The organism is Veillonellaceae bacterium, assembly GCA_012523975.1.
Classification (GTDB): Bacteria; Bacillota; Negativicutes; order JAAYSF01; family JAAYSF01; genus JAAYSF01.
The window spans coordinates 1-57,671 of record JAAYSF010000005.1 but is presented as its reverse complement, the minus strand read 5'-3'; the positions used below and the strand labels follow the sequence as shown (position 1 = coordinate 57,671).

The 57,671-nt window shown below is 41.8% G+C and carries 58 protein-coding genes, 1 pseudogene and 1 other annotated feature (1 of these 60 running past the window's edge); of the genes and pseudogenes, 17 read left to right on the top strand and 42 right to left on the bottom strand.

Annotation, left to right across the window (positions count from 1 at the left end; all coding sequences use genetic code 11):
• The 6 genes from GX348_00980 to GX348_00955 all read right to left on the bottom strand — a co-directional run.
• Positions 1-68: the 5' portion of a hypothetical protein gene (locus GX348_00980; GenBank protein NLP40771.1), read on the bottom strand. Its footprint begins 1,303 nt before the window's first position; 68 of the gene's 1,371 nt are visible here — the first part of the coding sequence; it begins with the start codon at positions 66-68; the stop codon falls past the left edge of the window.
• A gap of 27 nt (positions 69-95) precedes the next feature.
• Positions 96-1,850 (bottom strand): pyruvate kinase, encoded by a 1,755-nt coding sequence (gene pyk, locus GX348_00975; GenBank protein ID NLP40770.1) that lies wholly within the window; start codon positions 1,848-1,850, stop codon positions 96-98.
• Between the two features lie 29 nt (positions 1,851-1,879).
• Positions 1,880-2,080 (bottom strand): DUF2007 domain-containing protein, encoded by a 201-nt coding sequence (locus GX348_00970; protein ID NLP40769.1) that lies wholly within the window; start codon positions 2,078-2,080, stop codon positions 1,880-1,882.
• 158 nt (positions 2,081-2,238) lie between these two features.
• Positions 2,239-3,435 carry an electron transfer flavoprotein subunit alpha gene (locus tag GX348_00965; protein ID NLP40768.1) on the bottom strand — a complete coding sequence of 399 codons (1,197 nt, stop codon included), beginning with the start codon at positions 3,433-3,435 and terminating at the stop codon, positions 2,239-2,241.
• Positions 3,436-3,451: 16 nt separating this feature from the next.
• Positions 3,452-4,237 carry an electron transfer flavoprotein subunit beta/FixA family protein gene (locus tag GX348_00960; protein ID NLP40767.1) on the bottom strand — a complete coding sequence of 262 codons (786 nt, stop codon included), beginning with the start codon at positions 4,235-4,237 and terminating at the stop codon, positions 3,452-3,454.
• Positions 4,238-4,395: 158 nt separating this feature from the next.
• Positions 4,396-7,818, bottom strand: a complete 3,423-nt coding sequence (locus GX348_00955; GenBank protein NLP40766.1) for a DNA polymerase III subunit alpha — start codon at positions 7,816-7,818, stop codon at positions 4,396-4,398.
• A gap of 172 nt (positions 7,819-7,990) precedes the next feature.
• On the opposite strand from GX348_00955, the gene GX348_00950 reads away from it, so the two are divergent.
• Genes GX348_00950 through GX348_00940 form a run of 3 tightly spaced genes read left to right on the top strand, consistent with a single transcriptional unit; the run spans position 7,991 to position 12,147 of the window.
• Positions 7,991-8,860: an ABC transporter substrate-binding protein gene (locus tag GX348_00950; protein ID NLP40765.1), complete on the top strand. Its 870-nt coding sequence runs from the start codon at positions 7,991-7,993 to the stop codon at positions 8,858-8,860.
• 20 nt (positions 8,861-8,880) lie between these two features.
• Complete coding sequence (locus tag GX348_00945) at positions 8,881-10,827, top strand: U32 family peptidase (GenBank protein ID NLP40764.1); 1,947 nt, start codon at positions 8,881-8,883, stop codon at positions 10,825-10,827.
• A 33-nt stretch (positions 10,828-10,860) separates the two neighbouring features.
• On the top strand, positions 10,861-12,147 hold the full coding sequence (locus GX348_00940; protein NLP40763.1) for an aspartate aminotransferase family protein: 1,287 nt from the start codon (positions 10,861-10,863) through the stop codon (positions 12,145-12,147).
• 5 nt (positions 12,148-12,152) lie between these two features.
• Here GX348_00940 and GX348_00935 read toward each other — a convergent pair whose 3' ends face one another.
• Positions 12,153-12,446, bottom strand: a complete 294-nt coding sequence (locus tag GX348_00935; protein NLP40762.1) for a hypothetical protein — start codon at positions 12,444-12,446, stop codon at positions 12,153-12,155.
• A 363-nt stretch (positions 12,447-12,809) separates the two neighbouring features.
• Between GX348_00935 and GX348_00930 the strand changes: the two genes are divergently transcribed.
• From GX348_00930 to hybB, 3 genes are read left to right on the top strand one after another with little or no spacing between them, the layout of a single operon-like run.
• Complete coding sequence (locus GX348_00930; GenBank protein NLP40761.1) at positions 12,810-14,366, top strand: twin-arginine translocation signal domain-containing protein; 1,557 nt, start codon at positions 12,810-12,812, stop codon at positions 14,364-14,366.
• Positions 14,359-15,168, top strand: coding sequence for a 4Fe-4S dicluster domain-containing protein (locus GX348_00925; protein ID NLP40760.1), 810 nt, complete (start codon positions 14,359-14,361; stop codon positions 15,166-15,168). Before GX348_00930 ends, GX348_00925 begins: the two co-directional genes overlap by 8 nt.
• Before the next feature lie 19 nt (positions 15,169-15,187).
• Positions 15,188-16,351 carry a Ni/Fe-hydrogenase cytochrome b subunit gene (gene hybB / locus GX348_00920; GenBank protein ID NLP40759.1) on the top strand — a complete coding sequence of 388 codons (1,164 nt, stop codon included), beginning with the start codon at positions 15,188-15,190 and terminating at the stop codon, positions 16,349-16,351.
• A gap of 57 nt (positions 16,352-16,408) precedes the next feature.
• Here the strand turns inward: hybB and GX348_00915 are convergent, their stop codons facing one another.
• From GX348_00915 to GX348_00865, 11 genes are all read right to left on the bottom strand, one after another.
• Positions 16,409-16,828 (bottom strand): cell division protein SepF, encoded by a 420-nt coding sequence (locus GX348_00915; protein NLP40758.1) that lies wholly within the window; start codon positions 16,826-16,828, stop codon positions 16,409-16,411.
• 225 nt (positions 16,829-17,053) lie between these two features.
• On the bottom strand, positions 17,054-18,754 hold the full coding sequence (locus GX348_00910; GenBank protein NLP40757.1) for an adenosylcobalamin-dependent ribonucleoside-diphosphate reductase: 1,701 nt from the start codon (positions 18,752-18,754) through the stop codon (positions 17,054-17,056).
• An 18-nt stretch (positions 18,755-18,772) separates the two neighbouring features.
• Positions 18,773-20,584, bottom strand: a complete 1,812-nt coding sequence (gene typA / locus GX348_00905) for a translational GTPase TypA (GenBank protein ID NLP40756.1) — start codon at positions 20,582-20,584, stop codon at positions 18,773-18,775.
• A 104-nt stretch (positions 20,585-20,688) separates the two neighbouring features.
• On the bottom strand, positions 20,689-22,293 hold the full coding sequence (locus GX348_00900) for an MBL fold metallo-hydrolase (GenBank protein ID NLP40755.1): 1,605 nt from the start codon (positions 22,291-22,293) through the stop codon (positions 20,689-20,691).
• Positions 22,294-22,441: 148 nt separating this feature from the next.
• Positions 22,442-23,368 carry a UDP-N-acetylmuramate dehydrogenase gene (gene murB, locus GX348_00895; GenBank protein NLP40754.1) on the bottom strand — a complete coding sequence of 309 codons (927 nt, stop codon included), beginning with the start codon at positions 23,366-23,368 and terminating at the stop codon, positions 22,442-22,444.
• Positions 23,355-23,705 (bottom strand): YlbF family regulator, encoded by a 351-nt coding sequence (locus GX348_00890; protein NLP40753.1) that lies wholly within the window; start codon positions 23,703-23,705, stop codon positions 23,355-23,357. Before GX348_00890 ends, murB begins: the two co-directional genes overlap by 14 nt.
• A 107-nt stretch (positions 23,706-23,812) precedes the next feature.
• Positions 23,813-24,664, bottom strand: a complete 852-nt coding sequence (locus GX348_00885; GenBank protein NLP40752.1) for a TIM barrel protein — start codon at positions 24,662-24,664, stop codon at positions 23,813-23,815.
• A gap of 9 nt (positions 24,665-24,673) precedes the next feature.
• On the bottom strand, positions 24,674-25,144 hold the full coding sequence (gene trmL / locus GX348_00880; protein ID NLP40751.1) for a tRNA (uridine(34)/cytosine(34)/5-carboxymethylaminomethyluridine(34)-2'-O)-methyltransferase TrmL: 471 nt from the start codon (positions 25,142-25,144) through the stop codon (positions 24,674-24,676).
• A 23-nt stretch (positions 25,145-25,167) separates the two neighbouring features.
• Positions 25,168-26,586 (bottom strand): sodium:solute symporter family protein, encoded by a 1,419-nt coding sequence (locus GX348_00875; protein NLP40750.1) that lies wholly within the window; start codon positions 26,584-26,586, stop codon positions 25,168-25,170.
• Between the two features lie 173 nt (positions 26,587-26,759).
• A complete protein-coding gene (locus GX348_00870) occupies positions 26,760-27,929 on the bottom strand; it encodes an amidohydrolase (protein ID NLP40749.1) in 1,170 nt (389 codons plus the stop codon).
• A 132-nt stretch (positions 27,930-28,061) separates the two neighbouring features.
• Positions 28,062-28,490 (bottom strand): hypothetical protein, encoded by a 429-nt coding sequence (locus GX348_00865; GenBank protein NLP40748.1) that lies wholly within the window; start codon positions 28,488-28,490, stop codon positions 28,062-28,064.
• 226 nt (positions 28,491-28,716) lie between these two features.
• On the opposite strand from GX348_00865, the gene GX348_00860 reads away from it, so the two are divergent.
• Positions 28,717-30,333, top strand: a complete 1,617-nt coding sequence (locus tag GX348_00860; GenBank protein ID NLP40747.1) for a GDSL family lipase — start codon at positions 28,717-28,719, stop codon at positions 30,331-30,333.
• Here the strand turns inward: GX348_00860 and GX348_00855 are convergent.
• The 4 genes from GX348_00855 to GX348_00840 all read right to left on the bottom strand — a co-directional run bounded on the left by GX348_00855 (position 30,308) and on the right by GX348_00840 (position 33,172).
• Complete coding sequence (locus GX348_00855) at positions 30,308-31,183, bottom strand: prephenate dehydrogenase/arogenate dehydrogenase family protein (GenBank protein NLP40746.1); 876 nt, start codon at positions 31,181-31,183, stop codon at positions 30,308-30,310. The two genes, GX348_00860 and GX348_00855, sit on opposite strands and share 26 nt — an antisense overlap.
• Entirely contained in the window at positions 31,180-31,995 is an 816-nt protein-coding gene (aroF, locus tag GX348_00850; protein NLP40745.1) for a 3-deoxy-7-phosphoheptulonate synthase, read from the bottom strand. Before aroF ends, GX348_00855 begins: the two co-directional genes overlap by 4 nt.
• 49 nt (positions 31,996-32,044) lie before the next feature.
• Positions 32,045-32,292, bottom strand: a binding site (T-box leader).
• Between the two features lie 99 nt (positions 32,293-32,391).
• Positions 32,392-32,619 (bottom strand): MoaD/ThiS family protein, encoded by a 228-nt coding sequence (locus GX348_00845; GenBank protein NLP40744.1) that lies wholly within the window; start codon positions 32,617-32,619, stop codon positions 32,392-32,394.
• 163 nt (positions 32,620-32,782) lie between these two features.
• The gene (locus tag GX348_00840; GenBank protein ID NLP40743.1) at positions 32,783-33,172 is read right to left on the bottom strand and encodes a hypothetical protein; all 390 of its coding nucleotides are present in this window, start codon (positions 33,170-33,172) and stop codon (positions 32,783-32,785) included.
• A 169-nt stretch (positions 33,173-33,341) separates the two neighbouring features.
• Between GX348_00840 and GX348_00835 the strand changes: the two genes are divergently transcribed.
• Positions 33,342-34,010, top strand: coding sequence for a metal-dependent hydrolase (locus GX348_00835; protein ID NLP40742.1), 669 nt, complete (start codon positions 33,342-33,344; stop codon positions 34,008-34,010).
• A gap of 68 nt (positions 34,011-34,078) precedes the next feature.
• Here the strand turns inward: GX348_00835 and GX348_00830 are convergent, their stop codons facing one another.
• The 5 genes from GX348_00830 to GX348_00810 form a co-directional block, all read right to left on the bottom strand.
• Positions 34,079-34,531 (bottom strand): N-acetyltransferase, encoded by a 453-nt coding sequence (locus tag GX348_00830; GenBank protein ID NLP40741.1) that lies wholly within the window; start codon positions 34,529-34,531, stop codon positions 34,079-34,081.
• A gap of 43 nt (positions 34,532-34,574) precedes the next feature.
• Positions 34,575-35,234: an endonuclease III gene (gene nth, locus GX348_00825; GenBank protein ID NLP40740.1), complete on the bottom strand. Its 660-nt coding sequence runs from the start codon at positions 35,232-35,234 to the stop codon at positions 34,575-34,577.
• Positions 35,235-35,262: 28 nt separating this feature from the next.
• Positions 35,263-36,621, bottom strand: coding sequence for a PFL family protein (locus GX348_00820; protein NLP40739.1), 1,359 nt, complete (start codon positions 36,619-36,621; stop codon positions 35,263-35,265).
• Positions 36,622-36,647: 26 nt separating this feature from the next.
• Positions 36,648-36,917 (bottom strand): ACT domain-containing protein, encoded by a 270-nt coding sequence (locus tag GX348_00815; GenBank protein ID NLP40738.1) that lies wholly within the window; start codon positions 36,915-36,917, stop codon positions 36,648-36,650.
• 146 nt (positions 36,918-37,063) lie between these two features.
• Complete coding sequence (locus tag GX348_00810) at positions 37,064-37,972, bottom strand: FAD-dependent oxidoreductase (protein NLP40737.1); 909 nt, start codon at positions 37,970-37,972, stop codon at positions 37,064-37,066.
• A gap of 152 nt (positions 37,973-38,124) precedes the next feature.
• On the opposite strand from GX348_00810, the gene GX348_00805 reads away from it, so the two are divergent.
• Together GX348_00805 and GX348_00800 are read left to right on the top strand one after the other, a co-directional pair.
• Positions 38,125-38,334 (top strand): DUF896 domain-containing protein, encoded by a 210-nt coding sequence (locus tag GX348_00805; protein NLP40736.1) that lies wholly within the window; start codon positions 38,125-38,127, stop codon positions 38,332-38,334.
• On the top strand, positions 38,321-39,526 hold the full coding sequence (locus GX348_00800) for an MFS transporter (protein NLP40735.1): 1,206 nt from the start codon (positions 38,321-38,323) through the stop codon (positions 39,524-39,526). Before GX348_00805 ends, GX348_00800 begins: the two co-directional genes overlap by 14 nt.
• Before the next feature lie 36 nt (positions 39,527-39,562).
• On the opposite strand, the gene GX348_00795 is transcribed toward GX348_00800, so the two are convergent.
• Together GX348_00795 and GX348_00790 are read right to left on the bottom strand one after the other, a co-directional pair.
• The gene (locus GX348_00795; GenBank protein NLP40734.1) at positions 39,563-39,952 is read right to left on the bottom strand and encodes a DUF1540 domain-containing protein; all 390 of its coding nucleotides are present in this window, start codon (positions 39,950-39,952) and stop codon (positions 39,563-39,565) included.
• 78 nt (positions 39,953-40,030) lie between these two features.
• The gene (locus GX348_00790; GenBank protein NLP40733.1) at positions 40,031-40,267 is read right to left on the bottom strand and encodes a hypothetical protein; all 237 of its coding nucleotides are present in this window, start codon (positions 40,265-40,267) and stop codon (positions 40,031-40,033) included.
• 245 nt (positions 40,268-40,512) lie between these two features.
• Here GX348_00790 and GX348_00785 point away from each other — a divergent pair.
• Both GX348_00785 and GX348_00780 read left to right on the top strand, forming a co-directional pair.
• A pseudogene (locus tag GX348_00785) lies at positions 40,513-41,896 on the top strand (iron hydrogenase).
• Positions 41,897-42,208: 312 nt separating this feature from the next.
• Positions 42,209-43,564 (top strand): pyruvate carboxylase subunit B, encoded by a 1,356-nt coding sequence (locus tag GX348_00780; protein NLP40732.1) that lies wholly within the window; start codon positions 42,209-42,211, stop codon positions 43,562-43,564.
• Between the two features lie 69 nt (positions 43,565-43,633).
• Here the strand turns inward: GX348_00780 and GX348_00775 are convergent, their stop codons facing one another.
• The 9 genes from GX348_00775 to GX348_00735 all read right to left on the bottom strand — a co-directional run bounded on the left by GX348_00775 (position 43,634) and on the right by GX348_00735 (position 51,365).
• Positions 43,634-45,283 (bottom strand): nucleoside kinase, encoded by a 1,650-nt coding sequence (locus tag GX348_00775; protein NLP40731.1) that lies wholly within the window; start codon positions 45,281-45,283, stop codon positions 43,634-43,636.
• Positions 45,284-45,425: 142 nt separating this feature from the next.
• Complete coding sequence (locus tag GX348_00770; protein NLP40730.1) at positions 45,426-46,418, bottom strand: inorganic phosphate transporter; 993 nt, start codon at positions 46,416-46,418, stop codon at positions 45,426-45,428.
• Positions 46,411-47,037, bottom strand: coding sequence for a DUF47 family protein (locus tag GX348_00765; GenBank protein ID NLP40729.1), 627 nt, complete (start codon positions 47,035-47,037; stop codon positions 46,411-46,413). Before GX348_00765 ends, GX348_00770 begins: the two co-directional genes overlap by 8 nt.
• A gap of 146 nt (positions 47,038-47,183) precedes the next feature.
• On the bottom strand, positions 47,184-47,366 hold the full coding sequence (locus GX348_00760) for a hypothetical protein (GenBank protein NLP40728.1): 183 nt from the start codon (positions 47,364-47,366) through the stop codon (positions 47,184-47,186).
• A gap of 111 nt (positions 47,367-47,477) precedes the next feature.
• Positions 47,478-48,719 (bottom strand): aminotransferase class I/II-fold pyridoxal phosphate-dependent enzyme, encoded by a 1,242-nt coding sequence (locus tag GX348_00755; protein ID NLP40727.1) that lies wholly within the window; start codon positions 48,717-48,719, stop codon positions 47,478-47,480.
• 192 nt (positions 48,720-48,911) lie between these two features.
• Positions 48,912-49,109: an alpha/beta-type small acid-soluble spore protein gene (locus GX348_00750; GenBank protein NLP40726.1), complete on the bottom strand. Its 198-nt coding sequence runs from the start codon at positions 49,107-49,109 to the stop codon at positions 48,912-48,914.
• Between the two features lie 94 nt (positions 49,110-49,203).
• Positions 49,204-49,629 carry an ACT domain-containing protein gene (locus GX348_00745; GenBank protein NLP40725.1) on the bottom strand — a complete coding sequence of 142 codons (426 nt, stop codon included), beginning with the start codon at positions 49,627-49,629 and terminating at the stop codon, positions 49,204-49,206.
• 160 nt (positions 49,630-49,789) lie between these two features.
• Complete coding sequence (locus tag GX348_00740) at positions 49,790-50,182, bottom strand: Neelaredoxin (protein ID NLP40724.1); 393 nt, start codon at positions 50,180-50,182, stop codon at positions 49,790-49,792.
• A gap of 91 nt (positions 50,183-50,273) precedes the next feature.
• Positions 50,274-51,365 (bottom strand): hypothetical protein, encoded by a 1,092-nt coding sequence (locus GX348_00735; protein ID NLP40723.1) that lies wholly within the window; start codon positions 51,363-51,365, stop codon positions 50,274-50,276.
• Positions 51,366-51,619: 254 nt separating this feature from the next.
• On the opposite strand from GX348_00735, the gene uraA reads away from it, so the two are divergent.
• Complete coding sequence (gene uraA / locus GX348_00730) at positions 51,620-52,876, top strand: uracil permease (GenBank protein NLP40722.1); 1,257 nt, start codon at positions 51,620-51,622, stop codon at positions 52,874-52,876.
• A gap of 49 nt (positions 52,877-52,925) precedes the next feature.
• Here uraA and GX348_00725 read toward each other — a convergent pair whose 3' ends face one another.
• Positions 52,926-53,420 carry a YajQ family cyclic di-GMP-binding protein gene (locus GX348_00725; protein NLP40721.1) on the bottom strand — a complete coding sequence of 165 codons (495 nt, stop codon included), beginning with the start codon at positions 53,418-53,420 and terminating at the stop codon, positions 52,926-52,928.
• A gap of 18 nt (positions 53,421-53,438) precedes the next feature.
• Positions 53,439-53,690 carry a hypothetical protein gene (locus GX348_00720; GenBank protein ID NLP40720.1) on the bottom strand — a complete coding sequence of 84 codons (252 nt, stop codon included), beginning with the start codon at positions 53,688-53,690 and terminating at the stop codon, positions 53,439-53,441.
• A 243-nt stretch (positions 53,691-53,933) separates the two neighbouring features.
• Between GX348_00720 and GX348_00715 the strand changes: the two genes are divergently transcribed.
• The 4 genes from GX348_00715 to fba all read left to right on the top strand — a co-directional run bounded on the left by GX348_00715 (position 53,934) and on the right by fba (position 56,817).
• Positions 53,934-54,281 (top strand): hypothetical protein, encoded by a 348-nt coding sequence (locus GX348_00715; GenBank protein ID NLP40719.1) that lies wholly within the window; start codon positions 53,934-53,936, stop codon positions 54,279-54,281.
• 62 nt (positions 54,282-54,343) lie between these two features.
• On the top strand, positions 54,344-54,814 hold the full coding sequence (locus GX348_00710; GenBank protein ID NLP40718.1) for a hypothetical protein: 471 nt from the start codon (positions 54,344-54,346) through the stop codon (positions 54,812-54,814).
• A 116-nt stretch (positions 54,815-54,930) separates the two neighbouring features.
• Positions 54,931-55,806, top strand: a complete 876-nt coding sequence (locus GX348_00705) for an RluA family pseudouridine synthase (GenBank protein ID NLP40717.1) — start codon at positions 54,931-54,933, stop codon at positions 55,804-55,806.
• A gap of 81 nt (positions 55,807-55,887) precedes the next feature.
• Positions 55,888-56,817 carry a class II fructose-1,6-bisphosphate aldolase gene (fba, locus tag GX348_00700; protein NLP40716.1) on the top strand — a complete coding sequence of 310 codons (930 nt, stop codon included), beginning with the start codon at positions 55,888-55,890 and terminating at the stop codon, positions 56,815-56,817.
• Between the two features lie 427 nt (positions 56,818-57,244).
• Here fba and GX348_00695 read toward each other — a convergent pair whose 3' ends face one another.
• Together GX348_00695 and GX348_00690 are read right to left on the bottom strand one after the other, a co-directional pair.
• Positions 57,245-57,439 carry a hypothetical protein gene (locus GX348_00695; GenBank protein NLP40715.1) on the bottom strand — a complete coding sequence of 65 codons (195 nt, stop codon included), beginning with the start codon at positions 57,437-57,439 and terminating at the stop codon, positions 57,245-57,247.
• A 124-nt stretch (positions 57,440-57,563) separates the two neighbouring features.
• Positions 57,564-57,671 (bottom strand): IS3 family transposase (locus tag GX348_00690; GenBank protein NLP40714.1); only part of this gene is annotated, 108 nt, incomplete at its 5' end.

Here is a 57,671-nt window from a genome sequence, read left to right as displayed (position 1 = left end):
GCATAAAACCAGACCGCCGCAACACAGATTATTAAGATAGTCACTATTGACGCTACCCAAATTAGCATAAGACCCTCCGCACCTAATCCAGAAATTTATCGAGCGTTTATTTCGCCTTGATAAACAAGGCCATTCTCCAAATCTACCGTAACTATCATATCGTCGGCCAATTTTTCAGTAGCCCCATCTACTCCTACAATAACAGGTATACCGTAGCTTATACCGACAATTGCCGCATGGGATGTCATGCCACCAGCCTCTGCTACAATAGCTGTTGCCTTAACAGCATACTTTGCATTTTCTTCATCCAAGCTAGATACTACCAGAATATCGCCAGGAGCAAACTTTTGAGTAAAATCATTTAACGTGCGTGCCACACATACTTTACCTGTTACTACTTTGCGACCAATGCCCGTACCTCTAAGTAAAATATTACCCACAACATGAACCCGTATCATATTAGTTGTGCCAGACTGCCCCGCAGGAACACCAGCGGTAATTACTACTAAGTCACCATCCTTAACAACGCCTTCTTTTAATGCACTGCCAACCGCATTTGTTACCATATCATCTGTATTTTTGAATCTGGCGCCAAGAATTGGGTGTACTCCCCAAAGCATCAGCATACTCCGGAAGGTCTTATCATTTGGAGTTACTGCAATAATTCTGGCCTTTGGACGATATCTTGATAGCATTCGCGGCGTATAACCACTTTCTGTAGCGGTAATGACAGCCGCAGCGCCGAGTTCATGAGTGATTTGCACCGTAGCATGACTAATTGCATCGGTTGTTGTACGCTGCAAGACAATTCCATTGGTAAGCAAAATAGTTTCATAGTTTAAAGCCTCTTCGGTTCGCACAGCTATCTTCGCCATAACCTTTACAGCTTCTACCGGATAATTTCCGGAAGCGGTTTCACCGCTAAGCATTATTACATCGGTTCCATCCATTATAGCATTAGCAATATCACTAGCTTCAGCGCGCGTTGGCCGCGGATTTGCAACCATAGATTCAAGCATTTGAGTTGCCGTAATAACCGGTTTTGCAGCTTTATTACACTTTTCAATCAACATTTTTTGAACAACTGGCACTTCTTCGGTTGGAATTTCAACGCCCAAGTCACCTCTTGCTACCATGATTCCATCGACAACTTTTAAAATCTCATCAATATTTTTAACACCTTCGGCATTTTCAATTTTAGCGATGATGTCCATCGAAGCGCCCGCGTCTTCAAGAACGCGGCGAATGGATAATACGTCTGCGGCTCGCTGGACAAAAGATGCGGCAATAAAGTCCATATTTTGTTCAATGCCGAACAAAATATCACTTATGTCCTGATGTGAAAGGAACGGCAGGTTTACGGCAACTCCAGGAACTGCAACACGTTTTAAGTCGCTCATTGCGCCTGAATTTAAAACAGTAGTTATGATATCTTGACCATTGATATCTTCAACCCGCAAGCTTACTAAGCCGTCTGATAACAATATGATATCCCCAGGCGTAACTTCGCTTGGCAAAGACTTATGATTTACGGATATAATTTCATTAGTACCTAATATATCTCTTACTGTCAAAATAAATTTTTGTCCCTCTTGTAATAGGACCTTTCCGTCTGCAAATTTTCCTATCCTCATCTCTGGGCCTTTAGTATCCAGCAAAAGCGCTACCGGTTTGTTGACACGTTGTGCTGCGGCGCGCACCATAGCAATTCTTTTCGCATGGTCCGCGTGATTACCATGCGAAAAGTTAAATCGCGCAACGTTCATCCCGGCGTTTAGCATTTCTTCTAAAATACCTGGCTTGTCTGTACCAGGACCAACTGTACAAATAATTTTCGTCTTCTTAAACATTCGAACACGCTCCTCTGAGATTACTCGTTCTATTTGGCAGCGTTTTGGCACAAAATTGCGTGAGCCTCGTCTGCCTCTGATTCGAGCACTAGTATTTCGAACATACCGTCTCCGAGCATTGAAACAACGCCTGCAGGTCTGATATTAGCCAATATACCTTCGCTGTCAAGCATGTTCTTAAGCATCTCCGCATGCGAACGGTTAGATGCGATATATATTACTGTCCACATTATGTTGCCTCCTGTAGCACATTGTTACTCATATATATAACACCTTGGTTTTCTCCAATATTAGACAGTATTCCTGCTAATAGCCAAGCATTATTTACAAAACTTAACTATAGAAAAAGATATGCTCCGCAACTCAAAATTGCTACGGAGCATATCAGCTAATCTTGTTTTAGTTCTTTGAATTCGGCAATAAGCTCAGGCAACACTTCCATGACATCGCCAACTATGCCATAGTCTGCCATCTTAAATATCGGGGCATCTTTATCTTTATTAATTGCAATTATAATATCGGACGAAGATATACCTGCAACATGTTGAATAGCTCCAGAAATGCCGCATGCAAAATAAATTTTCGGGCCAACCGTCTTTCCTGTCTGACCAATCTGATGAAGAGCCGGTTTCCAACCTGCGTCAACTACCGCGCGCGAAGCACCGACAGCCCCGCCGAGAACATTTGCTAGTTCTTCAATTAAGGTAAAATTCTCAGGCTTACCCATCCCCCGTCCGCCAGAGACGATAACCTCGGCCTCCTCTAAATTGCAGGACACCGTGCCTACCTTAATTATTTCGATTAGTTTCGTACGAATCTCAGCTGCCTGAACTCGGGTCTCAACCTTGACTATTTCTCCGTTTCGCGAATTGTCCATTAGGGGGCGCTTAAATACTTTCGGCCTTACTGTCCCCATTTGCGGACGATGGTCAGGGCACAAGATAGTTGCCATTATGTTGCCGCCGAAAGCAGGGCGGGTCCATGCTACTAACCCTGTAGCCTCATCAATGCTAAGATCAGTACAGTCGGCAGTTAGGCCGGTACCCACACGACACGCAACCCTAGGCGCCAAGTCACGCCCGTCATGAGTAGCCCCCATAAGAACTACAGAAGGTTTATAAGTATTTATCATGTCAGCTACAACATGTGTATAAGCATCTGTATTGTAATGACTAAATTCTTCTTGATCAGCAAGGTACACTTTATCGGCACCGCTTGCAATAGCCTGTTGCGCCAAAGGCTTAATGCCGTAGCCGACAATTACAGCGGCGAGTTCTTGACCTAAAGCATCCGCGAGTTTTCGGCCTTGACCCAGTAATTCATAGCCTACACTTTTGGCTAAACCGCCAGTTTGTTCGATATAAACCCAAACCCCTTTATAGCTATCCTTATCAATTGTACCGAGTTTTTCCTGCTCCTCACGAATAATTGCAGCAACTGGACAAGCTTCAGTGCAGGCACCGCACTGCGTACAGCCATCAGTTATTACTGCCTTATTAGTTTCCATAGCAATAGCGCCAAAAGGGCAGGCGTTAACGCACGTGCCGCAACCTATGCACGTTTCTTTTAAAATATTTACAGCCATCTATACCTTCCCCCTGCTATATAATTTTCGCTTCGCTAAGTTTTTGTATTAATAGATGAGCAGCCTCTTTAGCACTACTACTTTCAATTATCTCACCTTGAACACGATGGCTGGGCGCAAATATGCGGCGAACTTGTGTAGGTGAGCCTTTCAGTCCGATACGTTCACCATCGATTTCTAGGTCTTGCTGAGATAATACAGGGATATTTTTGCGATTTGCCTTCATAACCCCTTTAACACTGGCATGACGCGGCTCATTAATTGATTTAACTACAGTTATTAGAACCGGAAATTTAGCTTCTATCACTTCATAGCAATCTTCTTGCTCTCTTTTTACCACTACAGCATTGCCATTAACTTCAATATCAGCAGCGTATGTTATTGGAACAACTCCAAGATGCTCCGCTAATTCAGGGCCAACTTGAGCGGTGTCCCCGTCAATTGATTGTTTGCCGCAAAGGATTACATCGAAACTACCAAGTTTTCTTATCGCTGCAGCCAGAGTATAACTGGTAGCTAAGGTATCTGCCCCACCGAAAGCTCTGTCACTTATTAATACCGCTTCATCGGCTCCTAGGGCTATACACTCCTTCAGAACATCTTTAGCCTGCGAAGGTCCCATCGATATTACGGTTACTTTGCCCCCGTTTTTTTCCTTTAAACGTAAAGCGGCTTCAACTGCATGCTTGTCGAAAGGATTTAGAATACTAGGTACCCCTTGGCGAATTATACTATTCGTCGCAGGATCAATTTTTACTTCTGCGGTGTCAGGCACTTGCTTGACACAAACGATAATATCCATGCAAAATCCCCCTATGCACATTCAATCTAAAAGAAATCATATTGCCAAAAAGTTCTATACTTCTACACCAAGAATAATAACATATTCAATGGAAGCCTGTCATGATTTTTGATAGGAACTGAAAAATTATGTACTCGGAAATATTATTGGTAAATCCTTTAAACAATTTGTACGGTGCCTTTACCGAGCAGCGTTTCAATTGCAAGGATAGCTTCAGGTGAAGGATCTATCCAATACTTTTGCTCAGTCTTTATAACCCGCCGTTTAGCAACTAAGTGGAGGAATGTTACTGCTGAGCCGCTATGTTTTGCAAATATCTCTTTCAAATCGTTAAAAACACTATCATTCTCCTGCTGCTCACCAATTTTTATGCGAACTTCACTAGGTGCATTAAGCAGCTTTATTGTGTCGGCGACTATATTAGCCCGATCTTCATTAATATTTAAGCGTCCAGACACAGCTATCGGCATATCCGGCAGTAAAATTCCATTAATTTTTTCAAAAAGCCGTGGAAAGATAACAACTTCAATATTGTTTGTAAAATCCTCAAGAGCTGCAAAGCACATCATATCGCCACGTTTGGTCGTAATTCGTTTAGAACTGGTTATTAGACCGGCAGCCCGTACCGGTTTGCCGTCAGCATGACCATTTGATAACAGTTCATTTATACTGGGATAGCCTTTAAGTTTTTCTCGAAATTGATTGAGCGGATGACCTGTCACGTAAAAGCCTGTCATCTCTTTTTCCATCGCTAACCGTTGATCCTCGGGTATTTCAGCAATATCCGGTAAAACAATATCTTCAGCAATGTTTATCGCTTCTTCAGTAAATAAACCAATTTGCCCGCTGGCTTTTTCCTTTTGACGCAGCTGAGCAGTGTCGACAGCTTGATCCAATACAGCCAGCAGTTGGGATCTTCTTACATTGAGTGAGTCAAAGGAGCCACATTTTATCAGGCTTTCAATTACTCTTTTGTTAACCACCCGCATATCAACTTTTATACAAAAATCAATAAGCGAGTTAAATCGGCCTTCCCGCTGCCTTGCCGAGATTAGTGCTTCAATAGCATTCTCACCGACATTTTTTACACCAGCCAGACCAAACCGAATTGCGTTGCCATCAACACTAAAATTTGCCTGACTGGAATTAATATCTGGCGGCAATACTGCTATACCCATGCGACGGCATTCCTCAATGTAATACCCAACTTTGTCATTAGTACCCATAACACTTGTTAGCAGTGCCGCCATGAATTCCTGTGGATAATGAGCCTTAAGGTAGGCAGTTTGGTAAGCAACCAATGCATATGCCGCGCTATGCGATTTATTAAAGCCGTAGTCAGCGAAGTGTTCCATAAGGTCAAAAATCTCAGCAGCGGTATTAGGATCGATACCATTCTTAGCGGCCCCACGCAAAAAACTTTCACGCTGCGCGGCTAGAACATCATGTTTTTTCTTACCCATTGCCCGCCGAAGCAAATCGGCTTGTCCAAGTGAAAAGCCGGCTAATAACGAGGCAATTTGCATAACTTGTTCCTGATATAAGATTACACCAAAAGTATCTTTAAGTACCGGTTCCAATACAGGATGAATATAACTTACTTGTTTTTTTCCGTGCCGGCCGTTAATAAAATCTGCTACCATTCCACTTCCTAAAGGGCCTGGACGATATAGTGCAACTAGCGGTATAAGGTCAGTGAAGCTTTCAGGCTTTAGGTCTTTGACTAAGTTAGTCATACCACTAGATTCCATCTGAAAAACGCCGGCAGTTTCGCCGTTAGTAAGCATAGCACATGTTTGAGAATCATCTAAGGGAATTCTGTCAATATCAATATCTATACCCCGGTTCTGCTTAATCATTGTAATTGAATCGCCTATTACAGTCAGCGTTCTGAGTCCTAATAAGTCCATTTTTAGCAGCCCAATTTCTTCAACCCGATCCTTATCATATTGAGTTGTTAAAAAACCTTCTGAAGAGTTTTGCAGCGGCACATAATAAGTTAGTGGTTCTTTTGCAATAACCAACCCAGCAGCATGAGTTGACGCATGACGCGGCAAACCTTCAACCGCTATCGCTAAATCAACCATTTTTTTGACCGCCGGCTCAGAATTATATGCGTTTTTGAGCTCAGTGTTAAGCTCAAGAGCTCGTTTTAGGGTCATTCCGAGTTCTCCAGGCACCATTTTAGCAATCCGGTCAACTTCGCTATAACTCATATTTAATGCGCGTCCGACATCGCGTATTGCGGCCTTAGCAGCCATAGTACCAAATGTTATTATTTGAGCTACACGGTCAGCTCCATAACGCTGTGCCACATAGTTGATAACTTTTTCCCTATTTACATAGCAAAAATCAATATCTATATCAGGCATGGTGACACGTTCCGGGTTTAGGAAGCGTTCAAATAGCAAACCATATTTTAGCGGATCAATGTTAGTTATCCTAAGTAGATAGGCTACAATGCTGCCAGCCGCCGAACCCCGCCCCGGTCCAACGGGAACTCCGTTCTGGCGCGCATAATTTATAAAATCCCAAACAATTAAAAAGTAACTGGAGAATCCCATTTTTTCAATTATTGAAAGCTCATAATTGAGGCGATCTAATATTTCTTCGGTTATCTCACTATAGCGCTCCGCCAACTTGTCCTGACATAATTTCCGCAGAAACTGTTCCGCTGATAAACCGTCAGGCACAGGAAACTCTGGCAGAAGGTGGTGGCCAAACGTGAAATCAACATTACAACGCTCGGCAATTAACAAGGTATTTGTCAGCGCCCCGGGAAACTCTTGAAATAATACCGCCATCTCTTGCGGTGATTTTAAATAAAATTCGCTGTTGGGAAACTTCATTCGCCCCGGATCATCAACAGTTTTACCCATCTGAATGCATAGCAGAACATCATGGCATTCACTGTCAGTTCGTTCAATGTAGTGAAGGTCGTTAGTAGCTACTAATCCAATGCCAGTCTTTCGTGACATTTCTATAAGCGCAGCATTTACTTGCTTTTGCTCCGGCAACTTATGATCCTGAATTTCGAGGAAAAAGTTATTTGGCCCAAAAATTTTGCTGTATTCCAGCGCTAATTGTTCAGCCCCATCATAATTTCCTTTTAATATAAGCGCGGGGATTTCGCCGGCTATACAGGCACTTAAACAAATTATTCCTTGACTGTAACGAGCAAGTATTTCTCTGTCTACCCGCGGTTTATAATAAAAACCCTCGCTATGCCCTCTCGATACAAGTTCAATAAGATTGCGATAACCTATTTCATTTTCGGCTAATAGGACTAAATGATAGTATGACTCTCCCTCAACGGCACTCTTTTCCAGCCTTGACCGGGGGGCAACATATACTTCGCAGCCTATAATCGGCTTAATCCCTTGCTTTTTAGCCTCCTTGTAAAAATCAATAACACCATACATAGTGCCATGGTCAGTTATTGCTATTGCTGACATTCCCAATTCTTTAGTTCGACGGACAAGGTCTCTTATCCGGCTTGCTCCATCAAGCAAACTATATTCAGTATGTACATGCAAATGGACAAAATCTGTATCAGAAATGCTATTTATCTTACTTATCATTATTACATCCCTCTACCCCATAAAATCATATATGATTTCGACACTATTCTTCATTATTTCCTTTAAATCTTCGTAAAAAGTTTTGTTTGTGGCAAATTTAACTAACTTGGCAGGTATTATGAGCTAAACGTGGAAATTATATTGGTTATAATACAAAAAGAGGTGTGTTTAATTGTATCATGTTGGTATCTTGCAATTAACGCAAAACCTTGATGACGCCGTCCAAGGTTTTAAGCAAGGTCTAAATGACCAAGGTATAGCAGCTGAATTTCATTATATGAATGCCGATGGCAACCTCAACGAATTGCCTAAATTAGCTGCTAAACTGAAATCGCTTGATGTTGAGCTTATTTTTGCATGTTCTACTCCTGCAGCTCAAGCAGCGTTTGATTTACCAGGAGATATTCCCGTCGTTTTCACCCCGGTTTTTGATCCTGTAGGTGTTAAACTAGTAGAAAGCATGGACAAACCTGGCTCAAAGGCAACTGGTGTTTCCGGAATGGTAAAAGCAGCAGAAAAAACGGCTTTTATAAAGCGTATTTTGCCTAACGTAAAAAAGTTAGGCGTTTTATACCACACAGAGGATATGAATGCATTATTGGAACTTGCTAACTTCAGGCGTGCAGCACAAAACATTTTTACCTTAGTCGAACTACCTGTAAAAACAGCTGAGGATCTGTCAAACATAGATAGAATGCTTACTCCTGATATGGATGCTCTGTTTATCCCTATCGGGCGGATTATCGAGGAGAATTTCGCTACGGTGGTATACTATACTGATGGTGCCAACATGCCTGTAATTGCCTCCCACGCGCCTAATGTTCCAGGCGGAGCACTTGCTGCACTTGTATCGAATCATCATAAGTTAGGTGAAGCTTGTGCCGCTAAAGCAGCGCAAATATTAAACGGAACCTCACCTTCTGTTATTCCGGTAGGCATTGTCGAGCAGCCCGAAATACTCCTAAACGCTTTTGTTGCTGAGAACCTTGGAATTGAATTTTCCCCTGAATTGCTAGCTGAAGCAAAAGAAATATATGAATAATGAATTTGGAGATGAACAATATGTTGTTAAGACCTGATTCAGTGGAACTTCTTGCGCCCGTAGGCACGTGGGAAGTCCTTGAAACAGCCATTTCGGCTGGAGCCGATGCTGTATATCTTGGCGGAAAACGCTTTAATATGCGTATGCACCGCACCGATGTTAACTTTGACGATATAATGCTGGAAAGGGCTATAAAATACGCCCATAAAAATAAGGTCAAACTGTATGTAACTGTAAATAACTTGGTCAGTGATCGTGAAATTGACAAGATGCGTGATTATCTGAAACTTCTTGATAAAATTGGGCCGGATTCACTCATCGTTCAAGACTTGGCAATACTAGAACTGGCTCGGGAACTAGATTTGTCAGTGCCACTGCACGCCTCGGTTATGATGAACACCCACAATGAATACTCTGTAAGAACCCTTCAGGAATATGGAATAACACGAGTTGTTACAAGCCGGGAAATGAGCCTTACCCAACTAAGAATGCTGAGAGAAAAAACCGGTATAGAAATTGAGTATTTTATCCACGGCGATATGTGTGTTGCTCAGAGTGGTCAATGTCTGCACTCTGGCATCTTATTCGGACAAAGTTCTAACCGCGGTCGCTGTCTGAAACCGTGCCGCTGGCCTTATGAGCTAATTGATGCTAAAACCGGCGCCGCAGTAACCGACAACGATCCCGGTCCTTATAAACTGGCTCTCAAAGATATGTGCCTATATCGCAATCTGCCTGAACTAATTCAAGCCGGTGTCTGCTCATTTAAAATTGAAGGCCGGATGCGTACTGCAGACTTTGTTGAAAAAATTGTCAGCGTTTATCGGCGTGCCATTGATCGCTATATTGCCGATCCCACCGGTTATGCTACCAATGATAGCGACTGGCAGGAGATGTATGAAAGCCGAGCTCGTGATTTTACAACCTGCTACGCTTTGGGAAATCCGGGCGCAAGTGGTATCGGTTATACTGGTGAACGAGAGCCGCGCTTTTTTAGTCAGGCCGTTCAAGAAGCCGGCATGAATTCCGCAATTACGCTTCCCACAACCAGTGAAAACAAAGAATACAAAGTTTCCCCAGTACTAGCTGTGCGGGTAGCTGACTTAAACGGTCTTAATGCTGCTTGTAAAAACGGAGCGAATATAGTTTACGTTGGCGGTGAATCATTTAAGCCCCACAAACCCTGGACAATGAGAGATATCGCTACTGGCATATCCACAGCAAAAAAATATGACACCCAAGTTGTTATAACAACACCGAGAATCACAATGGAGCGGGAAATTGGGGAATATGAACAGTTTTTTGCTAATGTAGATAACCTTAACCCAAGCGGTGTAATGGTAAGCAATTCAGGAATGCTACGTTTAGCACGCCATACTTGTTCCCAACCTATACAAGCTGATTTTTCCTTAAATGTATTCAACCACTTGACCACAAAATGGCTTGCGGCTAATGGCGCCGTAAAAGCAACCATTTCTCCGGAAGCTACATATAGTCAAATTACTGAGTTAATACCTAAAAGCGCGCTGCCGCTTGAAATGATTATCCATGGTCCTATCGAAGCTATGGTTTCTGACCATTGTGTGCCCTCTGCTGTTTTAGGTACTGATCCGTTTAGCTGCGGCAATAATTGCTCTGATAAACGCTACGCTCTTCTGGATACTGCCGGTCAACAGCACCCTATCATGATTGACCAGTATTGCCGCAGTCATATCCTGTTTGCTAAGGATTTATGCCTACTTCCCTATCTAGGCGCACTTGCCGGTATCGCTCAATTCCGAATTGAAGGTCAGCATTATACCCCAGAGCAACTTGGTATAATTATAAAAACTTATAGGGAAGAACTTGATAAATTAGCGGCACAACAAGACAAATATGAGTTCGACCAAAAGCAACTTGAAAGAATCACTGCCATAAGCCCGCGCGAACTCGGCATAGGCGTATTCCGTTACCGCATCTCTAGATAACCTTTAAAATAATTAGTGGGAAAGGTGGTTACCATGAAGACTTATATTGGACCCGACGAGGTCTTACGCAAAAAACGCGAGTATCTGATACCCTGTGTATATCACTTCTATCGCCAGCCAATGCAGCTAGTCAAAGGCGAAATGCAATATTTATATGACCACACCGGAAAGCGTTATCTCGATTGCTTTGCAGGGGTGTCAGTTGTTAATTGCGGTCACTGCAATCCGCAGATAACAAAAGCTATCTGCGACCAGGTAAATACCCTCCAGCATACTACAACTATATACTTGACCCAAAACATTGTTGATTTAGCCGAGCGAGTGGCTGAAGTTACGCCTGGCAATCTAAAAAAGTCCTTTTTCTGTTCAAGCGGTACAGAAGCAAATGAGGGCGCTGCTCTGTTAGCCTCAATTTATACCGGTCGACATGAATTCATTAGCCTTCGACAATCACTCCATGGCCGTACCAAGCTGACCATGAGTCTAACGGGCCTTAGTTTATGGCGAACAGACACGACACCCGTGGGCGGTATAAGTTTCGCACCAAATGCTTATTGCTACCGCTGCCCCCTCAACAAACGTTATCCAGAGTGCGATCTTGCTTGTGCAAATGAGGTAGAAACGGTTATTAAGACATCGACTTCCGGACAGGTTGCTGCTATGTTTGCCGAAACAATACAAGGTAATGGCGGTATGATTACACCACCTCCTGGATATTTCAAACGCATAAAAGAGATACTTGATTCCTACGGCATTCTCTTAGTAATCGACGAGGTTCAGACAGGGTTCGGTCGTACTGGCAAAATGTTCGCGATTGAAAATTATAATGTTGTACCAGATATAATGACTGTAGCCAAAGCCCTTGGTAATGGCACTCCTGTTGGTGCATTTATTACCCGCGCCGAAATTGCTGATAAATATACCCGCCCCGGTGCATCAACGTTAGGAGGCAATCCAGTAACAGCAGCGGCGGCTTTAGCAACTTTAGACGTAATAACTACGAATGACTTGCCTGCAAGAGCAGCTGAGCTAGGTGAATACCTAAAAACAGGCCTAACTAGATTGCAGGAGAAGCATAATATTATCGGCGATATTCGCGGCCTTGGCTTGATGTTAGGAGCCGAACTTATCAACGCTGATAAGTCTCCAGCTATCGACCAGACTGATATTATCCTGGAAAAAATGAAAGACCGGGGCTTTTTGATCGGGAAAAATGGTCCCAACCGAAATGTCCTGGCCTTCCAACCGCCTCTTATAGTTACAAAAAATGATCTTGATGATCTATTAAATAACCTGGATGATGTAATAAACGAGTTATAGTCTGACTATCCTCTCATTAAACGGTTTGCATTGCGTACACTCTTTTGTGTACGCATATCTTTTTTTACAGAAACTAAACGCGGAATTGTGTACTTTTTCCTCTCGATGGTCATTCTTTTTGCATGAGCAATAAATACCACTATCGCAACTACCGCCCATACTACTGCAAAAATTCTACCTACTGAAGATGTAATAAACTCCGGGATGGCTAGCCAGAATACCACGAACATCGCCGTCATTGCCGTAAGGCTCAGCAGCGATCCAAACTTGCTGGTTTTTTCCTTAAATAATCGACTCATCGCTCTTTTCCCCACTTTCATAATGCCATTTATAGTTTAACTATCGCGTAAATTCGACGAACTACCTTACGTTATATATATTAACCCGCAGCATTAACTATTACCACAATTAGCCAGGACTATACATTTTGAAACTTTTGCCTAAAAATACAATATACACATAATTTTAGGTAAAATTCGACAGGATTTTTTGTTTTTTTATCGAATAGAACAAAAATAGCTCAGCCAAATGGATATCATCAATGATAGATACCATAAAAACATAGAGCAAGCTATATGGGTACCGTATGCCGTCCATACGGTATTGTTATATCTTCTCTGTGTTTTTTTATTATATAAATAAAGCAATCTAGGAGGACAGCTTTGAACAGTCGAAACCGAAAGACATCTTCACTATCCAGACGCAGTTTTTTAAAACTTCTGGGAGGAGTTGGGGCAGCTGGAGTCGCTTCAACGACGGCTGGTTGCAGCAATGTCCCCGTTGGCGGGACAGGCTGGTTGCCTCAGCAATATCACACAGCAAGCAACTGGCCAGTACAAGTTAAAGGCCGCATACCTATCGACTTTAACAATCCCTCAATTGTTCGTGATGACCGCAAGTGCATTTTGTGTGGTCAATGCATCGAAGTATGTAAAAACATTCAAACAGTATATGGTTATTACGAATTACCTCTAAAAAGTGATATCATCTGCATCGACTGCGGTCAGTGCACTATGTGGTGCCCCACCGCTGCTATAACTGAACGTGATGACGTCAGTAAAGTGCTAAAGGCGCTTGACGATAAAGACAGCTTTGTCTTCATCCAAACAGCTCCTGCAACAAGGGTTGCCCTTGGTGAAGAGTTTGGCCTGCAGCCTGGGGCTAATGTCGAAGGCCGACAAGTTACAGCATTGAGAAAGCTTGGTTTTGACGCAGTATTCGACACTGGCTTTACCGCTGATCTTACAATTTTAGAGGAAGCTAGCGAACTGGTTAAGCGCTTATCAGAAAAAACTTCTACTTTACCACAATTCACCTCGTGCTGCCCTGGCTGGGTAAAGTTTTGTGAATACTTTTATCCTGAATATATCCCAAACCTCTCTACTGCTAAATCTCCCCAGCAGATGCTAGGGGCACTCAGCAAAACTTATTACGCTAACATAAAGAGTATCAACCCTAGAAAAATTGTTTCGGTTGCGGTTATGCCATGCACAGCTAAGAAATTTGAGTGCCAACGGCCCGAAATGAGATCCGACAGTCACCTGCGAGATGTAGACATCGTTTTAACTACACGGGAGCTCGCCCGGTTAATTAAAATGAAGGGGATTAATTTAAATTCCTTAGAAGATGGTTCCTATGACAGTATATTAGGGGAAAGCACCGGAGCGGGCATGATATTTGCAGCAACCGGCGGTGTTATGGAGGCAGCTGTACGTACCGCTTATTATTTAGCAACCAACGAACCTCCGCCTGAGGAATTCTTAACCTTCAGAGCTGTTCGCGGATTGCAGGGTGTCAAAGAATCATCAGTAGACATTCCTGGGTTTGGAATATTAAGAGTGGCAGTGTGCAATGGATCTAAGAACGCCCGAGTTCTTCTTGATAAAATTCGTACCGGTGAATCAGCTTGGGACTTTATTGAAGTGATGGCTTGTCCAGGTGGCTGTATAGGCGGAGGCGGTCAGCCACGCACATCATTGCCCCCTTCAGACGAAGTGAGAGCAGCTCGCATTTCCAGTATTTATCGTTTAGACAGCAAGTCGCGTAAAAAAAGACTTAGCTTTGAAAACAACGACGTTAAGCAAGTTTATAAAAACTTTCTCATTCATCCCCTGAGCGAGATGTCCGAGCGTTTACTTCACACTCACTATAAAGACCGCAGCAGCCAGTTAATAGCAAAAAAGAAATATAGCTTGGATGAGGGTGAATCTAATGGCTAAAGCCGTTTTGGTTGATATAACTAAATGCATTGGTTGTGGAAGCTGTACAGTAGCCTGTAAGCTTTGGAATAACTTGGATTTTGATGAAAAACATCCGGCAACTGGATTAAAAGCCGAACTTAATGATAATAACTGGACAACAATTGCGCTTAAAGAAGTTGATCATAAAAATAGTAAAGTATGGCGCTTTGTTAAGCATCAGTGCATGCATTGCCTCGAACCAGCCTGCGCATCTGCTTGTTTTTCAAAAGCATTACAAAAAAACAATGATGGAGCTGTTGTGTATTACCCCGATTTATGCGTAGGCTGCCGTTACTGCATGATAGCTTGTCCATTCAATATTCCTAAATTTGAATGGAAAAAAACTTTTCCGCTCGTCACCAAGTGCCAAATGTGTTCTACAAAAATAGCCCAAGGCGAGTCACCAGCTTGCGTATCGGTTTGTCCTACTATGGCGCTTAAATATGGCGAGCGCTCAGAACTTCTTAAAGAAGCAAAAGCTCTTATTAATAACAACAAAATATATGTTAAAGAAATCTACGGCGAAACAGAAGTTGGCGGCACAGCCTGGCTGTATATATCAGATATTCCTTTTGCGAAGCTAGGTTTTAATACAGAATTAGGGAAAACCGCACTGCCAACCTATACACATAATTTTCTTAAATATACCCCTTTTCTTGCCATCGGTTGGGGAATGCTTTTGACAGGCTTATCTTTCTATACTAAGCGTCGCAATGAAATTGCTTCAAAAAAAGACAATGAAGATCAAAAGCAGCAAGAGACCACTAACCCGAAACCTTAAGTGACTAAGGAGAGTAACGATGACAACTTTTGAAGTGCTAGGCTGGAAATTTAAAATTACACCTACTCGGATCTGTTTAATGACAATCACAGCAATAAGTGTTGCGGTCATGATAGTTCGTATGATTACAGGATTGGGTATGTTAACCAATCTTAATGATGATTGGCCATGGGGTTTGTGGATAGCCTTTGATGTCTTCACGGGAGTAGCGTTAGCCGGCGGAGGCTACTCGACGGCCCTGATTGTTCATATCCTGCATCGAGACAAGTATCATCCTATTGCGAGAGCAGCACTTGTCACTTCGCTGCTTGGCTATCTTTTAGTAATGATCGGTCTATTTTTAGATATTGGTCAATGGTTTAATTTTTGGCGACCTTTTGTTTCTTGGGGATATTCATCAGTATTATTTGAGGTGTTTTGGTGTATATCAATTTATACTACAATCCAAGTATTAGAGTTCGGAGAAATAGTCACGGAAAAGATTGGACGTAGATTTCATGCACTTATTAAGAAACTATTACCTTTACTATTAATTCTTGGCGTAATTTTCCCAACCCTGCATCAGTCATCATTAGGGGGATTGTTTTTAATTGCTGTGCACAAGCTGCATCCCCTCTGGTGGTCGCCTCTGCTCCCCGTCTTTTTTCTAATGTCCTCATTTTTCGTAGGAGCGGCTATGGTATGTGTTGAATCTACTTTAGCGGGTAGAGCCTTCAATCATAAAGTTCCTGTTAATGTTCTTAGCGGCTTGGCTAAAATAAGCGGATATATGATGATCTGTTATTTAGCGCTGAAAACTTACGATCTCATTTCACGCGATGCCTTCTCACTGGTTTTCACCTACAGCTTGGAATCAACCTTCTTTGCTGCGGAAATTGTCTTAGGAATTGTGATCCCAATTCTTATCGTATTTAGTAAAGCTGGTAAGACTCGAACCGGATTGTTTATCTATGGGATTTTAGCTAGTATCGGCGTAGTATTAAGCCGGTTTAACGTTGTTTTTACCGGTATGGCTCAAAATAATGGCGGCTATTACTTGCCGTCAATTTGGGAATTCACTGTTAGTCTTGGCTTAATTTCTGCAGGCTGCCTTGCATATTGTTTCATAGTTGAAAACTTTAATATTCTTGGCCATCAAGATAAGCACCAATCAGAAAAACAATCTTATAGAGTATCCGCCTAAACAAAAAGACTTGGCATCGCCAAGTCTTTTTCAAATTTAAATATAGTATTATTTTATTTATTTCACTTCAAATTTACCTTTTACATATGTCGGTATAGAGTAAGCGTATAACTCTTTACTTATCGAAGCATTCGCTGGTACATATACTAAAACCTTTGATGATACCCTCTCACTGGAACCGCCGATTGTATAACATACACCACTTAAAAAATCTGTCATGCATTGCTGATTATAGTCATCTACCTGAGAAAAGTTTACTACAATTGAAATACCTGCTTTAAGATAATCAGCATAGTCTTTGACGTCCTCATACTTTAGCGGTGATAAGACAGCCATTTTCATATCAGGCCGATTATTACTATGTACACGCAGACGCGAGGGTTTATTGCGACCAGAACTTTGTTTTTCCTCAGTATCAGTAAAATCATCTGCTGGCATTATAAAATTAGTAAGCTTGTCGATTAAACTGACCGCCATGGTACTCCCCTCCAATAATTCCAGTTATTATACCATTTTTTAGTAGTGTTCGACATTCTTGTAGCTTTTCCTGCTATACGTAAATTATTTCTGATTTTTAGCAATGCCCTGAACTATAGACAACCCGGCTTGCGCCGAGCTTTAGTGAAAACACAAGCCGCTAGTCGCACTTATGTCACTAGAATTGATAATTGCAAATTCTGGTAGACAAAAAATGTCCGTATGCTATAAGCTGCATGCCGGACACGCTATTCCATGACTCAAAACCTGATATTGCCGGCTCATATGCCGATACACCGTGACACCTTTACACCTTTTACGATAGGCCTGCCAAAACACATGGGCCACGTCAGACCTTGTAGCCGACTGCGGCAAGTTAACTGTTTTTGATACTCCATTGTCTATATTCCGTTGCGCTGCAGCTAGTTGGGCTACATGTCCTTCCGGAGGTATCTCATGGGCAGTTGCCAGGACTCTTTTAACATGTTGCGATAAGTTCGAGCTTTGAATGCTGCCCTCGTTAAGTATCATGGTTTCAATGGACGGTGTTAACAGCTTGTGTTCGTTAAGGTAAGCTAAAACTGATTGGTTTATACTCGATAACAAGCTACCGTCTAGAACTCGTCTTGTAATTGCTAATCCAAATAAGGGCTCTATTCCACTAGAGCAGTTTGCAATAATGCTTATGCTGCCGGTCGGAGCCAAAGTTGTTACAGTCGCATTGCGCATATAACGGGACTTACCGTTAAATATGCTTTGATCAAAGGCCAGAAAATTCCCTCGCTTACTGGCAAGTATAGCTGATTCCTGCCTAGCAGTAGCTGTTATAAAATTCATTAACTTAGCCGTTGTTCGGACCGCTTGTTGACTAGCATATGCCATATCCTGCATTATGAAAACATCTGCCAACCCCATAATTCCCAAACCAATTTTTCTGGTCTGCAGGGATTTTTGCTTAATCTCATCGAGCGGATAATGGTTGACATCAATTACATTATCTAAAAAGCGTACTGCCGTTCGAACAGTCTCAGCTAACTTTATGAAATCTATTTCCCATTTCCCACCGCCTCTTTTTAACATTCTCGTCAAATTAATTGAGCCTAATGTACACGACTCATAAGGTAAAAGCGGCTGCTCAGAGCATGGGTTTGGCGACTCAAAATCACCCAACTCCGGAGTTGGGTTTGCTCGATTTACAGTATCCAAGAAAAAGAGACCGGGTTCACCATTTTGCCAAGCCATATCAACAATTAAGTCAAATATTGACCTAGCTCTTACTCTAACTGTAGGATGGCCGGTTCGTGGGTTAACCAAGGCAAAATCTGTATCTTTTTCGACAGCAGTCATAAAGCTATCAGTGACTCCAACTGATAGATTAAAATTATTAAGCTCGGTATTGTTATGCTTTGCTATAATAAACTCTTTTATATCGGGATGATCAACTCTTAATACCGCCATATTAGCGCCGCTGCGGACAGCGCCCTGCTTTACAGTTTGAGCAACCGCATCAAAAATCGAAATAAAGGCAAGCGGACCGCTCGCCTTACCAGCTCTTTCTCTCACAACATCTCCTTGGGGACGCAGGCGTGAAAATGAAAAACCCGTACCACCTCCACTGTGATGAACAAGAACAGCATTCTTAAGTGTTTCAAAAATATCAGACAATGAGTCTCGTATTGGAAGGACAAAACAAGCAGCCAACTGCGCGTTAGCCTTGCCCGAATTCATTAATGTTGGGGAATTAGGCAAAAAGGCAAGATTGGACATTAATTTATAATACTCTTCTGCAGCCTGGTTCTTATCGGCCTGATACAACTCCTCCCCCTGAGCAACATGCTCTGCTACTCGCCAAAACATCTGGTCCGGCGTTTCATCCTCCAATAAATAGCGGTTTTTAAGCAGAGTCATAGCTTCGGGTGAAATCATTAGCCTACCTCCTTAAAACTAGGCGCCAACCTTACGATCACGTCCACGAACATGACGATCCAGAATCATTTTTCGTAAACGAATATTTTTAGGGGTAACCTCAACCAATTCGTCCTTATTAATCCATTCCAGGGCCTGTTCTAAACTAAATATACGCGGCGGAGTCAGGCGAATTGCCTCATCGGACGAGCTTGAACGCATATTGGTAACATGTTTTTTCTTACAAGGGTTGATATCCATATCGCTTTCTCTAGCATTCTCACCAACAATAAGGCCCTGATATACCGCTTGACCAGGCGACACAAACATAACCCCGCGATCTTGGACACTATAAATGCCATAACCTGTTGTCTCACCGTCTTCAAAGGCCACAAGCGCACCGCGAGTCCGTCCAGGGATATCACCTTTATAAGGAGCGTAACCATGAAAAACATGATGCATTATGCCATTACCTTTAGTGCTTGTTAAGAACTCAGATCTAAAACCAATCAAGCCTCTGGCCGGGATAATAAACTCCATCCTTAGGTAGCCAGCCAGTTCAGTCATGTTGATAAGATCCGCTTTTCTTGTTCCTAACCCTTCCATAACTGCCCCCATAAATTCTTGAGGTACATCAATAGTCAAAAGCTCCATTGGTTCGCACTTCTGGTTATTAATCATTTTATAAATTACTTCCGGTTTTCCGACTTGAAGCTCGTAGCCCTCACGCCGCATTGTTTCGATCAGGATTGATAAATGCAGTTCACCACGACCAGATACCTCGAATGAATCCGGGCTATCCGTTTCAACCACTCGTAAACTTACATTTGTTTCTACTTCTTTAAAGAGTCGTTCGCGCAAATGCCTTGATGTGACAAATTGACCTTCACGGCCTGCAAACGGGCTGTTATTAACGCTGAATACCATAGACAAGGTCGGTTCGTCAATTTTAATTCCGGGCAAAGCTTCCGGATTCTCAGTATCGGCAATTGTATCGCCGATGTTTACATCTTCAAGCCCCATAATTGCAACTATATCGCCTAATCCAGCATCACTTACCTCGACGCGCTTTAACCCTTGGTATGCGTATAATTTACCAATTTTGGCTTTCCTCTGGCTTTCACCGTTAAGGATTGTTACCTGTTGTCCATTTAAAATCCGCCCCCGTACAATTCTGCCGATAGCGATTTTACCAACATATTCGTCATAATCCAGAGTAGTAACCATCATTTGCAGCGGACCGTCAATATCGCCATGAGGAGCAGGGATTTGCTTAATTAACAGGTCAAACAGCGGATGTAGATTGTCGTTTTCATCATCCATACTTAACTTAGCGATGCCATCGCGGGCAGCACAGTAAACTACCGGGAAGTCGAGTTGTTCATCATTTGCATCAAGCTCAATAAATAGTTCGAGAACCTCATCAAGTACGTCCTCGACCCGCTGATCTGGGCGGTCAATTTTATTGATGACAACAATAGGTTTTAAATTCTGCTCTAATGCCTTTCTCAAAACATATTTAGTTTGAGGCATCGGTCCTTCAAATGAGTCAACCAGTAAAAGTACGCCGTCGACCATAGTTAGAACACGCTCAACCTCGCCGCCGAAATCGGCATGTCCAGGAGTATCAACAATATTTATCTTAACATCACCGTACATAACGGCAGTATTTTTTGATAAAATGGTGATTCCGCGTTCTCTTTCAATGTCGTTGGAGTCCATAACACGCTCAGCCACTTGCTCGTTAGCGCGAAATATTCCACTTTGTCTTAACATAGCGTCAACTAGTGTTGTTTTGCCATGATCAACATGCGCGATAATGGCAATGTTCCGTAAATCATTGCGTTCCATTATAACCCTCCCAAAATAAGAAAAAAGGATGCCGCATGCACCCTTTAGTGTCACTATATTTCAATATATTATACTGACAGCCAACTGTCAATGATTTCCCGTTATTATAAGTCATTTAATGTCTTTTTAATATAAGAATAGACTTTGCCCAGTCGGTTAAGAACTTCCGGTATTCTGCCGGCATCGGTAACAGCGATATGTTCCAAACGTTTCCGATAAGCGCGGTAATCAGTTTCAAGCTGCTGTAAGTATTCATAAAGTTCTTTTACGGCAGGCTCAATAGTTGCAATATCCGACTCAACAATTGACCACTCACGGCCATTAATTTCAGCAGCGTCGCCATAACGCGGGATATATGTCGAATATCCCAAATTGCTTTCAATCATGCGGGCAAAAGGCTCTGACATATCATATTCGCCGTGAACAATGAAGATATTTGATGGTGTTTTCTTGAAATGGCCCAGCCAGTTTAGCAGTTGGTCCTGGTCTGCATGAGCCGAAAACCCGTCTATATTATGAATTTGAGCTTTTACGCTAATTTCCTCACCAATAATCTTAACTCGTCTGGCTCCCTCAATCAACCTCCGGCCCAAGCTGCCTTGCGCTTGATAACCTACAAATAAAACGCTTGATTCCGGTCGCCATAAATTATGCTTTAAATGATGTAGTATTCGTCCTGCATCGGCCATACCGCTGGCCGAAATGATAACTGCGGGTTCATCAAGACTGTTGAGAGCCTTAGACTCCTCCGCCGTTTTAGTAAAGATAAGATTTGGCATATCGAGCGGCCCCGCCTGATTGCGCAGCATTTCCAGGACCTCGCTGTCGAAATCTTGTGTGTTGTGCATAAAGATATCAGTAGCAGATATTGCTAGCGGGCTGTCGATTACGACTTTAATGTCAGGAATGATTCCCGCCTTTTGCAGTTTACTAATATAATATAGCACCGCCTGGGTTCGGCCTACCGCAAAGGAAGGAATAATTATATTGCCCCCCCGTGCAATTGTGTCATTGATAATCTCAGCAAACTTTTCCTCTTTATCATAATGCTCATGTTTTCTGTCACCATATGTGGATTCAGTAATAATATAGTCAGCCTCATCGACATAAGTTGGATCTTTAATGATTGGCTGGTCCGGCTGGCCAAGATCCCCCGAAAATAATAGTTTTGTTGTCTTGCCTTGTTCTGTTACCCATATCTCAATTACAGACGATCCTAGTATATGACCAGCATCCTGGAACCGTACAGTTATGCTAGGAGAAAGAACCAATTCAGTATTGTAGGCAACAGGCTTAAATTGTGTCAAACATGAGTAAGCATCATCAAGAGTATAGATAGGTTCGAGTGGGATTTTGCCAGCCCGTTGACCTTTACGATTGGCTAATTGAGCATCATATTCTTGAATATGCGCGCTATCCGCGAGCATTATACGGCAAAGTTCCGTAGTTACTTTTGTTGCATAAATTGGACCTTTAAAGCCTTCTTTACAAAGTTTTGGTAACAGCCCACTATGGTCAATATGAGCATGACTTAACAAAACTCCGGTAACTGATGTCGGATCATATAAAAACGGTCGGCGATTAAGCGCGCTGATTGCCTTTGATCCCTGAAACATCCCACAATCTATTAATATCTTATCCTCTCCTACCTCTAGTAAAAAGGACGAGCCAGTTACCATTCTGGCGGCTCCTAAAAAAGTTAAACGCATAATATACCCTCCCTGTGAACTATAACTAATCCTTAAGATGTCTATAGTCTTAAATTACCATTCGACAGAAAATTCCAAATACCTCCCCGGTCCATTAACACTTACAAAAGAAAACAGTACGGGCTTTGCCCCGTACTGCTTTATCATCTTATCCCTCGCCCAAAATCCGTACTTCGGGCTGCAGATCTATCCCATAAATATCGTGTACCCTACTTTGAACCTCTTTGATAAGAGTCAAAACATCATTTGCCGTTGCTCCGCCGGTATTTACAATAAAACCGGCATGTTTAGTTGAAACTTGCGCCCCACCTACAGTTAAACCTTTTAGTCCCGCCTGATCTATAAGTGTACCGGCATAGTACCCTGGCGGACGTTTGAATGTACTGCCAGCGCTTGGTAACTCGACCGGCTGTTTTGTCTGACGCCTGTTGATATACTCGGTCATTTTACTGCGAATTATATCAGGTTCGCCTTCTTCCAAAGTCAATTCCACTTCACAAATTGTACAGCCGTTATCTTGAAACACACTATGACGATAAGAAAATTTACTATCTTCGTTGCTGAACCTGCGGATCTTGCCATTTTCACATACACAAGCGACAGCTGATACTACACAGCTCATCTCACCCTCATACGCTCCGGCATTCATAAATACCGCCCCGCCGACACTGCCCGGAATACCGACAGCAAACTCCATTCCAGTCAGTTTATTGTCCGCAGCATATCTTGATACACTGGCAAGCATTGCGCCGGCGCCGGCAATAATAGTTGAATCCTTATGCCTTATATAGCCCATGTCTCTGCCGAACTTCAGCACAATACCTCGAATCCCTTTGTCAAGTACAAGTACATTCGAACCATTACCAAAAGTAACCACTGGTACTTTATATTCTTTAGCAATGTCAAGGATAGCAGCTACCTCAGCAATTGTGGCAGGCATAGCAAGGAAGTCAGCCGGTCCGCCAATTTTAAAGGTTGTATGCCGCGACATTGGCTCATTAATAAGCAGCCTATGTTCTGGAATTATAAGTCCTAATTTTGTTATAAAATCATTAGACCAATCATTCTTTAGCAAATAAATCCAGTCCTTCGGCGACAGATTCGCCAATTATTTTATACACATCGGCCATAATTCGCTGAAAGCGCATGTGGGCTTGTAAAAAATCACGTGCTTTAGCGTTATAAGCAATTAAATCGTACATTTGTTGAATTTGTTCACTTTTCGCTTTATCTTCAGGCTTTCCGGACATTATTTCATATTCTATTTCCATTTGTTTTAGTATAAAGTCTTTTACCATTTTTTTGGCTTGTTCATCATTGTCTATAGCTTGTTTAGCTACTAAGAAAGATCGGTATTCGTCTGAACTTTTTAAGGCCTTTGCAAGCTCATGCGCTTTGTCATATATATTCACAAAAATCCCCCATTCCACACCACATATATTATGCGAGATACTTTAATTAAATTCATTTTTCGGCTTCAAACAGGACTAAATAATCATATTTTGAAAACCTACGACGCTTATTTATTCAATAATGCTAAATACAAGTCCTGCATTTTTTTTGCATCGACGGCTTGGGTTCCGGCAGATTCGCAGATAATACGTGGCGTAAAACCACGATTAACACATACTTCTATTAAAGGTTCATGAGGCGGGCCAAAAGGATCGTCGAACGTCCAATGTCGTTTCTCGCCAGCTTTTGTGTACTCAATTCGGCTAAAATGAATATGTAGATTTTTGGCTGTATCAGTCCCCAACTGCTCTCCAACCTTATCAAATACAAACTCAAATTCTTGGCTTGTGGTATACATCCCTCCGGTTACTGAATGGAGATGACCAAAATCTACAGTCGGTATAACCCAAGGAGACATTTTACAAAATTCCAAAACTTCTTCCAAGGAGCCTAACTGATTTTGCTTACCCATTGTTTCCGGAGCCAAAAATATCCCAGTTAAGCCTGCCTTTTCTATTTCATTCAATATCGCAGCAAATAGCCGCTTAGCTCTTAACATAGCGGCATTACGTTCTTGTTTTCCTCCGCCGATATGAAAGACAACCCGGTCAGCTCCCATCCATTTAGCAGCCTGCAAGGATTTTAAGAAATGCCGTTTAGTATTACTTGCGATTGTCTCATCTTCGGTTGCCAAACTTATATAGTACGGCGCATGGATGCTGAGCTTTACCCCAAATTGAGCAGCTTTAGCACCAATTTTTCGGGCTGTTTCTTCACGGATGTTTACACCACGGCTGCACTGATATTCATAAGCATTTAGACCTAATCCTGCCAGCCATTCCGGCATTTCAGCTGATGCCTTCTTTCCCGATTCATAAAAAGCATCTGGATTGCCGGCAGGCCCAAAATTAGCAATCATTCAATCACCCTATCCTCGCGCTATTTTTAAACCAGGAAACCCTACTTGACGTAATGCTTCATAAGCGACCACAGCTGCAGCATTAGATAAATTAAGCGATCGGGCTTCGGAAAACATTGGAATGCGGATACATCTTTCTTTATTAGCCTCCAACAAAGTTTGCGGTAAACCCGCTGTCTCTTTGCCAAATACTAATAGATCGCTGCTAGTATATTGAACATCAGTATAAAGCTTGCTGGCTTTCGTAGTATTGTAATAAAAATTATGACCCTGGTATAATTGTAGCACTTCATCGAAACAATCGTAGCAGTGTACCTTTACTAAGTGCCAATAATCTAAGCCTGCTCGTTTTAGATACTTATCTTCAATTGAAAATCCCAGCGGGCGTACTAGATGCAACTGTATATTCGTCGCCGCGCATAATCTGGCGATATTACCGGTATTACCTGGAATCTCAGGCTCGACAAGCACAATATGCAATATTAACACCTCGTTCCGTTATCTCATTTAACTTTTGCGGGAAAAACATACATCATAAAAGTCATAATAACTAACGTAACAATAACGCCAGTCGATTGGGCGTTGAGAATCCACAATCCTTTTCCGGCATTGCCGAATTGCAATAGAATTGTTACAGCAATTCCGGAAATTGCGCAAATAAAGGCAGCCGCAGTTGACGGCCGGCGTGAAAATAGCCCAAATAGCAAGGGTGCAGTTAGTGAAACTGACATCAGCGAGTAAAAAATAGATAAGGCCGTTATAATATTAGGCAGTATCAGGGCAATCACTACACCTGCCGCTCCGGCTACAAACGTCACCACTCTGCTGATCTTCAATAATGACTTATCGGAAATATTAGGATTTACAAAGGTTTTATACAAGTCCTTAGTAAATGAAGTAGTAACCATATATAATATAGCATCAGCAGCGCTTACTTCAGCTGAAAAAATTGCGGCCAAGGCTAGTGCTGATACCCAAAATGGCAATATCTCTTTTAACACCGTCGGTAAAGCTAATTCCCGGTCCGTCAAATCTGGAAAAATGGCAAAAGCACACATCCCCAAAACAACGGGAACCATAGCAAAAAGCAACTGTACAAAAGCGTTTAGTGCTGTACCTAATCTTACTGTGTGCTCGTCCTTAGCACCATAAACTTTACCGATAAGACCTGGTGATATAAAAAATGAGGGCGTTAGCATTAAGAAATAGCCGATAATCATGGTTAAACCCATGCCGGTATAGCTAAAATAACTATCAACATTAGATTGAGCGGCCATGTTTTGAGCAATCATGCTGTTCAACCCCTCCCAGCCACCAACATAGCTTAGTACAAAGGGAACAGCTAGCAAAAAGCCGAAAAACTTAACAATAATCTGAATAATATTAACAAAGGCTGCCGACAAAAGCCCCCCTGCACCGAAATACAACACCACAACTAAAGCAGCAAGCAATATGCCTGTGCTTTTATCCGTTCCGGCGACAACCCCCAGTATCCAAGCAATTCCCATTAACTGTCCGGCAAAAATGGCAAGTGATCCAACCGCTAATAACAAGGATATAAGGCCTCGAAAGTTTCGATTATAACGAAAATCAAGATAATCGCCTAAAGTGTATAAATTATACTTTTTTGCTATCCGCCAAATTGCCGGACCAACAACAACAGCTAAAATAAATGATCCTAACGCTGAAGCGCCAATCCACCACCATGCGGAAACCCCGAATTTATAACCCAACCCGGCTACTCCAACAGTACTTCCGCCCCCTATATTGGGAGCAATAAGGGTTGTAAAAAGCAATGCCGGACCGAGCTTACGACCAGCAACAAAAAAATCTGATGCTCCTTTGACCCGACGGGTTACAATGAAACCAACAGCAATCAAAATTAGCGCATATATAACAATTGACAATAAATAAGCATTCACAGTATTTCCCCTTCGTAGACACCTTCAGCCTGTCCATATTATTCATATTCGACGTCTTAAATATTACAGCAGACCTTACCCAATTAAGCGACTATCGGACTCCAAAAAACAATTATATATCATAAGGCGGTTTTTTCCAACATTTATACTTAGATCGGCAGTTTTTTATCTGCTTATTTGTCGGATAGCATTCTGACAGCAACTCTGCTTAGCACTTCGACCCCGAGCTTTAACCCTTGCTCATCGATATCGTATTTAGGATGATGCTGTGGATATATTATTCCTTTTTCAGCGTTGCCTACACCGACAAAGATTAATACGCCAGTCACCTGCTGCTGATATAAAGAAAAATCCTCTCCGACCATTGACGGTTTTATTTCAAGCACATTTTCTTTGCCCACAGTCTCACTGGCTGCGTTAGCCGCAAGTTTGGCCAAAGCAGCATCATTAATTACCGGAGGATACCCAAAAACTTTTTTAATTGAAAATTGAGCGCCTGCTGCTTGGCAAATACCTTGAGTTATTTGCTCTATTCGTTTAAAAGCTTTTTGTCTTGTTTCTTCGTTGAAGGTTCTTACCGTACCTCTTATCACAGCGGTATCAGCAACAATGTTTGGCATGTCGCCAGATCTTAAAACTCCAACTGATAACACCGCAGGTTCCAGAGGGTCAATATTACGGCTGACTATAGAATTTAGCGCCACCACCACTTGCGCCGCCGTAAATAAGGCATCGATAGTTTGCTGTGGCATTCCACCGTGTCCGCCACTGCCACTTATATTTATGGTAAACTCATCAGGCGAAGCCATTACGGCTCCCGGTGAGACACCAATTGTTCCAACCCTTAACGGCTGCCAAAGATGCAACGCCGCAATAGAGTCCACCCCGGAAAGAGCACCTTCTTCAATCATTTTGGCTGCACCGCCTGGAAACACCTCCTCGCTCGGCTGAAATAACAACCTGATATTACCGGCAAAATCCTGTTTTAACTGTAATAGTACCTGAGCCGCCCCTAATAGGATTGCTATATGCCCGTCATGACCACAAGCGTGACAAACCCCTGCGTTTACCGACTGATAAGCTTTCCCACAATTATCAACAAGCTCCAAGGCATCAATATCAGCTCTCAAAGCAACTGTCCTGCCAGGCTTATTACCCCTAATTTCAGCTATTATGCCAGTTCCAGCCGCCTTGTGATGTTCAATCCCCAGCCTGTCCAATTCGGCTAGAATTCTCTGTTGAGTCTTAAATTCTTGTCCGCTGAGCTCAGGGTATTTATGAAAGTGCCGTCTAAATCCCACTACTACTTCATGGCAATTTGATGTTAATTCTTTTATTTCCATTACAATCCGCCTCTCTATCTGTATATAATATAATTAACATATCAAGTTATTATTACCGCTGCAAGATTTAATCAGTTTTAATATTATATCTAAAAAAGAGAGCAGCCACCAATTAAGGTGGCTGCAGGTTATCTATTCGTCTTCTGGGCGCTTATTCTTGTAGTGCTTTTTGTGATGGTTATAATTATCATCACAATCATCCTCAAAGTCTTGATCAGGTGCCAGGCCTGTAACATCAGCAAATGTATGGCAATGTCTATCATCATAACTTGTTTTGCCATTATAGTAATGCGTATGTGTCCCGTCCGGCATTTCTATTGCTGGGCCTGTCATTACATCGTACATATGCCAATGACCATTATTATCTTCAGATAAGTATGAAGTTCTGCCGCGGAGACGATGTACATGTGACGCTCCATATTCACGAGCCGGACTGCTTACCCCTAGCATAGTATGCTGATGCTCGTCAGCTACATTTGTTTCGTTTAAAAATGTATGCACATGCATATATCTTTCGGCCTCGTTGCTGACATTCGCCTTTCTTTCCTCGTCATTGACCATTACTGCATTCCCCCTTTAACATTTACTATAATTTATGTTAAAAAGCGAGAATTGGTGACTTCGCAATTGTAGTGAATAAATTACAATTTAGTAAAACTCCAGCCGGTTTTTTTATACCCTTTTTGACAAAAATAATATATACCCCGTCCATGGCCTCTTGGTTAATTTAGCCAGTTTTGCCTGGACTGTCGTAGTATTAAGAAAAACTTGATAAGCAGGTGCATAAGTGAAGCGTTTTACCTTTGTAGTGCTTGTATTTGCCCTTTTACTATACATTCTCGAAAACACTTCCATTGCGGGGCTGCATAAATATAAACCTACACTTACAGCCGACTTAGTAAGTAACGAATATATCCTTTCCTGGCCCAGAATTCCATATATAGCATATTATGAAGTCGAGGTGTTAAGTAAGCCATCAGACGACGCTTATAATCCCTCGGCATTACAATCCATTATTAAATACCGTACATGGAAAAACAATATAACTATTGATAAAAACTTCCCTTTCCGAACATATTGGCGTGTATCAGCACAAGGCCTATTTCAACGTCCTCTTGGCTATTATTCTGATTCAATAAACTTATCGCAAATCATGGGTATATCTGCCGAAGATTTCTATAATATAAAGCCTATCCCTATTTCAAATTATGATATTGATAATCCCGCCTCCGAGAAATCAATGCTTACATGGTCAAAAGTCGAAGGTGCGGTTTCTTACGAAATAGAAATCTTAAGTAATCCTCCCGAAAATCCTAATACAACAATCCCCTCCCGTTACCGTATTCACAGCACGCAGCAAATTTTTACAAATGGCTATAATGCTAATTTTTCAAAATATGCTAATCCAACGGTCTACTGGCGGGTGCGAGCCTTGGATTACGACGGTAACCCGCTCGGGGTTTATTCGGATGCCACTGAAATATATATTGAGCATAATTTAAATCTTCCGCTTAAGCCACTTATTAATAGTGACATCAATAAAGACGGCAGACCTGCTCCGCTATACCCAGTTTACTCTTGGATCCCGATATCAGGAGCAGTCAGCTATGAAGTCGAGTTAACAAATGCTCCGCCGGAAAACCCTAATAGCACTAACCCGTCGAAATTTCGAATCTGGAGTAAAGAAGTAGTCGGAAGCTCTAATTGTTATGACAATCAGCCCCGCATCACCCCAGGCGTTTATTTCTGGCGTGTGCGGGGACTAGACATGTTTGGCAACCCTGTTGGTGTATACTCTGATGCTCATCAATTCACCGTTGACCTTAGTCACGGCAGCTATATCGCTACCTTTGGTGATAGTATTACGCATGGCGGAGGTGCAATTTCGTATTCACCAGCTGATTGGGAATATAGTTACCAAATCTATTTGCAATTTACTGCCACTAATCTAGGAAGGAGCGGGGACACTTCGGAGTCAATGGTTGAACGGTTCGATAGAGATGTCTTACCCTACCAGCCAAAATTTTTACTAATACTAGGCGGTACTAACAGTTTACGTAGTGGTACTACCGCACTACAAGTTATCAAAAATCTTACTGTTATCCGCGAAAAATGCCTCATCAACGGGATACGGCCAATTTTCTTAACATTACCTCCTATTAACCCCACTGCAATTGATCGGGCCTTCAACGAAGAAACTGCGCCGAATTGGCGGGAGCAATTTGATCTCGTAAATTCTTTTATCCGTCAGCAGCGTTACCATATCGTTCTTGATCCTTACTTTTGCAACGCTAACCGTGAACTTCCGGACCATTACGCCATTGATGGCTTACATCCCGATATTGAAGGAAAAAAGCTTATCGCCCAAATTATCAACGCTAATTGGTGGCGAGTAACGAGGTAACGATTAAGTCACGTCGTTGTTTAGCTTTGCTGAAAAACGTATGCAGCGCCTCGCGATCACTAGTTTGAGCCGCCGCAATCACTTCGCCCAGAAGATCTTGGAGCTTTCTTAAACCATCTGCAACGGCATCACAATTACTAACACAAATATCTGCCCATACATCAGCATCGGAGCCTGCAATACGGGTAGTGTCGCGAAACCCACCCCCTGCTAACTGCAAGCCTTCCGGCTCGCTAAGATGTTCAAGCAGGTTAACTAACGCTGCTGCCGTAACATGCGGCACATGACTAGTCATTGCGGCATACAAATCATGTTTCTCCATGTCCATCGTTGTTATTATAGCCCCTGTTAACGCTATCAATGATCTTATCATTCCTATCGCTGCAGGCGGCGTTTTTGGACTGCTTACAAGAATATAATATTTATTCATAAACAGTTCCTTGTCAGCAGCTGCAACGCCACTTCGTTCACTACCTGCCATAGGGTGACCGCCCACATAATTTACTCCTGGCGGAAGCATCTGCTCGATTTTTTCAAAAACAAATTGCTTAGTGCTGCCTACGTCAGTAAGCACAGCACCTTTTTTCATATACGGAGCTATACGCTCAACAATTGATAACATCTGCAACACTGGCGTACATAAGAATACGACATCCGCATCGTGCACAGCGTCAGCAAGATTACTTGAAATACGGTCAACAACTTTTCTTTCTAACGAAAGGTCTCTTACCTCAGGATTTATATCCCATCCGGATATAATACTTCCACCCTGCAATTTATCCTTAAACGCAAGCCCTATTGACCCGCCAATTAACCCTAACCCAATAATAGTAATATTTAGCATGCTCATGATAGCTTCTTCCCCATAGCTAAAGCAACATTATCAATATGGTCCATTAGTCCGGCAAAATTTTCAGGCGTGAGCGATTGCTGACCATCTGACAAAGCTTGGGCTGGATTGGGGTGAACTTCGATTATTAGGCCATCAGCGCCAGCAGCAATTGCTGCTTTTGACATAGGTTCGACTAGCTGCCATACTCCAGTGCCATGACTAGGATCAACAATAACCGGTAAATGGCTCATCGTTTTTACCATTGCTACTGCACTCAAATCAAGCGTGTTACGAGTACAGTCTTCAAAGGTTCTTATACCCCTTTCACACAAAATAACATTTTGATTACCCTCACACAATATATACTCGGCGGCGTTTAACCATTCATTAACGGTTGCTGATAAGCCACGTTTTAGAAGAATGGGTTTATCAATTCTTCCTACTGTACGAAGCAAATGGAAATTCTGCATATTTCGAGAGCCGATTTGCAGAACATCAGCATACTTACTTACCAAAGGCACCGCTTCAGCGTCCATAACTTCAGTTACAATCTTTAAACCAGTCTGCTCACGTGCTTCAGCTAGTAACTTTAAGCCGTACTCCTCTAGACCCTGGAAAGAATACGGCGAAGTTCGAGGTTTGAATGCCCCGCCGCGCAGAAATTGCGCGCCGGCATTACTAACAGCTCGAGCTGACAGAAGCAGTTGGTCCCTGCTTTCCACCGCGCACGGCCCAGCCATAACTGCAACCTTATCACTGCCGATTTTTACCCCTCCTACATCAACTACAGTATCTTGTTGTTTAAAATCACGACTTACCATCATCACCATGCTACCATCCTCCTGCTTTCATATGAAAATGCAAAAAATCCCGTCCCTGAACAGGGACGGGATTTAACTACCCGTGGTACCACCCTGCTTGCATTGCTATGCAAGCCGCTTATTTCAGGTACGGGACTTCTCTATCCGATACCCTAGCCCTGTAACGGTGGCATTCCGGCGCAGTCTACTAAACTCTTCAACCTGCATCTCATGGGTGTATTTCAACCAACGCCTTTACCGAGTCTCACCAACCCTCGGCTCTCTGAAAAAAACGTTTGATTTACTTCTCCCAATCATTGACTTTTTGATATCATTTTATTTAGTTATCAGTTTAAATTAAATAATACTCGTTGTCAAGTATTATTTTTAGATCTTAGAGAAATTATTCTAAAATTCTATTTGGGCTTATAATCTGCCAAATAGACTTAGTTTATCACCATCGTGAAGAATTTGGTTAAGGCTGCCTTTCTGATTGTTTACAATAATTATTGAAACCGCATCTTTATCAATATCAAGTTCATCAAGCAGTTCTCCGACAGATATGTCGCCAAGAACATCAACCGTCACAATACCGCTCGGACTGGAAGGCAAATAGTTTCTCAATGAATCATATAAGTGAATTTCTATTACCATAACACCCTCCCCGAAATTAAAAACTGAATTAAGTCATAGGTATATACTTTTATATCTAACAAAAGGAATATTCTCCTTGCTTCCAAAATATTCCTTCTGAAAATAATTGTATAAAAAAAAAGACCTTTAAAAGGTCATGCAAAGACATTAATTAACTCGCTATTTATGTTTCGCCACCATGTTGTTTTATAAGTTCCGCTACTTCCTCTACTTTTTCTTCCGGCACAAAAATGACCATCGTAAAAGCATACCCGCCTGCTAGACCATAACCGCGACCACTATAGCCGCTAACGGACGGATCAGAGCCCATTAATATGCGGGCAGAATTATTTTCATCATCTGGCGTATCAGCTGAAAACACCGTCAGTCCCGTTAATGTCTCGGTATAATTCGATGATAAAGAGTCCTGCATATTGGCATCAAGCGAAACACCAAACCGACTGTTTCTTTTTACATGAACATCGCTAACTCCTTTTGAATATAAGGCATTCACAACTTCTTCTGCTTTGGTGCTCGACGGAAATTGCGCGATAATCGTCCTTTCCTGAGCCATTATAAAACCTCCTTTTCATCTATATTTTCAACAAGGAAAGCATAATAAATCCCTATGAAAAAGAGGTAGAGAAGACAAAAATTGAAAAGGAATGTAACCCAGCTCCAACGAATAATATTAGGTAATTTCTGGCTAAGCTATAATCAATAATTTAAAATGGAGGTTTGCTATGAGTAGATTGAGGTTTTTGGGTCACGCTTGTTTTCACTTGGAAAATAACGACACCGCGCTATTATTTGATCCTTTTTTATCGGCTAATCCTTTTCAAAAAGCCCAGCCTTCTCAAATTAGTTGCAACTATATTCTTGTATCTCACGCCCATTTCGATCACCTGGGCGATACTGTTGATATTGCAAAACGAACATCAGCCACTGTTATCTCAACAGCTGAAATAGCCTATCTCTGCGAAAAAGAGGGCTGTAAAGTTCATGCCATGCATATTGGCGGCAAGCATAAATTTAGCTTTGGATATGTTAGAATAACCCCTGCATTTCATGGTGCAGGAGTAGAAGGCGGACATGCTTGCGGGTTTATCGTCAATTTTAATGGCAAAAACATTTATTTTTCCGGCGATACCAGCCTATTTGGTGATATGGAGCTTTTGGGGCACTTAGAAACAATTGATTATGCCTTACTTCCGATTGGCGATAACTTCACTATGGGACCAGAAGATGCTGTTGAGGCGGTTAATCTACTGAAGCCTAAAGCAGTCATTCCCATGCACTATAACACATGGCCGCTCATAGCACAGTCGCCGGAACACTTTAAAAATACCGTAGAAAACAAGCTTAACATCCCGGTACACGTTCTCCAGCCAGGAGAATCATTAGAAATTTAAATACCAAAAAGGGATTCCAGGAGTTACTCCTAGAATCCCTTTTTATTATACTTATGAAATTAAGTCTACTATATTTTCTTGATCATCGCAGTTTCGTCACAATTAGGAAATTTGGCGCAATTGATACACTCTTTCCATACCTTGTGCGGCAAAAGATCCTTTGATACCTCTTCAAACCCCAGTTTAGCGAAGAATCCCGGCTGATAGGTTAATGTAAATAATGTCCTCACGCCTAATTGCGTGGCTTCAGCAGTAAGAGTTTCAACAATATTTCGCCCGATACCAGCCTTAGTAATATGAGGGGCAACCGCTAGGGCTCTAATTTCAGCCAGTTCATCCCAGGTTAGGTGAAGGCTTCCGACACCCACTATTACCCCGTCGTTTTCGGCAACAACAAGGTCACGCAGCGTTTCATATAAGACATTTCGAGAACGTGATAACATTAATCCTTGGTCAGCATATTCATTGACTAGCTTGTGAACAGCCTCAACATCTTTAAAAGTAGCCTTGCGGTAGATCAAATCAACCCCTCCTCTCAGTATAATAATACAACGATGTTAATATTTATTCAATATTTTTCTGAGATTGATTCTTCACTTTAGAGCTTGGGCACATATCGGAAATTGGGCAATTTCCACATTCAGGATTTCGTGCTTTACATATCCTGCGACCATGCCATATTAGCCAGTGGTGAGCTGCAGCCCATTTCGCTTTAGGGATAGACTCCATAAGTCCGAGTTCAACTTGATCTGGTGTCTTGCCCTCTGCTAATCCTAATCGGTTGGACACTCTAAACACATGGGTATCAACTGCTATTGCCGGAATATTAAATAGTTGGCTTAAAATAACATTGGCCGTTTTACGCCCTACCCCTGGCAGTTTTATTAACTCCTCAAAACTGGCCGGTACCTCACTGTTATGCTCACGGCACAGTAACTCACATGTGGCTATTATATTCTTAGCTTTATTTCGATATAAGCCGCACCCCTTAATATAATCTTCGAGTCCGGCTTGGCCAAGCGCTAATATTTTAGTCGGAGTGTTATATTCGGCAAACAAGGACGCCGTTATTATATTCACGCGTTCATCTGTGCACTGTGCTGACAGTATAACAGCTATTAATAATTCAAACGGTGAACTATAAGCTAATGCTGTTGTTGTGTTTTTATAAGTTTCCTCCAACACGGCAAGTATCGCTTTTTTTCTCTTGCCTGAAATTTTCATACCATCCTCCTTATTATCTAGTACACATCTAGTTGGTCAAACTGCGAACTGGAGCAGGAATTCGTCCGCCGCGCGCAATAAATTTATCGGCCTTAAATTTATTTACCGCTAAAATGGGGCTATGACCTAAGAGCCCGCCAAACTCAACATTATCGCCAACTTCTTTTCCTGGAACAGGAATAATTCGAACTGCCGTTGTTTTATTATTAATCATGCCGATCGCTGCCTCATCAGCAATTATAGCCGAAATAGTGGCGGCGGTAGTATCGCCTGGGACTGCTATCATATCAAGCCCTACTGAACAAACACAAGTCATCGCCTCAAGCTTTTCCAAGGTCAAGCTGCCGCGCTCAACAGCGGCGATCATACCGGCGTCTTCACTCACTGGGATGAAGGCTCCGCTTAGCCCGCCAACATGGGAAGATGCCATAAGACCACCTTTTTTTACTGCATCATTGAGCATCGCTAAGGCAGCGGTTGTCCCTGGGGCACCGCAGCTTTCTAGTCCCATCTCTTCTAGAATAAACGCAACGCTGTCACCTACAGCTGGAGTCGGAGCAAGTGAAAGGTCAACAATACCAAAGGGCACCCCAAGACGGCGCGACGCTTCTTGTGCTACTAGCTGGCCTACTCTGGTAATTTTAAACGCCGTCGTTTTTATAGTCTCAGCAACGGTACTAAAATCACAGCCTTTGACTTCTTCTAACGCTCTTTTCACTACCCCCGGCCCGCTAACACCTACGTTGATTACAGTTTCAGGCTCACCTATCCCATGAAATGCGCCAGCCATAAACGGATTGTCCCCAGGTACATTCGCAAATACTACAAGTTTTGCACAGCCCAATGCATCCCGGTCGCGGGTAAGTTCCGCGGTCCGTTTGATAATCTCTCCCATCTCTCGAACACAGTCCATATTGATCCCGGTTTTAGTTGATGCCAAATTAACTGACGAACATACGCGTTCTGTAACAGCAAGAGCTTCCGGTATCGATTTAATCAGAACGCCGTCGCCCTTTGTATAGCCTTTTTCAACTAAAGCCGAAAAGCCACCAATAAAATTCACGCCTACTGCTTTGGCTGCTCTATCCAGAGTTTCTGCAATAGGTACATAGCTGTCGGTTTTTACAGCCTCGGCAGCAATGGCTATTGGTGTAACTGAAATACGTTTATTTATTATCGGAATTCCAAATTCCGACTCAATTTGTTCACCTGTATTCACAAGGTTTACTGCTGTCTTGGTAATTTTATCGTAGATATTATTGCAAAAACATTTAAGATCAGGGTGTCCGCAGTCTCTGAGACTAATACCGAGCGTAATTGTTCTAACGTCAAGTTTATTTTCTTCAATCATTCGATTGGTTTCAAATATATCAGAAATAGTAAACATAATATCCTCCTTGTTTTGGGCTATGGTTAAATTCTATGCATACTGCGGAATATACCCTCATGTTGAGCTTTCATTTGTAAACCCATTTGCTTTCCGGTCTCACCAAGCATTTGTTGTAGCGTTGCTAAATTAACCTTACTTTCAGTCATATCGGCAATCATTACCATGTTAAAAAAGCCATCTAGAATGGTTTGGTTAATCTTTAGAATATTAATATTGTTTTCAGCTAAAATTTTGCTAACTGCAGCAATTATACCTACGCGGTCTTGTCCAACAATTGTAACTACAACTTTCATATAATCACACTCCATATAATTATTGCTCTTAGATATGGCTAGTATAACCTAGCACTTTTTTTGTAAAACTTTGTTCTTCGACAAAAGACGTCTTATTCCTGCAGGAAGGCAAAAGAAAAAAAGCCTTTCGGCTTAAAAGTATATAATTACTTTCTGTGCAGCAAATATTCATAGGCCATAAGTGCCGCTTTTGACCCATCGCCTGCAGCTATTACAATCTGCTTGTCAGGACCATTGTTTACATCTCCAGCCGCAAAAAGTCCCGGTATCCCTGTGCTTGTTCGGCAATCGACTATTATTTCACGGTCTTTACTCATACCAACTATTCCCTCTGCAAATTCTGAATTTGGGTTTAGGCCAATTTCTATGAATACGCCTTGGACATCTAACTCTGTTATACGTTCATCTGCTGTACACTTTATAACAAGCCTTTCGACAAAGTCTTGACCATATATTCCCGCTACACTGTATCCTATTAGTTTTATGATGTTATTAGATTCATTCATCTTATCGATAACAATCGGATCAGCGATGAAGTTTCTACGAGCAACTAGATAGACTTTATTAGCTATGGCGCTTAATTCAATCGCCGCTTGCAGCGCGGAATTCCCACCGCCGATTACGGCAACATTTTTCCCGGCATATAATGGTCCATCACAAGTCGCGCAATAAGTTACACCCCGTCCAGTAAATTCTTCTTCACCGGGAACTTCAAGTCTCCGGGGACGCTTCCCTGAGCAAATTATAACGCATTTAGCTTGGTGTACATCAGCATCGGTCATTACTTTGAATGTCCCATCTTCATTCACTTGCAGCTTTGTAACTTCTTCATATTTAATATTTACTGAATAACGCCGCACTTGTTCTTCAAACTTGACCATTAATTCAGGCCCTGTAATAAACTGATATCCCATATAATTTTCAATATCCATAGTCCACATTGGCTGTCCGCCAAACTCTTTAGTTACAAGTAAAGTTTTCATTTTTTTACGGGCGGCGTATACTGATGCTGTCATGCCAGCCGGCCCGCCGCCAATAATTATTAAATCGTACACATCCCATACCCCCATTCCTCTGGTGGAATTACTATAGATTATGAAAGTAATACTTTTATTGTTCACACCATGAATCCAAGGGTAATGTAATTGACAGCGCAATCATTATCTGCTAGCATTTTTACAATAATGTTTTAAAGTGAGGGCTAAAAATGATTACACCAGAAGTAATAGCAAGAATTAATGAGCTCGCCAAAAAACAGCGAGAAAATAATCTGACGGAACAAGAACGTGAAGAACAAACTCGTTTACGCCGACTATATATTGATAATATAAAAAATCAGATAAAACACCAACTTGGCCCGATCGAGATATCTTCCCACAGCAAAGAGTGTTCATGCGGCTGCCATGCAAAACACTAAAGCGTCCGGTACCTCGTGGTATTCCGTCTGGCTTTTAACAGCTGGACATTTTCTTAGCGATTTTTATGCTAACTTTTTACCGCCGCTTTTGCCTGTGTTTATAAGCACCCTTGGGCTTTCTTTAACAAGCAGCGGTTTGCTGGTTATGGTTTACTCGCTGACCTCTAATGTTATTCAACCATTTTGCGGCTATTTAATTGATCGCCGAGGGTATGCTTGGACACTTCTGCTTACAATCCTAGTTAGCGCAATCTTTATTTGCCTATCGCCCTTAAGCCCCAATTTGCTGCTGCTTTATATTGGAGTAGCCTTTTCTGGGCTCGCGACCTCGTTCTTTCACCCTTTAGGCTCCAGTCTCATTGGTAAAGTAGCATTACCGGAAAATAAAGGCTTGGCAATGGCAATTTTCATAGGTGGCGGCAATCTAGGGTTCGCCTTAGCTCCGGCAGCAATTATTTATTACCTTGTTCAATATGGTACTAAGAATTTACCGTGGCTAATAATACCGGCCTTTCTACTAACTGCGGCATTCTATTTTGCCGGCATTCACCGGATTAACCTTGCATCCCTTGCAAGGGATAACGCTACGCAAGTATTACCTTGGTATAAAAACAGTGGCTTAATTAAACTTAATGCCGTTATGGCTCTACGCTCGTGGGCACAGGTATCGCTTTTGACTTTCCTACCTATTCTTTTAGCAATAAAAGGAGCAACAGCCACTTTCGCCGGCAGTATGCTGACGCTTTTCTTGATGGGCGGCGCTTTTGGCAGTTGTGTTGGCGGCTATATCGGCGATAAGCTAGGCCACAAGAAATGTGTGATAGGATCATTGATTATATGCATACCTGTTATGTATTTATTTTTAAATTATGACACATTTAATTGGATAGCTTGGTTGTTACTTATAGTTTGTGGCGCGGCCTTACAGAGCACTGTCCCCTCCTCAATCGTTTGGGCTCAGCGGATACTCCCAGGCAATGCCGCTATGACCTCCGGTATGATGTTAGGCCTTTCATTTGGCCTAGGTGGCGCCGGGGCGGCTTTGACCGGGGCAATTGCTGATAATTTTGGCTTGAATAGCGCATTGCTTTTGGCTATTATTCCTCTTATAATTGCTATCCCAGTTGCATGTTACGTTCCCTACCCCTCAGATCCAGTAAATCAAAATAATGAAATCTACCAAATCAAATAACACAGAAAGCCGGGGAAGCATCCCCGGCTTTCTGTGTTATTTAGGTTGATATGTTTCACAATCAGTATCAGGCGTCCGTGCCGCATTGGCCCCAGCCACTTTTATTTCTGATGCATGACACAAGTTGCCATTCTCCCAAAACTTACAATTGCTGACAAAGCATTCTACCGTAGGAGTAACTTGCGTACCATTAAGGAAAGCAGATGAAACCATACCGCCAACATTTACATTGTGAAGAGCACCGACCATATCACCAACCGTTTTACGATGATGAAATGCTTTGCACTGAGTATCAGCGGAGGTCGAGGATTTCCCTGTTGTTTCATCATTAAAAATACTAATTTTAGCAGCCATGCATTGATCGCCAGGCATATAATGTGTGCATTGGTCAACAGTACATTTTACAGTCGGATTAGCGTTTGCCATTATAAATGCACCCCCTGTTAATTCTTCATTAGACTAAACCTGTTTATAGTATGTGTTTACCTGCTCAATTTATCCGTTTCAAATAATAACAAAGGTCCAAGAGACTTTCATATCATAATGGCAAGCAGGGCAGTACACAAGATGAACACACCCTTGTTCAAAACTACTATGCGGAATTAAATCCCCTTCCATATAAGGACTATATGGCCCAAGATAATTTTGAAGTGCTCCTCCGTCAAGCATTTCATTGCCACAATGCGGGCAACTTTCATGAACTTCCTCCAAGGCATTACATATCGGACATACCTTTTCCATTATGCCACCTCACAAGTCTGCTGTAACGGATCTTCATTCGGGAGGCTCAAAATTCTTATCAGTTTGCTAAATTACTTACGATTAATATTCTGTGTCGGTCAATTGATATCTATTCGGCAAATTCTTTCGGCCTAATTTTAGTTATTGACTTTTAATTAGCCCTTTATAACTAACATTTCTATTGCAAATAATATAAATCACACGATTACAGGTAATAATACAAGCGTTCAACTGATTGTTTTTTAATGAGGTGTTTTAAATTGGAAACTAAAAGAATCAAGCCCAGTGTTTTGTATCATGTAGCAAAAGCTGCCTGGGAAGGTAACCTATTTGAACGCAGGGAAGAAATTTGTCAGGCAATAGAGAATGAATTTAAGGACAAAGTAAGCCGCCGCTATGTAGCCAATCAAATTAGAATTGCAATGGGACTTAATCCTCACTGATCAAATACTAGATTCTGATGATGAAGAGGTTCTCATGGGTATGAGCAATGAGCCTGTTGTAGTTGCTAATACCGCTGCCTGTGACCTATGTACCAACGCTGGGCATGAATGCGGCAAGGCCTGCGCTATGGGTGCTATAAGCCGTGACGCCGACGGCAGGATTAAAATTGATTATGATAAATGCCTGGGCGAAGGGCATTGTGTTACTATGTGTAAATTAGGTGCCCTTGCTGAAAAATCCCAATTTGTACCTCTTATCAATATTTTACGCCAACGATCAACCCCTGTTTATGCATCGGTAGCTCCTGCCTTCGCTGGCCAATTCGGCGACCAAGTTACTGCTGGTAAGTTGCGCTCAGCATTGCTCGCACTTGGGTTTACGGATATGATAGAAACTGCGCTGTTTGCTGATTTGATAACTATGAAAGAGGCTTTTGAGTTCGATGAAAAAGTCAAAACTAATGAAGATTTTATGCTTACTAGCTGCTGTTGCCCGGTCTGGATTAAACTGATTGAAAACAAGTATCCCGATCTTGTCCAACATATATCGCCTACTGTCTCACCAATGATTGCATCAGGACGAGTTTTGAAAGCATTAGAGCCTAACGCCAAAGTCGTTTTCATTGGACCGTGCGTTGCAAAAAAATCTGAAGCGCTTTTACCAGATCTAAGGGGAGCGATAGATTTCGTCTTAACCTTTCAGGAACTGTCAACGATTTTTGATGCTGCTGGTATTACACCTGCAGAGCTAGCAGATGATGAAAAACCAACAGCTTCATGGGCAGGACGTGTCTATGCCCATACTGGGGGTGTTAGCGCAGCAGTTGCTGAAACAATATCTCAGCTCATCCACCATCGGACGCAATCCTTTAATCCAGTTAAAGTCGATGGTATTCCTGATTGCCAAAAATTGCTTGCACAGATTAATAGCGGGCAAATTACGGCCAACTTCATTGAAGGAATGGCCTGTAAAGGAGGCTGTGTCGGAGGTCCAGGAAGGTTACTTCCGGCCGAAGAAGGTACGTTTCAAGTTCAGAGTTATGGGAACCAATCTCAAAACCGTACACCAGTTGAAAATCCACAAGTCTATGCTATATTAACAAAACTGGGCTACACCGAAACTATCCCTCAGCTTACAGGTAAAAGTCCTATCTCGGAGCTATTAGCAAGAAAGCTTACTAAATAGGTAAAAAATCCCTATTTAGCAGTGAAAACCTACCATAAAAAGCAATTACTAAATGTACCAATAGATTGACAAAACCTGTATATATCAACTATAATTAGATTGTTTTAGACCGGCCTGCGCGGTTTTTCTAAAATCTAAATTTTTTAGAAAATTTTCTTGCATACGGCAAACAGCAAATTTAATTCGCCTATTGGTATCATGTCTATCCGGACAACCTGAGCGACATTGTAATCTGCCCGTCTGCCATTTGCAATAAATACGCGTAAGCTTGGGTCATAGCTGCCTATATAATATTAAGGAGGTACATAATTCATGGCCAAGAAACCACTTAAAATTATGGAAACAGTGCTTCGTGACGGTCATCAGTCACTAGCTGCAACCCGTATGCGTATCACTGATATGCTCCCCCAATTGGAAGTACTTGACAATATGGGATACTGGGCTCTCGAAGCATGGGGCGGAGCTACTTTTGACAGCTGCCTGCGTTTCTTGAACGAAGATCCTTGGGAGCGCCTCAAAACTCTCCGTTCACACCTGAAGAAAACTCCTATCTCCATGCTGCTCAGAGGTCAGAATATCCTTGGTTACAACAACTATGCTGACGACGTTGTAGAAATGTTCGTTAAGAAAATGGTTGAGCATGGCATTGGCGTAATTCGTATATTCGACGCTCTAAACGACGTTCGTAACCTCGAAGTCGGCATTAAAGCAGGTAAAGCTGCAGGTGCTCACGTTCAAGGCGTTTGCGTATACACTATCAGCCCGTATCACACTACCGAGAGCTATCTGCAATTGGCTCACGATCTGGTTGACCGCGGTGTTGACTCCATTTGTATTAAAGACATGGCAGGTCTTATCTCGCCGTATGCTGCTTATGACTTGGTCAAAGCACTGAAAAACGATCCAAAAATCAAAGTGCCTATTCACTTACATTGCCACTATACCAGCGGCATGGCTTCAATGGCATACCTCAAAGCCGCTGAAGCTGGCGTTGACATCGTTGACTGTGCCCTTTCACCGTTTGCGCTTGGTACTTCCCAACCTTGTACCGAGTCTATCATCGCTGCTATGGAAGGCACTGACCGCGATACCGGCATTAAGAAAGAAGACCTTTATCCGGTTGCCGAGCACTTCACTGCTGTTAAAAAGTCCCTTGGACAAGACTTCGGTCTTAACACTGCTTTTGACGTCAGCACTAAAGTTCTTACCTTCCAAATCCCTGGCGGCATGCTCTCCAACCTGCGCAACCAGTTAAAAGAGCAAGGTATGGAAGACAAATACGGCGAGTTGCTTGATGAAATGCCACGCGTTCGTGCAGACCTTGGCTATCCTCCGCTCGTAACTCCTACCAGCCAAATTGTTGGCTCCATGGCTACCTTTAACGTAATGATGGGCGAGCGTTACAAAATCGTTCCTCGCGAAGTTAAAGACTTAGCTCGCGGCAAATATGGCCGTACTATCAGACCAGTAGCTGATGATGTACGCGAATTAATTATCGGAGACGAAGAAATTATATCCCATCGTCCTGCTGATGATATTCCGCCGCAATTGGATAAACTGAAAGCTGAACTGGCTGAAAAAGGTTATCCGAATGCTTCAATGGAGGACGTTCTGTCCTATGCATTGTTCCCTGAAGTTGCCCTCAACTTCTTTGCTAACAATCGCTAATAAAAAAGAAACCTGGCGTATGCCAGGTTTCTTTTTTATTCTTAGACATAGATCGTAACAGGTTTTCTGCTAAAAGCAAGACTTTCCGATAAACTCCCGCAGTATTGAAGTACTAGGGATATCGACGTCATCTATTGAAGCAAAATGACTAAGAAAGTTTAGCAGGCGTTTGGCTTCAGAATACTCAGGCCGACTGTTGTTGACCTTTTTTAATAATGGCTCGGCATATTTTTTCAAGACACTCAGTTCATAAATTAAAGCTGAGTTGAACATAATATCCGCATCTTCTTGGAAGGGAAAAATATTACGATCCTCACCCCGACGTACTGAGCGCCAAAGCTCTAGCGTTCTGAGCGCATCATGACCCCGAAACTGATTGTCGCGAACTAGTCGTCTGATCAATCTTGTATCTGTCGTTGGAATACGGTTATGATTATCAATCGATAACTGGGTCAGAGCGCTTATATACACTTTTATTTTATGGTCGCGTGGTATTGCGCTGGTCAATCGCTCATTAAGGCCATGAATGCCTTCAATAATAAGCGGTTGATCAGCCTTTATCTGTATAATTCTATTATTGAATTCCCTTTGCCCGGTTTTAAAATTATAAGTTGGGATACTCACTGCTTCGCCATTTAAAAGCCTTGTAAGATGATCATTAAACAGCGGCAAATCGATGGCCTCAATAGCTTCAAAATCATATTCACCATTTTCATCTCGCGGAGTAAACTCCCGATCTACAAAGTAGTCATCAAGCGAGATTGGAATTGGACGAAAACCATTTACGCGAAGCTGGATACTTAGCCGCTGAGCGAAGGTAGTCTTTCCGGACGATGAAGGACCTGCGACTAGTATAATCCTTACTTTATCTCGATGCTCCGAGACAAAATCGGCTATCTGAGCAATCTTTTTTTCGTGCAAAGCCTCGGCAACTCTTATAATATCACCGATTTCATTCTTATGTATATAATCGTTTAAGCTCGCTACGTAGCCACACTTAAGTATCCCACCCCACCGCTCAGCTTCACGGAATATCTGGGCTAATTTAGGTTGATCAACAAAAGCGGGAATTGCCGAAGGTTCATCTTTAGTTGGAAAACGCAATATAAACCCAGGCTTATAATAAGTCAGAGCAAAGATTTTTATATATCCGGTGCATGGTACCATTGTACCATGAAGATAATCATACGAAGCGCCACAATAGTAAATATCCACTTTATCACGGTCTAACTGTTCAAGTAGCTTAACCTTCTCGATTTGGCCTGACGCGGAAAATAAGTTAATAGCTTCAGCAATTGGTAAAGTCTTTTTAACAATTAAGCGATCTTCCTTAATTATTAGTTTAATTTTCTGCTCTAATTTAGCAATATCGTCAGGCGTTACTTCGCGGCCAAGATGTAATTCACAGTATAAGCCATTACCAAGCGAATGCTCTACCGTGACTTCACCATATGGGAATATTTCCTGAACTGCCGTAACCATAATGAACGCTAAGCTGCGTTGGTATATTCTATTGCCAACTTCAGTCTTTAAATCAAGAAACTCAATGTTACAATCTTCAGTCACTTGCGATTCTAAACCCTTTATCTCATTATTAATTCTAGCTGCTACAATTGGCGTGTCAAAAAACTTCTGTGCATCTTGGCTAATTTGAAGCAATGTAGTACCGCATGCATATCGCTCTTCACCATTACCATATGATACGAGAATCTCTTTCATAAATTCGCACACTCTCCCTTTTAAAACCTATTGTATCCCGCTTTGAAAAAACATGAGACCCTACTTCTAGAACCAGCGATGTAGGGTCTTACTATTGTATAAGTTTGAACAGCAAAAGAAGATACGTAATTTGCTAAATTAATTATAAGACTGCCAATTCTATAAATTTATATGCAATACCGCTTACTAATGCAGTACATGGTATGGTAAGTACCCAAGCGGCCAACATTTGCTGAGCAACCCCCCACCGAACAGCGCTAACTCGCTTTGCTGTACCTACACCCATAATTGACCCGGAAACTACGTGGGTTGTACTAACAGGCAAATGTAATAAGGTTGCACTGAAGATGATAATTGACGAATTGAGATCCGCAGCAAAACCGCTTATAGGCTCCAGTTTAAATATCTTACCGCCCATTGTTTTGATTATTCGCCAACCACCGGCCGCAGTTCCTGCTCCCATTGCCAGCGCTGCCGAAATTTTAACCCAGGTCGGCACCTCAAACGTACTTAGATAACCGCCGCTGACCAAGGCAAGCGTTATAATCCCCATTGCCTTCTGAGCATCATTAGAACCATGAGAAAACGACATCATCGCAGCTGATAATATCTGGAGTCGTTTAAATTTAGAATTTAGTTTTGATGGAGCCATCTTGCCAAAAATCCAAAACAACAGGGTCATAATAACAAGTCCCGTTAATATGGCAGCAATCGGTGACAAAATAAGCGAGGCTACTATTTTTAAGATGCCCTCAGCTTTCAGTGCCGCAAACCCTGTTGAAACTATTACTGCCCCTACCACGCCACCAATTAGGGCATGTGAGGAACTGCTCGGTATTCCAAGCCACCAGGTTAAGAGGTTCCAGAATATAGCTCCAACCATGGCGGCAATTATTATATATTCGTTAACCATTTGGGCTGACTTAACTAAGTCACTGCCGATAGTTTTGGCTACACCGGTACTATACATTGCCCCTAAAAAATTTAGTCCTGCTGCCAACCAGATAGCTGTTCGTGGGGTTAATGCCCTAGTCGATACCGAAGTAGCTATTGCATTAGCAGTATCGTGAAAGCCATTAATATAGTCAAATCCAAGGGCTAAAACAACAACAACGATTATTAAAATATCAGGCATACTTCATAACCACGCCCCGTATCAAGTCAGCAATGCTCTCATAATGGTCAAGAGCATTTTCAAGATTCTCTAATACCTCTTTCCATTTAATAATTTCAAGAGTATCTCCACCAGATGTAAACAAGTAAGCAACCTCTTGGCGATAAATACGATCGCCTTCGCTCTCCAACACAACAATTTTTCTAGTATGATCAAGTATCTTATGCTGATTTCCCTTGATATTTTTTAATAGCTCAAAAGCCTTAAGAATTTCATCAGCGCAATCAGCCATAAGTCGGCTTAATTCAATAGCTCCTTCAGATGGCTTACCGGTGCGATAAAGCATCATCCGTTCAAGTATGCCCTGAACCGCATCAACACCATCATCAAGCATGTTTGCCATAGCGTAAATATCTTCCCGGTCCAGCGGGGTGATAAACGTTTGGTTGAGCTTGTCAATTATCGCATCATTATGATCATCAGCCTCATGTTCCAGGTTAGCCATTTGAGTGATTTTTTCACCAATTTTAGCGTGATCGTTCATTACTTCGTTAAGAATATAAGCGCCATCCCGTAATAACTTTGCGCTTTCGGAAAAAAGCTTAAAAAACTCGTCCTCTTTTGATCTAAAATTAAACATTGGGTCGCCTCTCCTTCATTTATAAGCCTTATGATATGTAAAATCTTCCTCAAGGACTAAAAATAATTTTACCACCTATAGCCAGATAAGACAACATCAAGGGACGAAATATGTAAAAAAAGGGTGAACTACTGTCCACCCTTTTCTTATCGCCGCGCTAATTTACGCATTAGGCGATAACCCATTAAAGAGAGAGGCGACCGATGGATAGCAAAACGCATTCCCCATATAAAAATTAGAATTGGCCCAACTACATGAACTAACCAAAATGCCCACCGTGGAAATTCCATTGGAGTATCATCTATCCAGTTCTTATTATAATAGCCCATCTTATCATGCCTCCTTTAATGCTATTATCCCCAAAAAAGTTCATGATAAGAAAGGATTATAATGGAAAAAGGGACTACAGCAAATAGCCCCCTTGGTTAGTAGATTTTTTATTATTTTTCGACCGCTGCCATTGCCTTTGCAACTTTCCCGGCCATACCCTTTATTTTTGCTGCAGACACAGCGCAAACGGCAATACGTACACCTTTTGCAAGCGGAACAGCAAAAATATTATCATCATGAAGTTTGTCGCAAACCGCATCAGGATCTTTAGCAGGAATTGTTAGGAAAAAGCCAGCGATATACGGAAGCATTTTTAAATTAGATTCCTTGGCTTCTTGCATAAAGATATCTGCCCGTTCCCTAATAAGCTTATAGAGCTCAGCTCGTTCGCGTTGTACATCTGCAAGTAATATTTTATCGTTGTAAATAGTAGCTAATAACTGCATCGGCGACCGGCTGATATTTGACCAGGTTGCTCGACTAGTATACTGATTTATTGCGGCAAACTCAGTTATTACATCTTTATTGGAGGAAACGCCTATCATAGCCCCGCAACGCTGACCATACATAGTATAGCCTTTTGACATACTGAAAGCAAAAATACCAAGGATGTTTTCAGGCAGTCCGCCAAACTTGGTCATAAAAGCGCGGCTTGCATCAGCTTCGCCGGCGTAGTCAAGATATGCAATATCAACTAATATTGTAATTCGTTTTTCTTTAGGTATTGATTTGCAAACATCTATTACTTGATCCCATTCTGCGTCTGTCAAACTATAGCCAGTCGGGTTATGAGCCGGAGCATTAATAATAACCAGCAAACTTTCTTGTTTTGCTATCAGTTCATTTACTTTACTTTCAAAGGCCTTGATGTTGAAATTAAGGTTTTCATCAAAAAGTTGATATGTATCTAATTTTCGCAAAGCATCCTGGCATAATACCCGGTATGGTCCCCAGAACCAGTCAGAGGTCAAAACCGTATTGCCAAATTCAGTATAGTTCCAAATAGCATGATGAATAACGCCTGAACCACCAGCCGTGGCAACAGCGTCAATATACGCGTCTGGTTTGTGGTTGCCAAAAGTTAGATTAATTGCTGCCTCCAGATAACTAGGCAAACCAGAAATTGGAGCATAGGCGATTATCTCAGAGGTCGGCAAATTTCTAAATACTTTTTCAACCGTAGGCAGGCATGTTAGTACCTCATTATCGTCCAGTAATGCCCCAATTGTTGCGTTCGCTACCGCAGCTTTACCATACTTCACTTCGGCAGCTACAGCAGCTGCATTGGCGCCGAAAATCTTATCCTTGGCAGCTTTTCCCTTTGCATGTGACGCTGCAAAACTATAAGTCATTAATCTTCCCCCTTATATATTTATTATGAGAAGCATAATAAATATTGCTCTCCATAATGTTGTTGGTCTAAGCCCTTTTTATACAATACTTAAAAAGTGTTTAATAATATTTAATTCGTTATACGGCACATAATTCCTCTCATTTTAAACAAAAAAAAATTAAAGCAGGCCTTTTGGCCTGCTTAGTGCCAATTATTTGAATTGGTTTTCCTGAGCTTGAATCATTTTACGAACCATTTGACCACCAACGCGACCATTATCGGCCGAAGTCAATGCACCTTTGTAAGTGTTTTTGTAATCTTTCAAACCGATTTCAGCCGCTGTTTCTTCTTTCAGACGATCAAGCGCTTGTTGCGCAGCCGGATTTACAGGTTTTCTGCTTCTTGACATTTTGCAAAACCTCCATTCGAAAGAATTTTGGTAGCCGTTAATAGCATGTCTTCAAATAGAGGCTGAAATACGTTGAAAAAAATAGCAGTTAACTTCACTTTTCAGGAAAAAAACGGTTATGGATCGCATTGACCGCTGCCTTAACTTTGTCGGCTTGAACTAAACACGAAACACTAATCTCTGAAGTACTTATTACTTCGATATTAATATCAGCCCCTGCTAAAGCTCCAAACATTTCTGCGGCAATTCCAGGGTAACCATACATTCCTGCCCCGACTATTGATACCTTAGCAACGCTCTCATCGGCAATTATACCTAATACTTGTATCTCTTGTCCAACTTCACTGACAATTGCTTTTGCTTTTGGTAAGTCTGACTTTGCTACGGTAAAGACCAAATCAATAATGTTTTCCTCGGTGTTGCGAATACTTTGCACGATCATATCGACATCAATATTAGCTTTAGCCAAGACAGAAAATACTTTAAAAGCGATCCCCGGACGATCTGGGACACCCAACATGGCAATCTTCGCTATATCTGTATCATGTGTTACCCCTCTTATGGCATATGTTTTTTCCTCCACGTCTTTCCCCCCAAAATATTAGATATATTAATATTCGTGACTATGATTGTCCATATGTAAATAAAATGCCTCGGCTAGCCGAGACATTTAGGTCCGATTATTCGACAGAAATTTTCCTTGAGCTTTCCCATAACCCATGAATATTACAATAAGCAACTGCTATAAAAGTACCAGCTGTATTCAGTTTAAGAACAGCCTTTACCCATGGTTCACAGTAGGCTGATCCTTTATTGGGGCCTTCAGTCGATTCTCCATGTGCATCGAATTGATATGTCCCTATTTCTGTAATAAATTTTCCATCTTCGGGCTTAAAATATAGTTTTATCCAGCGAATATGATGTTCAGTGGTATTTGGATGCGCAATCTCTTTACCTACACAAACTTCAATCGTTGCTTTTTCACCAGCTTTAATAATGTCTGGGGCATCAATTACGGGTACATGTTTCTCGGCTTTCCAATCAGCACTCTGAATAACATCACCTAATTTCATTTAAATCCCCCCCTAGTCTTTATCCTAGTCCTTATTATACTTATTTTATCTATAATTATAAATTCCTTTTTTTTTGATAATTACGACTATGTTATTTTAAAATTTTGATATGTAAATTTCGTATTAATTGCGGCGGCACGTCCTGCCATTCATCAGGTACACTTAACTCGAATGGCTGCAAATCGAAAATTGAATTAGTATCGAATTGAGTCTCTAGTCGATGCAAGGCTGCTATCCCATTCGTTGCCTGGCATGCATAAATTACTTTTTCACGGTCGATTTTCGCAGCAAAAAAACATTCATTTTGAGAATGCTCGCGTCTCAAGCCCCAAACGTAACCACGGTCAAAACCAGGTATATTCTCATAGACTTTGGCCGCTATCCGAACCAGTATGGCTGAACAAAGCTCAAGATATTGCTTATTAACATTTCTTATTTCCTTTTCTTCATAAGTCAACCGTCCCGATGATGATAAATTTGAAATCTGAGTAGGAATAATTGATTTAGGCGGAAGCCACACTTTGATTAGTGGGATATTTTCGTAAATATCAATATCGATTTCGAGAGGAAAAGGGAAATCCATTCTACCCATTTCGTTATCTAATCTTAGCACGATAGCACTTGTTTCATTTTTAAGTAAATTTGTTATATACTCAATTCGTTGGTCTTCCTTTAACTCATGCTCATGGCGCGCTTGTTCATTCTTTTGTCGCGCAAAATCTATTAGTTGCTCTATTTCAGCTTTGGTCTTCGCCATTACGGAATCAATAGTTGCTCGACGCTGAATAATTGTACTATAAAGTGAGGCACCAGTAGCAACAGCAATTGTACTTGCTGTCCATAGTACGATTACTTTGCTGCTTATAAAGAATATAAATATCATTACTATTAATAATAGTATCCTCAACGCGATAGGAACAAAAAATTTACTTTCAGCAGCTAGCCGATTTTCTTCTAAAAGATACTCAAAATTTGGTATCGGGCAATCTTTCCATTTAACACGCACCAGCAGCGGCTCATAGTCAAACGGCTCAAATACAAAGTTACTAACTGACGCCAATTTCTTTTCTACTGCTTGGTAATGCTCATATTCCTGTCGCCATCTTTCCATTTGATCTACATGTCGGAAACGATTTTCCTCGACATAGACTTGAACGTCAGCACGCTTTTTTCTTTTATTCATGTATAGCCACCTTTCATGTCTAACTCATTTATAAGTTGCATTATTGCGATATTCTGTAAAAACTTTGCCGAAAAAGATAGACAAACCGGAGGTTTCATGGTACATTACTTCTTAGGAAAAAACAACCTTTAAATTAGTCCGGAGAGGCTAACAAGGTACACATTACGACCTAGTTGTGCTATGTACTATTTTAACCTCTTACTCCGGTAAGAGGTTTTTTATGTGTGCCGGACAAAAAACTAGGAGGGAAAACCATGAAAAAACACGCTATCCAAGTTGAAGAAAGATTACCGATTTTGCAAACTATCCCACTTAGCCTACAACATCTTTTCGCAATGTTTGGGGCAACTGTCCTTGTCCCGATTCTATTTAAAGTCAACCCGGCAACAATCTTACTGTTTAATGGAATCGGCACCTTACTATATCTTTTTATCTGCAAAGGAAAAATTCCTGCCTATTTAGGATCAAGCTTTGCATTTATATCTCCAGTTTTTCTTGTATTACCTCAATACGGCTATGGCGCAGCCTTAGGCGGCTTTATCCTAGTTGGCGCTATCTTTACTTTAGTCGCATTAAGTATTAGCGTTATCGGAACTAAATGGATTGATGTAGTGTTTCCACCAGCTGCAATGGGCGCGATTGTTGCGGTTATCGGTCTAGAGCTTGCCCCAGTAGCGGCAGATATGGCCGGACTGACAGCTAAAACACTTGATCCCAACGTAATAACGGTTTCGATATTCACGCTGTTGGTTACTGTATTCGGTAGTATCTTATTCCGCGGTTTTTTAGGCATAATTCCTATTCTAATCGGTGTAGTCAGTGGTTACGTTCTAGCGCTTGCTATGGGCCTAGTAGATTTAAGCGGAATAGCTGAGGCACCGATACTTGCCATTCCAACAATATACACTCCAGAGTTTAATTTAAATGCAATAACAATTATTCTGCCAGCCGCGTTAGTAGTAATCGCAGAACATATCGGCCATCTGCTTGTAACTGGTAATATAGTTGGCCGGGATCTGGCCAAAGATCCCGGCTTACACCGTTCATTACTCGGCAACGGTGTTTCAACTATGCTCTCCGGCTTCTTTGGATCTACTCCTAATACAACTTATGGTGAAAATATCGGTGTAATGGCCCTTACAAAAGTCTATTCAACTTGGGTAATCGGCGGTGCTGCAGTATTCGCCATCGTTCTATCCTTCTTCGGTAAACTAGCGGCTGCAATTCAGAGCATTCCAAACCCGGTTATGGGCGGCGTTTCCCTGCTCCTATTTGGCGTAATAGCCACCTCAGGCATTCGAATGCTTGTAGATTCGAAAGTAGACTATAGTCAGTCTCGCAACCTAATCCTAACATCGATTGTATTAATAATCGGCGTTAGCGGAGCGAGCATAACGCTTGGTACTGTAACTATGAAGGGCATGGCTTTAGCTACAGTGGTCTCGATTGCTCTAAGCTTATGCTTTAAACTTCTGGATGTACTGGGCCTGACAAATGATTCAACTAAGTAAAAACTAGGGTTAAAAAAATCCGCGGTTAAATAGCCGCGGATTTTTTTGTTTACGACCGGAAATTTACAAACTGCAGTTCAATACCAAAATCTTTTTGCCTTAAAAGGGCTATAACCGCTTGTAAATCATCTTTATTTTTACCGGATACGCGTACCTGGTCATCCATAATCTGAGCTTGAACTTTTATTTTAGAAGCTTTAATAGTAGCAATAATGTCTTTCCCTTTTTCCTTGTTAATGCCTTTTTTAATTATAACCATTTGTTTTACAGTTCCTTGAGATGCAGGTTCAATTTTACCATAATCAAGATTTTTGAGCGAAATTCCTCGCTTAATCATCTTAGATTCTAGAATATCAATAACACCTTTTAATTTAAAATCATCATCCGAAATAATCTTAATTTCCTCACCATTCAATTCCAGAGATGATTTACTACCGCGAAAATCAAACCTCTGATTTAATTCCTTGATAGCTTGATTGACAGCATTATCAACCTCCTGCATTTTAACTTCAGACACGACATCAAAAGAACAGTCTTTAGCCAAAACAAATCCCTCCTGTTGCTACTTCCTTATTGTTACCCTAATGGTCATTCGTGCAATTATGTAAAAGAAAGCTAAAACTCCGCCAATGGTAAAAAAGAATGCAACTGGTTTTATCATCATAATTTCTGAACTACCTATCAAACAAAACATTAACGCGGCCATATATGCAAGAAAAAGCTCTCCGTAGCGCGGATTTCCGAATCGCGGAGCTATGACGAGCCAAACTAAGAAACCTACTAGTATTATGTTGCTATGTTGTACAAATTCCATTTCGTAATACCTCCGAAAAAAACATTTAACAGTAATAAATTCGGTTAAAATATTTATTTTCCTGCCTTCTAGTTTAACAACGAGGTATAAATCTCTACTAGATGTATAAAATTTCCTGTATTAAAAAATCTTATCTAATTTACGGGCTGTAGCATTATGTTGCTGATCGTCATATGATGTATCAGGTAGAGGCTAAATCTATTCCGCTAACCGATCATTAATAAAGGAGGCTTTAAAACTATTATGACTGGTAAATATCCTCACTGGTATCAGGACTGCGAAAAGTTTGAGCCCTGTTGCGATTATATGGAAGAAGACTATTGCTGTGACGACATGCATCATGGTAAAGTTCAGGCCCTCGGTGATTCCAGTTTTAGAGATCGCCTGCTTTGCTTATTAGGTGACGAAATTTTATTCTCTGTGGATGCTAGAATTTGTGGCAGAGAATCTTTCTGCGGTACCTTGTGCTATGTTGGTTGTGACTTTATTATTGTAAATGCTTGCATACGCCGCAAATCCGTTTCAATGCATATTCCAATTAAAATGCTAAGATTTTTTGCCCCTTTTAAAGGGCGTCGCGGTCTGTTTTAACTTGGTTGCACCCTCCCGGATTTTTGGCATAAGATATACCAAAACTCTAGGGAGGGATAACTTTGCTACGATTACGTACTCGTAAACCCGTACAGCTCGATCTCGATCATATGCGAATGCTTCACCATGAAGCTATAGAGCAACTCGAACTAATGCGCACTGCTGTCGAGGCTGCTGAAAATGCCAGTGACCGACTGCGCGACAGCCTAGACGACATGGCTTTTAATCACTGGCATGCTTATATGGATGTAATGCATATGCTGTGCATCCATGACCAGGCAATGGGGTCAGCAATGAATAGGTTTGGTCTGAAAATGCGCGATGCCGCTGATGACGATTCCAATCCACGCCAATTAGGCCTACAGCGTTTGCTGCTGCTCTTGCTCCTTGCAGCATTATTACGCCGGCATCGCCGTATGGAATACATCTTTGGTCTGCGCGGAGGACCTATGGGGGACTATTTGAAAGAAACTTCAACTATGGAACGTGAACATATGGCCGAACTGGTTTCCATGATACACAACATGGTTTAAACAAGCAGCAGGATGGTCGCTAAGGCCATCCGTATCTGTTTATAGAGGATATTTTTTTAAAATCGAGAAAGATTAAAGAAAGAAAATAAAGAACACAACTTGGAAAGTGACGTTATATGCAAGAATTTATAGTATCGAAAGATGTTAAGAATCTATCAGTTAAAGATTACCTCCGCCGTCACATTGGTCTATCATTGACGGCATGGCGAAAAATAAAGCGTGCCGGTTTATTACAAGTAAATAAGCAATCAGCTTTTCCGTATACACTTGTCACATCAGGTGATACTATCACAGTGGACTTGCCTAATGATTGTGCCATACAGCCGGTCAAACTACCATTAAGTATTAAATATGAAGATGACTACCTGCTTATTCTAGATAAACCCGCTAACATGCTCGTCCATCCTGCAAAGTACTCCGACACCGAAACTCTCGCAAATGCCGTGATGTACTATTACAAGCAAAGCAATATGCCTTATGGCTTCCACCCTATACACCGCCTCGACAGAAACACATCTGGGTTAGTACTAGTAGCTAAAATGCCATATATCCAACATTTATTGGCCAAAGATGACGTAAAAACTATTTCACGTTTATACTGGGGGATCGCTGAGGGAGAAATAGATTGTCTAAGCGGTGTTATTGATATGCCGATTGGCCGACACCCTGAAAGTATCATTGAGCGCATCGTACGCAGCGACGGGCAGCCCGCAATAACAAACTATCGCCTTCTGAAACGCCTTCGAAATGCCAGCTTAGTTGAGCTTGAACTAAAAACAGGCCGAACGCATCAGATACGGGTTCATCTTGCTAATATAGGCCATCCGCTACTGGGAGACGATCTATATGGCGGCTCTACCGACCTAATCTCAAGACAAGCCTTGCATGCTGTTCGATTAATTTTCAAGCACCCGGTTTCCGGAGAATTTATCAATGTGTCTAGTCCTCTACCAGAGGATTTTAAACAAATACTTAAGACCCTGGTACTATAGAAATAATTTCTAAAAAACAGGAATTTGGTAGCACATTTATGCTATAATAGGTAAATGATATAGCATATTAGGAGGGATATAATGCCATTAGTTACATCCAAAGAAATGTTTAGAAAGGCCTATGAAGGCCAATATGCCGTTGGTGCATTCAACGTTAACAATATGGAAATTATACAAGGCATTGTCGATGCAGCCAAAGAAGAACAATCACCGCTAATTCTCCAAGTTTCAGCCGGTGCTCGTAAGTATGCTAAACACATTTACTTGACTAAATTAGTTGAAGCAGCTTTAGAAGATTCCGGATTGCCGATTTGTCTCCATCTTGATCATGGCGAGGATTTTGAGATTTGCAAAGCATGCGTAGATGGAGGATTCACCTCTGTAATGATAGACGGCTCAAAATATCCTTTTGAAGAAAATATTGCGCTGACTAAAAAAGTAGTCGAGTATGCGCATGAGCGCGGCGTTGTGGTAGAAGCTGAACTTGGACGCCTAGCTGGAGTCGAGGATAATATTAAGGTTAGCGGCCGAGAGGCTACATATACTGATCCGGATCAGGCTGTAGAATTTGTTGAGCGCACCGGCGTCGACTCACTGGCAATTGCTATCGGTACTAGCCATGGCGCCTATAAATTTAAAGGTGAACCGCAGTTAGATTTTGAACGGTTGGAAAAAATCACTAAGCTATTACCTAATTTTCCATTAGTTCTGCATGGAGCATCAACTGTACTCCCCGAATTTGTCGCCAAATGCAACAGTTTTGGTGGAGAAATCAAAGGAGCACAGGGCGTACCTGAACAAATGCTGCTTAGAGCCGGTAAGTTAGGTGTTTGTAAGATTAACATAGATACTGACCTTCGCTTAGCGATGACAGCATCTATCCGTGAGCATCTCGCTAACCATCCTAGTGATTTTGATCCGCGTCAATACTTAAAACCAGCTCGCGAGGCCATTAAAAATATGGTGAAACATAAAATTAAGAATGTTTTAAATTCCAGCAATCAGCTATAATATCAAAAAAGCGTAGCCCTTATGGGGTTTACGCTTTTTGCATCTTTCGGATGTAGTAAGTATAGATTTTTTAAAATTTGCACATCACTACTTAAAAGCAATAAAAGGGGGATACATATGGAGAAAAACAACGTACGATTCGCTAATCTTTCAGCCGAACAACTAAATGAATTGAAGCAATTTGAGGCTGTGTTCAACAGTAAACATGGGAATCACGTCTATTTGCTAGCTTTGGGAAACAAATGACGACAAAAAGCACTCACATTTCGTGAGTGCTTTTTTGTCCGGCAACTTCCGATCCTTCCACCGGGTGCCTATGCCTTCCATGGCGCGCCCAGTACTAGGCCCGTCCTGGGCCGTCGCAGGCCGTTTCCACCCAAGTTAGCCGTTTATAATGCGAATCTTAAGCTAATTCTTTTAGGATACTTTAATGGCACATTTCTGCGACACGCAGACTAAAGTTCAAAGACACGAAATGTCTACCATAGGCGTTTACGAGCTTAAGCAACAAAACGGATTTTTCAATTCCGGTTGAGTCGCTTATGCAGAAGCCCAGTGAACCGACGGCAGTGCCGGCATGTGAATCACTGCTTTTCGGCAGTAATAAAAACCCCACTTTCATCGTGAGTGTTTCACTAATCAGCAGCTTCCTATCCTCCCAGGCCGTTTCCAACCAAGTTAGCCGTTTAGAATGCCAATCTTAAGCTAATTCATTTAGTTTACATCAATGGATTGTCAACAGAAAACTAGACAGATTTGCTAAGGGACATAGATTTATATTGAGCCGGGCTAAGGTATCCTAAGGTAGAATGAATCCGCTTTTCATTGAACCACTTTACATATTCATCCAATTC

What these genes read in the sequence shown, in the direction of transcription:
- GX348_00795 (NLP40734.1), bottom strand. Translation starts at nt 39,952, where the DNA reads ATGGCAAACGCTAATCCGACTGTAAAATGTACTGTTGACCAATGCACA.
- GX348_00705 (NLP40717.1), top strand. Translation starts at nt 54,931, where the DNA reads ATGCAAGAATTTATAGTATCGAAAGATGTTAAGAATCTATCAGTTAAA.
- GX348_00745 (NLP40725.1), bottom strand. Translation starts at nt 49,629, where the DNA reads ATGTTGGGTGTCCCAGATCGTCCGGGGATCGCTTTTAAAGTATTTTCT.
- GX348_00935 (NLP40762.1), bottom strand. Translation starts at nt 12,446, where the DNA reads ATGAGTCGATTATTTAAGGAAAAAACCAGCAAGTTTGGATCGCTGCTG.
- GX348_00805 (NLP40736.1), top strand. Translation starts at nt 38,125, where the DNA reads ATGATTACACCAGAAGTAATAGCAAGAATTAATGAGCTCGCCAAAAAA.
- GX348_00790 (NLP40733.1), bottom strand. Translation starts at nt 40,267, where the DNA reads ATGGAAAAGGTATGTCCGATATGTAATGCCTTGGAGGAAGTTCATGAA.
- GX348_00720 (NLP40720.1), bottom strand. Translation starts at nt 53,690, where the DNA reads ATGGAATTTGTACAACATAGCAACATAATACTAGTAGGTTTCTTAGTT.
- uraA (NLP40722.1), top strand. Translation starts at nt 51,620, where the DNA reads ATGAAAAAACACGCTATCCAAGTTGAAGAAAGATTACCGATTTTGCAA.
- GX348_00820 (NLP40739.1), bottom strand. Translation starts at nt 36,621, where the DNA reads ATGTTTACTATTTCTGATATATTTGAAACCAATCGAATGATTGAAGAA.
- GX348_00750 (NLP40726.1), bottom strand. Translation starts at nt 49,109, where the DNA reads ATGTCAAGAAGCAGAAAACCTGTAAATCCGGCTGCGCAACAAGCGCTT.
- GX348_00970 (NLP40769.1), bottom strand. Translation starts at nt 2,080, where the DNA reads ATGTGGACAGTAATATATATCGCATCTAACCGTTCGCATGCGGAGATG.
- hybB (NLP40759.1), top strand. Translation starts at nt 15,188, where the DNA reads ATGACAACTTTTGAAGTGCTAGGCTGGAAATTTAAAATTACACCTACT.
- GX348_00945 (NLP40764.1), top strand. Translation starts at nt 8,881, where the DNA reads ATGTTGTTAAGACCTGATTCAGTGGAACTTCTTGCGCCCGTAGGCACG.
- GX348_00965 (NLP40768.1), bottom strand. Translation starts at nt 3,435, where the DNA reads ATGGCTGTAAATATTTTAAAAGAAACGTGCATAGGTTGCGGCACGTGC.
- GX348_00865 (NLP40748.1), bottom strand. Translation starts at nt 28,490, where the DNA reads ATGGTCAATGACGAGGAAAGAAAGGCGAATGTCAGCAACGAGGCCGAA.
- GX348_00800 (NLP40735.1), top strand. Translation starts at nt 38,321, where the DNA reads ATGCAAAACACTAAAGCGTCCGGTACCTCGTGGTATTCCGTCTGGCTT.
- GX348_00835 (NLP40742.1), top strand. Translation starts at nt 33,342, where the DNA reads ATGAGTAGATTGAGGTTTTTGGGTCACGCTTGTTTTCACTTGGAAAAT.
- GX348_00740 (NLP40724.1), bottom strand. Translation starts at nt 50,182, where the DNA reads ATGAAATTAGGTGATGTTATTCAGAGTGCTGATTGGAAAGCCGAGAAA.
- GX348_00780 (NLP40732.1), top strand. Translation starts at nt 42,209, where the DNA reads ATGGCCAAGAAACCACTTAAAATTATGGAAACAGTGCTTCGTGACGGT.
- GX348_00870 (NLP40749.1), bottom strand. Translation starts at nt 27,929, where the DNA reads ATGGAAATAAAAGAATTAACATCAAATTGCCATGAAGTAGTAGTGGGA.
- GX348_00855 (NLP40746.1), bottom strand. Translation starts at nt 31,183, where the DNA reads ATGAGCATGCTAAATATTACTATTATTGGGTTAGGGTTAATTGGCGGG.
- GX348_00735 (NLP40723.1), bottom strand. Translation starts at nt 51,365, where the DNA reads ATGAATAAAAGAAAAAAGCGTGCTGACGTTCAAGTCTATGTCGAGGAA.
- fba (NLP40716.1), top strand. Translation starts at nt 55,888, where the DNA reads ATGCCATTAGTTACATCCAAAGAAATGTTTAGAAAGGCCTATGAAGGC.
- GX348_00755 (NLP40727.1), bottom strand. Translation starts at nt 48,719, where the DNA reads ATGACTTATAGTTTTGCAGCGTCACATGCAAAGGGAAAAGCTGCCAAG.
- GX348_00695 (NLP40715.1), bottom strand. Translation starts at nt 57,439, where the DNA reads ATGAAAGTGGGGTTTTTATTACTGCCGAAAAGCAGTGATTCACATGCC.
- nth (NLP40740.1), bottom strand. Translation starts at nt 35,234, where the DNA reads ATGAAAATTTCAGGCAAGAGAAAAAAAGCGATACTTGCCGTGTTGGAG.
- GX348_00940 (NLP40763.1), top strand. Translation starts at nt 10,861, where the DNA reads ATGAAGACTTATATTGGACCCGACGAGGTCTTACGCAAAAAACGCGAG.
- GX348_00775 (NLP40731.1), bottom strand. Translation starts at nt 45,283, where the DNA reads ATGAAAGAGATTCTCGTATCATATGGTAATGGTGAAGAGCGATATGCA.
- GX348_00845 (NLP40744.1), bottom strand. Translation starts at nt 32,619, where the DNA reads ATGGTAATAGAAATTCACTTATATGATTCATTGAGAAACTATTTGCCT.
- GX348_00910 (NLP40757.1), bottom strand. Translation starts at nt 18,754, where the DNA reads ATGATTTCACCCGAAGCTATGACTCTGCTTAAAAACCGCTATTTATTG.
- GX348_00885 (NLP40752.1), bottom strand. Translation starts at nt 24,664, where the DNA reads ATGATTGCTAATTTTGGGCCTGCCGGCAATCCAGATGCTTTTTATGAA.
- GX348_00770 (NLP40730.1), bottom strand. Translation starts at nt 46,418, where the DNA reads ATGCCTGATATTTTAATAATCGTTGTTGTTGTTTTAGCCCTTGGATTT.
- GX348_00955 (NLP40766.1), bottom strand. Translation starts at nt 7,818, where the DNA reads ATGATAAGTAAGATAAATAGCATTTCTGATACAGATTTTGTCCATTTG.
- GX348_00960 (NLP40767.1), bottom strand. Translation starts at nt 4,237, where the DNA reads ATGGATATTATCGTTTGTGTCAAGCAAGTGCCTGACACCGCAGAAGTA.
- GX348_00760 (NLP40728.1), bottom strand. Translation starts at nt 47,366, where the DNA reads ATGGGCTATTATAATAAGAACTGGATAGATGATACTCCAATGGAATTT.
- GX348_00925 (NLP40760.1), top strand. Translation starts at nt 14,359, where the DNA reads ATGGCTAAAGCCGTTTTGGTTGATATAACTAAATGCATTGGTTGTGGA.
- GX348_00840 (NLP40743.1), bottom strand. Translation starts at nt 33,172, where the DNA reads ATGGCTCAGGAAAGGACGATTATCGCGCAATTTCCGTCGAGCACCAAA.
- GX348_00765 (NLP40729.1), bottom strand. Translation starts at nt 47,037, where the DNA reads ATGTTTAATTTTAGATCAAAAGAGGACGAGTTTTTTAAGCTTTTTTCC.
- GX348_00715 (NLP40719.1), top strand. Translation starts at nt 53,934, where the DNA reads ATGACTGGTAAATATCCTCACTGGTATCAGGACTGCGAAAAGTTTGAG.
- pyk (NLP40770.1), bottom strand. Translation starts at nt 1,850, where the DNA reads ATGTTTAAGAAGACGAAAATTATTTGTACAGTTGGTCCTGGTACAGAC.
- GX348_00815 (NLP40738.1), bottom strand. Translation starts at nt 36,917, where the DNA reads ATGAAAGTTGTAGTTACAATTGTTGGACAAGACCGCGTAGGTATAATT.
- GX348_00900 (NLP40755.1), bottom strand. Translation starts at nt 22,293, where the DNA reads ATGCGTTTAACTTTTTTAGGAGCCGCCAGAATGGTAACTGGCTCGTCC.
- GX348_00915 (NLP40758.1), bottom strand. Translation starts at nt 16,828, where the DNA reads ATGGCGGTCAGTTTAATCGACAAGCTTACTAATTTTATAATGCCAGCA.
- aroF (NLP40745.1), bottom strand. Translation starts at nt 31,995, where the DNA reads ATGGTGATGATGGTAAGTCGTGATTTTAAACAACAAGATACTGTAGTT.
- typA (NLP40756.1), bottom strand. Translation starts at nt 20,584, where the DNA reads ATGGAACGCAATGATTTACGGAACATTGCCATTATCGCGCATGTTGAT.